Origin of the sequence: Xanthomonas sp. CPBF 426 (assembly GCF_903989465.1) — a bacterium.
GTDB lineage: Bacteria > Pseudomonadota > Gammaproteobacteria > Xanthomonadales > Xanthomonadaceae > Xanthomonas > Xanthomonas euroxanthea.
In genome coordinates this window covers 288,358-343,976 of sequence record NZ_LR861805.1, presented here as the reverse complement: position 1 = coordinate 343,976, position 55,619 = coordinate 288,358, and the positions used below count along the sequence as shown (strand labels likewise).

Sequence of the window (55,619 nt, the reverse complement as noted above, 5' to 3'; positions counted from 1 at the left end):
GCATGCGGTAATCTTCGGTGCCTTCGGCATAGAGTTCCACGCAGAACTTCTGCAGCAGGCCGATCGCCGGCATGAAGCTGTCGCGTTGCAGGCCGTTGGCGTAGAGGTTTTCCGGCGCGGTGTTGGAGGTGGTCACCAGGGTCACGCCTTCGGCGAACAGGCGTTCCAGCAGGCGCGCCAGCAGCATTGCATCGCCGATGTCGGTGACGAAGAATTCGTCCAGCACCAGCACGCGCAGATTCTCCCGCCACTGCTGCGCGATCTTGGCCAGCGGATCGCTCTGCCCGGCGTGCTCGCGCAATTGCTCGTGCACCCCGCGCATGAAGCGATGGAAATGCGTGCGGTATTTCTGCTTGATCGGCAGACCGTCGTAGAACAGGTCGACCAGAAAGGTCTTGCCGCGCCCCACCCCACCCCAGAAATACAGACCGCGCACCGGCTCGGGCTTCTTCCAGAACGCCGACAGCCGGTCCAGCCAGCCGTCCTGCGCGCTGTCCACCAGTACCTCGTGGATGCGGTCCAGTTCCGCCAGGGCCGCCTGCTGCGCGGGGTCGGCGCGCCAGTCGCCGCGTTGTACGCCGGCGGCGTAGCGCTGCGACGGGGTCATCTCACTCATCGTGTTCTCCGCGGGCCGGCTGCTGCCTTGCCCGCTCAACGGCGCATCGCCGGGCGATACGCATGGGCCCTGCCGCAGTCAGACGGCGGCCGGCAACCAGCGCCGGACACCATGCTGGATCGCACCGCGCAGGTCGATCAACTTGCGGTGGAAAAAGTGGCTGGTGTCGGGCATGCGGACCAGTGCGGGCCGCTGCTCCAGGGTTTCCAACCAGTCGTACACCGCCTGCGGGTCGACGATTTCGTCGGCATCGCCCTGGATCACCAGCCAGTGCGCCGGCGGCTGCACGTCGCTGAAATCCCAGCGCCCGGCCGGCGGCGCGATCGAGATCAGCACCTGCGGCTCGAGCGAGCCGGCAGCACGCAACGACACATAGGCACCGAAGCTGAAACCGGCCAGCCACAGCGTGTCGCCCGGGCGCTGGCTGCGCACCCACGCGGCGACCGCGCGCAGGTCGTCCTGCTCGCCATCGCCATGGTCGAACGCACCGGCCGAATTGCCGACACTGCGGAAATTGAAGCGCACCACGGTGATCCCCAGCTCGCGCAGCGCGCGCGCCGCCATGGTGACGACCTTGTTGTGCATGCTGCCGCCCTCGGTGGAGAGCGGGTGGCAGACGATGGCGGTGACCGGTTGCACGGCGGCATCCGGCTCGGGCAGATCGACCGCGACATCCAGCGGGCCGACCGGCCCATCCAGCGTCAACGCAGCCGATTCGGTGGGGAATAAGGGATTGGACATACCGTCATAATAGCCGCCCCGCCGGCCGCGTTCATCGCCCTGCCTGCACACTTCGTTGCGTTGCCCATGCATTTTCTGTTGTTTGCCGTCGTTTGCAGTGTCCTGGTGTCGGTGGTCCTCAAGCTGCTGCCGCGCTATCGCCTGGACGCTGCGCAGGCGATCACCTGGAACTACGCCACTGCCGCGCTGCTGGCGTGGCTGACCCTGCATCCGTCGCTGGACACGCTGCGCGCGCCGACCACGCCCTGGCTGGCACTGTTCGCATTGGCGGTGGCGCTGCCTGCGATCTTCATGCTGCTGGCACGTGCGGTCGCCACCGCCGGCATCGTACGCACCGACATTGCACAACGGCTCTCGCTCCTGCTCTCGCTGGCGGCGGCCTTCACGCTCTTCGGTGAACCGGTCAATGCCTGGAAGCTGGCCGGACTGGGGCTGGGCCTGCTGGCCATCGTCTGCATTCTGCAACGGCCACGTCACCACACCGCTGCGGATGCAACGCCGACCTCCATCGGCTGGCCGTGGCTGGCAGGCGTGTGGATGGGCTTTGCCCTGATCGACCTGCTGCTCAAGCACATTGCACAGGCCGGCACGCCGTCGTTGACGTCATTGACGCTGTGCTTTGCCCTGGCATGGGTACTGATGCTTGGCTTGCAAGGCATCCGCCGGGGCGGTGTCGCAGGTCTGAGCTTGCGCAACCTGCTCGCCGGCGTACTCCTCGGCGCGCTCAACTTCGGCAACATCCTGTGTTACGTGCGCGCCCATCAGCTGCTGCCGCATAGCCCGGCCACCGTCTTTGCCAGCATGAACCTGGGCGTGGTCGTCCTGGGAGCGCTCGTCGGCAAACTGGGGTTTGGCGAGCACATCGGCCGCCGTGGATGGGTGGGGCTGTTGCTGGCGGCACCGGCAATTGCGGCGATCGCCTGGGGGATGCGGTTGGGCTGACGAAGGCATTCGGCCGGCGCGACTCCGGTTCGCAACTCGCCTCGAGGGCGCGGCAGCGCTGGCTATCATGCGTGCAGATGACCCACGGGAGTGTGTGATGCGCCTGAGTCACTTATTCGGCAGCCGTCCTCGTGTCGCGCCGGACCCGCACAGCGCCAACTCGACCGAAACGACGCCGTTGATTGCAGGCGCCTCACCCCAGCACCCGCTGTCTCGAGCCCCCAAGTCCGCCGCAGCACAGGGCGCACCGAACTCGCATCGCGGCATGCTCGCTTCCGCGCGTAGGTCGCTGGCATCGTTGCGCAAGCAGCTGCCGTTGACGTGCATGGGCTCCCCGACGCTTGAATCAGTGGAGAGCCCACCTGCACGCACGCCACCGGTGACGCCCGGTCGCACGCAGCAGATGCACGGGAAGCAAACCCGCGTCGATGAGCGTCGGCAGCCACCCATGCCCCATAGAACGGATCATCAGCGGGAGCAGTGGCCGCAACCGCAGCAGGCGCCGCCCACCAGGCCGTCCGTTTCGATTCCGTCTAAGCCATCGCGTGCGCAGCAGCTGCACGGGCAGCAACGTCCCATCGATCCGAGAATGCAGGCGCCTGTCCCCGAAAGAATGCGCCGTGACGAGGGGCCACCGCCGCAGCACGGCATGCCGGCGTCGGATTCGGTGCCGATCACGCCCAAGCCCTCGCGATCGTCGGTGTCCTCTCCACGCCCCCAGCCCGGAAGGCCCCCCTCCTTGCGCAGCCTGGATCGGGAATTGGCCGAGATAACCAAGCGGTGCAGCGACATTCAAAAACAGCTGTTCATCGAGGACCGCGAGGCCACTCCGGAGGAGCAACAACTGCTCGAGACGCGTGCGGTCCTGATCGCCCGGCGCAATGAGGTCCGCGACAGTCAGTTCGATGCACTCTTGGTCGCGCTTGCACCGATGGAAGACATCCGTGCACCACGGACCACGACCAGCGGCCTGGCCATGGTCCAGATGGACGTCATGCAGCACAATCGCCGCGAAGTCCTCAAGGCACGGCGCAAATCCGTCGACAGAACTGCCCTGGCCAAAAACTACGCGCGCGCGGAACGACGCCTGGAGTCCCTGAAGAAAGGCGACGCACCCGACGACCAGATACGGCGCCTGCAACGCATGATGTAGGGCTACCGAAACATGCTCGCGTTGGAACAGATCGTCAAAAACACCGACGACCAGTTGGAAAGGCTGGGAGCGCCACGCCTGATGGCCGGCATCCCCACCACCGCCGAAGAGCGCCGGCAGTCCGTCAGGAAAGAAAGGGATGCCCATCAGGAGGCCATCGACAACGGCTACTCCTGAGGGTCCGGACAGCGCTGCTTGCACGTGCGCGCTGCCCGGCTGCCGCCTGTGAGGCATGCGACGCGTCGCCACGTAGCGGCGCATCTGCACGCCACACCGGAGATGCAAGCCCGCAGCCGTTCGCATCCAGACAACGAACGACGGATGTCGACAGCGTAATCCAGCCCGCCATCAACGCTCCCAGTGCGGAAACGGATCGTCCAGCAGCTGCCACTGCGCCGGGCCCTGGCGCAGTTCGTAGTCGCTGAGCAGGCAGGCATCCAGCGCAGCGCGCGTGCGTGGCGCATCCATGTCCACGCCGATCACCGCCAGCTCCTGGCGGCGGTCGCCCCACAACGGGTGCCACAACCGCTGCATCGCGGCGTATTCGCCGGCATCGCCTACTTCGTGCAGGCGCGGCAATGGCGCGGTCCAGCATTGCGTCTGCTGACGCTGCCAGCCGATATCGGTATACGGCAGTGGCGTGATGCTGGTCTGCAGCGGCTCGCCGATGGCGTGCGCATCCACCCGGTGGCGTGCGGCAAACCAGAAGCCGGCTGCATTGGTCTGGGTCGCGCCGCCGACGCTGGACAATTCGCCGACCCAATCCATGCGGCTGGCCAGCCAGAAAAAGCCCTTGCTGCGAATCACCTGCGGCAGCCCGCGCTGCACCATCCGCGCAAAGCGCTGCGGATGGAACGGCCGGCGTGCGCGATAGACGAAACTGCTGATGCCGTATTCCTCGGTTTCCGGCGTGTGCTGGCCGCGCAGTTCCTGCATCCAGCCCGGTGCCAGCTGCGCACGGGTGAAATCGAAGCGGCCGGTATCGAGCAACTGTTCCAGCGGTACCTGACCCTGCACGGCGTCCACGATCGCCGCCTCGCGATTGAGCGCACGCAACACCGCGCGCAGGCGTTGCAACTGCCGTGCGTCGATCTGGTCGCACTTGCTGATCACCAGCACGTCGGCGAACTCCACCTGTTGGCCCAGCAACTGCACCAGCCCGCGGGTATCGTCCGGGCCGGCCTGCTGGCCGAGCTCGGCCAGCGTGGCGGCCGTGCCGAAATCCTGCAGGAAGCGGCTGCCGTCCACCACCGTCACCATGGTGTCGAGCCGGGCGATATCGGCCAGGCTGAAGCCGTCGGCATCGCGCACCGCAAAGGTGGCCGCCACCGGCATCGGTTCGGCAATGCCGGTCGATTCGATCAGCAGATAGTCGTAGCGCTTCTGCTCGGCCAGCCGCCGCACTTCCTGCAGCAGATCATCGCGCAACGTGCAGCAGATGCAGCCATTGCTGAATTCCACCAGCGTCTCTTCGGTGCGTCGCAAGGCCGCACCGCCATCGCGCACCAGTTGCGCGTCGATGTTGATCTCGCTCATGTCGTTGACGATCACCGCCACGCGCAGGCCGTCGCGGTTGTGCAGGAGGCGATTGAGCAAGGTGGTCTTGCCCGCGCCAAGAAAGCCGGACAACACGGTGACGGGGAGGCGTGGATCGCGCTTGGGGGACAGGGACATCCTGAGAGCCTGGCTGGAGTGAAGTGTTACTATATAACACTTACTCGACAGGACCCCGCTCCATGCGCGTTACCGCTTCTGTGCTGGACAACTCGGCCATCGCTCTTTCCAGTCTGTGCCTGCTGCACTGCCTGGCCCTGCCACTGCTGGCCGCCGCGCTGCCGCTGCTGGGCGCGTGGAGCCGGGCCGAATGGGTGCATGTGGTGTTCGCCGCGGCAGCCGTGCCGCTGAGCGGTTATGCGGCATGGAGCAGCCATCGCCGGCATGCACTGCCAGCGCCGGTATGGGCACTGGCGGTCTTCGGGCTGGCCGGTCTGGTCCTGGGCGCAAGCGGCGTGGCCGGCGCGGCGCTGGAAACCCCGGTCACGGTGACCGGCAGCCTGCTGCTGGCCAGCACGCACCTGGTCAATCTGCGGCTACGTCGCCGGCATGGAAAGTGCGCGCGCTAGGAGCACGGCCACCACCGGCGCTGCTACAGCGAAAAGCCCAGCAACACCGGGTCGTGGTCGGAACTGCGCCACGGGCCGGGCAGGTTGCGCTTGGCGTAGCCGGCGTCGTCGCTGGCATCGGCGTTGATATGCCATTCCACCGCGCCGCGCAGCTGCTTGGCCATCGCCGGGCTCAACAACGCATGATCCAGCCGTCCGCTCATGCCGTCGTAGACATAGCTGTAGGGCTGCTTCACGCCAGCCACCGCGAAGGCGTCCTGCCAGCCGCTGGCGCGCAGACTGCGCATCGGGGTTTCCATGGCGTAGGCGTTGAAGTCACCCAGTAGCACGGCCAGTTTGGTCTGCGCGCCGGTGGGGTCGGTCTGCAGCCACTGGTGCAGGCGCTTGGCCGACTCGGTACGGGTGGCGTTCCAGCAGGCCTGGCCATCGCGCTGGTCGGCATCGGCGCCGCTGGCGCTACCGCAGCCCTTGGACTTGAAGTGGTTGGCGACCACCACGAAGGTCGCCCCGCGGGTGCTGCGGAAGGCTTGCGCCAGCGGCACCCGGCTATGGCTGTCGAACGGGCCGCCGGTCAGCGTGGCCGGCTTGCCGACCGGGGTGACCTGGGAACTGCGATACACGATGCCGACCCGGATGTCGTCATCGCCCGGGCCGCTGCCGGTGTCCACGAACTGCCAGTCCTTGTCGGTGCCGGCCGCGTTGAGCGCGGCGACCAGTTGCGCCACGGCCGCATCGGCGCCATTGCCGTCGTTTTCCAGCTCCATCAACGCGGCCACATCGGCGCGCAACGGCACGATGGTGGACACCAGCTTGGTCAGCTGGGCCTGGAACTGCTCATGCGTGCGCGCACCGCGCTTGGTCGGGAAGCCGCCGCCGCGGCCATTGCCGTTGAAGAAGTTCTCCAGATTGAACGAGGCGATCCGTAGATCGCCACCCACCTGCGGCGCCACCGCGGTCGGTATGGCCGGCAGCGTCAACGGGGTCAGCACCTGGATGCGGTAGTTGCCGTCGTAGCGCTGGTCGACGATGCCATCGACCGACTTGAGCAGGCTGCCGGTGCGCAGCGCCGGATCGGCCGGCAGATAGGCCACCGTCTTGGGGCTGCGGCCATTGCGTGCATCGTCCAGCACCACCCGGCGACGGGCGTTGTCGGCCTCCACCTGCGCAAAGGCCGGGGTGCCGGCGGCGGCCACTTCGCTGGGCTGCCACAGGCGCCCGCCGAAGGCGGCGACCAGCTCGCCGTCGGCGTCCAGACGGTCGCTGCCGTTGAGCGTCAGCGCGGCAATGCGGACGTGCTCGCCTTCCAGCGCTTCCCAGTTGGCCGGCGGCCCGCTGAGCATGCGCACCGGGACCGGCTGGCCGCTGGCGAGCCGCTCGATGCTGCTGGCATCCACCGTGGTCAGACTCGCCTCGCCACCTGCCGATACCTCGCGCACCGTGCCGACGATGCGCACGCGGTCGCCCACCGCCACCTCGGCATTGCCGGCACCGGTGACGAACAGGCCATGCGAGCGCCGCAGCTCGAAGCCGGGCTGCTGCACGAACAGCCCGCCCAGGCCGACGCGCGTATCGGCGGTGACGATGCCCTCCACGTCGACCACACGGCCGTCGTGGGGGCTACGGGTGTCTTCGCCCTGGACGTCGGCGATGGACAGACGTTGCGGCGCGCCCTCGGCGGCACTGCCCAGCAGTGGCACCAACAGACCGATCACACCGAGCACAACCAGCGAGCAACGCGACATCGACACACTCCGGAAAGACCTGGACCACCTGCACGCGCCGCCCCGAAGGCGGCGCGTGAGAACCGTGACAGGCTAGCAAAACGTTGCAAGTGGCGACCAGCTGCTGCGTGGATGACGTGGCCGGTGCACAGCTGCCGGCAATTGCGGCATTCCCCTAAAGCAACGGTGCTGAGGCGGTCGCGCAAGGCTGGCGTCGTCGTGCAAGCACGTCGCGCAGCGAGCGCAAACGCGCGCGCAATGCCTGCCGCCTATAAAAAAAAGCGTGCTCCCGTGCGCGCAGGCCTCGCGGTTGCCAGTCGACGCACCCGCGTACGGCATGCGGCCACCTGGCCACACACCGACTGCCTGTGTCAGCCACGTGTTCCAGGCGCTTGCTGCTTTAGAGGCCTACTTCAGATTGCTCAGCATCCAGTCGACCGTGGCCCGCACCTGCTCTTCGGTCAGTGCCGGGTTGCCACCCTTGGGCGGCATGATGCCGCCGTCCGGGCCGGTGTAACCCTCGATCGCGTGCTTGTACAAGGTGTCCTTGCCCTGGGCGATGCGCGCGTCCCAATGCGCGTGGTCCAGCGTCGGCGCCTTGCCCACGCCGGTGGTGTGGCAGGCGGTGCACAGGTTGTCGAAGATGGTCTTGCCGTCGGTGCTGCCGCCGTAGGCAGACTGCGAGGCGGCCTTGGCCAGCGCTGCGGCCTGGGCTGCGGCCTGTGCGGACGCACCGGTGGTGCCGGCATAGACCGCGCCGGCCGGGGCGATGCGTTGCTGCACGCGTTTGGCCGCGGTGGGCGAGACTTCGTCGGGAATGGCGCGTTGCAAATAGGCTGCCAGGGCAATCAGGCCCAGGGTGATCACCACCAGTAGTCCGATCACCATCGAGAATTTCTTCAGGAACTCGAGGTCGTAATTCCGCACGCGCTCACCCCTGGCTGTTGGTCGAAGACCTCTGCTAGCGCCGGAGTATAGAGCACAGTTCGCGCCCGTCTGGCCACTGTGTATGACAGTGATTGCAGCGGTGTGCGCTGCGCCCTGGCGCGCTATGGGTCCTGCAGGCACGCCGGTCTGCGCAGCACGATGAATTGCCGCAATGCCGCATGACACGTTGGTCTCGTCCAGGGGAATTGCGTATCATTCCCATCAATCCACGGTGACGCGGTTCTCGCCTCGCCCGGTCCCGCCTACGAGGAGTCGCCGCGATGAAGTCCTTCCTGCTGTCCTGCCTGGCCTTGGCCAGCATCAGCCTGTCTGCCCAGGCCCACGAGATCTGGATCGAGCGCGACGGCAGCGGCCCGGTGCGCATCTACTTCGGCGAACCGGCGCAGGACACCCTCGACCACGGCGAAGACGAGATCAAGCGCGTGGTCAAGCCGACCGTGTTCGGCACGGCCGGCAAGGCCGGCGCCCTGCAGCGCGGCAGCGCGTTCCTCACCGCGCCGCTGTCCGGCACCGGCGATGCGTGGCTGAGCGACGACAGCGTGTTCGAGCCGTGGAAGGGCGAAGCCGGCAGCTTCGAGACGGTGAGCTACTACGCACGCGCCGGGCGCGCCACGCCGTCGGCCAAGCTCGATTTCGAGCTGGTGCCCACCGCTGCCAACAGCAATACGCTGACCGTGCTCTATCGCAACAAGCCGCTGCCCAAGGTCGAGGTGACGGTGATCGACCCGCAGAAGTGGCAGAAGACGCTGACCTCCGATGCCAACGGCCAGGTGACCCTGCCCAAGCTGCGCGCCGGCCGGCACATCCTGGTCGCCACCAACAAGGAACCGGTGAAGCGTGAGATCGCCGGCAAGCAGGTGGCGATGATCCACCACATCAGCACGTTGACCTTCCTGGCCGAGTAAGCCGGCCACACGCGCCGCCGATCCGATGGCTACCGCACCGTCCCTGCCGCTTCCCTGGTTCAGGCGCCCCTGGCTGGGCGTGCTTGCACGCACGCTGGCGGCGATGTTTGGCGGCTATGCGCTCGCCAGCGCCACCAATCTGCTGCTGGCGCTGGTGTTGCCGCTGCCACGCAGCGAAGCGGTGTTGACCAGCATGCTGGTCGGCATCGTGGTGTGTGCCTGCGCGCCGCTATGGGCCTTCGCCACCGCCAGCGTGTGGCGCGCCTGGGCCGGCATCGCCGTGCCGGCGGCGCTGATGTTCGCACTGGCCGCATGGCTGCAACGGGGCGTGGCATGAAGCAGGGATTCCGCCAGTCGATGGCGTGGCTGCACACCTGGACCGGGCTGCTGGTCGGCTGGGTGTTGCTGTTGATCTTCATGGGCGGCACGGCGAGTTATTACCGCGACGAAATCAGCCGCTGGATGCGCCCGGAACTGCCCACCACCACGGTGAGCAGCGCGACCGCGCTGCGCAGTGCCGAGCAGTATCTGCAGACGCATGCCGCCGATGCGCAGAGCTGGAACATCACCTTGCCGGACGCGCGCAATCCGGTGGTCAGCATGTACTGGCAAAACCCCGCGCCAACCGATGGCAAACCGGCCAGTCGCCGCGAGATGTATGGCAACGCCATCATCGACCCGGCCACCGGCAAGGAGATCGCCGCGCGCGACACCCTGGGCGGCGAATTCTTCTACCGGCTGCACTTCGATCTGCATTATCTGCCGGTGATGTGGTCGCGCTATATCGTGGGTTTCTGCGCGATGTTCATGCTGGTGGCGATCATCAGCGGCGTGATCACGCACAAGAAGATCTTCAAGGATTTCTTCACCTTCCGCCCGGGCAAGGGCCTGCGCTCATGGCTGGATTTCCACAACGTCAGCGCGGTGACCGCATTGCCGTACCACGCGATGATCACCTACACCGGCATCGTGACCTTGATGTTCATGTACCTGCCGTGGGGCATCAAGGCGCAGTATCCCGACAACGAAATGCGGTTCTACGAAGAATCCGCCAACCGGGTTGCCGATACGCGACAAGCGTCTGGTACCCCGGCGCGCATGCTGCCGCTGGAGCAATTCGTGGCGCGTGCGCGCAGCCACTGGCGCGGTGGTGAGGTCGGCAACGTGGCGGTGTCGCTGCCCAACGATGCGCACGCAGCGGTCGGCGTCACCCAGGTGTCCGATCGTCTGTCCACCAATGCGCCATCGATCCTGTTCGATGCAGTCAGCGGCCAGCGCCTGCAGCACAGCGGGCCACCGGGTGGCGCCAGCCAGACGCGCGGGGTCATGGTGGGCCTGCATATCGCCCACTTCGCCGGGCCATGGATGCGCGCGCTGTTCTTCGGCTCCGGCTTGCTCGGTTGCCTGATGGTGGCCAGCGGCGTGGTGATGTGGGCGGTGAAGGAACGCCCCAAACACCTGAAGGCCGGGCGCATCGGTTTCGGGCTGCGGCTGGTGGATGCGCTCAACATCGGCACGGTCGCCGGCTTGCCGATCGCCTTCGCCAGTTTCTTCTGGGCCAACCGGGTGTTGCCGGTGAGCCTGGAGGCGCGCGCGGCAATGGAGGCCAACCTGTTCTTTGCCGCATGGGCCGCTGCATTGCTGGCGGCGTTCGTGTGGCCACGGCGCGCCATGTGGAGCTGGCAGCTGTATCTGGGCGCGGCCTTGTTCGCCTTGGTACCGGTGGTCAATGCGATCACCACCGATGTGCATCTGGGCGTGACGCTGCCGGCCGGGCAATGGATGTTGGCCGGGGTCGATCTGGTCTGCCTGTTCCTTGGCGTGTCGCTGGGCGTGGCGGGCTGGCGCCTGCAGCAGTGGAAGGCACCGCAAGCCGCATCGGGGCGACGCGCGCGCACCACTGCCGCCGCGCCTGCGCAGGGCAGCGTGCCGCTGCAGGAAAGCGCATGAGCGTGTGGCTGCTGCTGGCGCTGAATTTTTCCGGATTCGCCGCGCTGTGCCTGGCGATGGACAAGCATCAGCAGGAAGTCACGGGTCGCACGCTGGGCGCGGCGCGCTCGCGGCAACTGCGCGTGCTGGGCTGGCTGCTGGTGCTGCTCACCTTCGGCTTGGCGGTACACGCACAAGGCTGGGGCGTCGGCCCGGTGCTGTGGCTGGGCACATTGACCGGCGCTGCCGCGTTGCTGTCGCTGTGGTTGCTGCCGTATCGGCGTGGATTGATCCTGCCCACGGCAGTGGCCGCGCCGCTGCTGGCGGGTGCGCTGCAGCTGTTGGTGGGGTGAAGGACGTCCGTCGCTACGCCACGATCGGCGGATCGCCCCAGCTGCGCCCGTCGCGCGGCAGGCGACCATCGTCGAGCACGCGCAACACGTGTTCGGGCTGCAGCATGTCCATGAACAGCACCACGTTGATGCCGTCCGGCAGCGCCATGCTGGGAAAGATCACGCCAGGAATCTGCGCCTCGCGCAGCAGGTCGCCGAGCACCCAGCTGACCGGTTCGATCTTGTTGACCAGCGCCTTGCGCCAGTCCTCGGTCCAGTCGGCCCAAAGCGGATCCCAGCTCGCATCGAGCAGGCGCAGATCGGCCAGCGCCGGCAGGTCGGCGGCATAACTGACCAAGGTCAATGGCGGCAGGAACAGCGCCGCTTGCGCGTATTCGGCGGCGGCGGTCTCCAGTTGCAGCGATAAATACAGGGACGGCTGTCCAAAGCGATTGAAGCGCCCGCCCGAGCGTGCCGCACCGGCGCCGCTCAACGGTTCGGCAGCCCAGCGCGGCGTGAAGGCGCGATACAGCGTGCAGTGCGCCGGAGCGCTCAGCTTCAACCGGCGGCCCCCGCGGCAACGGTGCGCAGATAGGTCAGCGCATCATCGGTGCGGCCCTGTTTGACCACTTCCAGCAGGGTGGCGAACTCGAACGCCGGAATCGGGGTGTTCTTGAGATGGAACACCACCTGGCGTTCGTCCGGCTGGACTTGCGTCATCGCCACCAGCAGGCGCGACAGGTTGCGCAGCAGGTCCTGTACGCGCGGGCTTTCCGGATGCACGCGCAGGCTGTTGCGATGCACACCGGCCAGCTCGGCCAGTTCCTGCTGCGACAGATCCAGCAGGCCGGCCATGGCCGAGGGCGACAGGATGGTGCGATCCGGCACGCGCAGGCGTTCGGTCAGGGCCAGGGGATTGAGAACGGCGACCATTGCACGACTCCGGCAGGGCGAGTGCACAGTATATGCACAGTTATCTGCCTCGGCACAGCCCAGCAGTACGCCCGGTCAGTGCACTGTCAGACCGCCGGCTGCCGCGCGCCCACCGCGCGCAGGCAGAACCCGCAGATCGCCTCGACCAGCTGCTCGCCCTGCTGCGGATCGCTGCGGCTGGGGGCGATCGGTCCCACCAGGGCCTCGGTGAAGGCGCCGACGATGCACGCCGCCGCCGCGTCCAGCGACTGCTGCGGGAACTCGCCGGCCGCCACGCCTTCGGCGAGCAACTGGCGGAACACCTCTCCGAACAGGCGTCGGCCACGGATGCGCTCGGCATCCACCTCGCTTTCCACCGGCTCGGCAATGAAGGCGTACGCCAGCGCGGGACCGGCCAGGGCCCGCCGCACGAACGTGGCGATCGCAGTGCGCAGGCGCTCGGCAGCACTGGCCTGGGTGGTGGCGATGGCGCGCAGGATGGTCATCTCGCGCTGCACCGCTTCGTTGAGAACTTCCACGAAAAGCTCGGCCTTGGACGGGAAATGACGATAGATCTGCCCGGTGGACACGCCGGCGGCAGCGGCCACGGCGGTCACCGGCGCGTTGCGGTAGCCGCCTTCGGCGATCAGGGCACGGGCCGCGTGCAGGATGCGTTCGCGGTTACCGGCCAGGCGTTCTTCCATCAGGGCGGAGCGTCGATAAGCCATGGTGTGATTCTTGGTTCAATAGTTGAATTTTAGTTCACTTTTTCACTGCGGACCGCTAGGCTGCGCACAAGCGCCGTGCGGCCTGCCCGCTCCCACCCGGCACATCCCGATCCCTGCGGAGTCGCTCCATGCACGTGCCGTCCCTGAATTTTGCGCTTGGCGAAGACATCGATCTGCTGCGCGAAAGCGTGGCGGCCTTTGCCAGCCACCATATTGCCCCGCTCGCGGCCACGGCCGATCAGGACAATGTCTTTCCCGCCCAGCTGTGGCGCCTGTTCGGCGAACAAGGCCTGCTCGGGCTGACCGTGGAAGAAGAGTACGGCGGCAGCGGCATGGGCTACCTGGCGCATGTGGTGGCGATGGAAGAAATCTCGCGGGCCGGCGGGGCCATCGGCCTGTCGTACGGCGCGCATTCCAATCTGTGCCTCAACCAGCTGCGCAAGAACGCAACGCCCGAGCAGAAACAGCGCTACCTGCCCAGGCTGTGCACCGGCGAGCACGTCGGGGCACTGGCGATGAGCGAGGCCGGCGCCGGCTCGGATGTGGTGTCGATGAAGCTGCGCGCCGATGCGCGCGGCGACCGCTATGTGCTCAACGGCAGCAAGATGTGGATCACCAACGGCCCGGATGCCGATGTGCTGGTGGTGTACGCCAAGACCGACCCGGAGGCCGGCGCACGCGGTATCACCGCCTTCATCGTCGAAAAAGGGATGAAGGGATTCTCCACCGCGCAGAAACTCGACAAGCTGGGCATGCGCGGCTCCAACACCTGCGAGCTGGTGTTCAGCGACTGCGAAGTGCCGGCCGAGAACGTGCTGGGCACGCTCAACGGTGGCGTGCGTGTGCTGATGTCGGGCCTGGATTTCGAGCGTGTGGTGCTGGCCGGCGGCCCGTTGGGCCTGATGGCCGCCGCGATGGATGTGGTGCTGCCGTACGCGCACGAGCGCAAGCAGTTCGGCGCGCCGATCGGCACCTTCCAGTTGATGCAGGCGAAGCTGGCCGACATGTACGTCGGGCTCAACGCCTGCCGCGCCTATGTGTATGCAGTGGCGCGCGCCTGCGACGCGGGGCTGACCACGCGCCAGGATGCGGCCGGTGCGATTCTCTACGCCGCTGAAAAGGCCACCTGGCTCACCGGCCAGGCGATCCAGGTGCTGGGCGGCAACGGCTACATCAACGACTACCCCACCGGGCGCCTGTGGCGCGATGCCAAGCTGTACGAAATCGGTGCGGGCACCTCGGAGATCCGACGCATGCTGATCGGCCGCGAGCTGTTCGAACGCACCGCCTGACGGAGCCACCATGAGCGTGATCACCAGCCAGCTGCAGGCCAGCGGCGAAAGCTTCCAACATAACGCTGCGGCCATGCGCACGGTGATCGAGGACCTGCGCCGCACGCTGGCGCAGACCGCGCTGGGCGGCAGCGATGCCGCGCGTGCCAAGCACACCGCACGCGGCAAGTTGCTGGTGCGCGAGCGCATCGATGCCTTGCTGGATCCGGGCAGCGCCTTGCTGGAAATCGCGCCCCTGGCGGCGCACGGCATGTACGACGATCAGGTGCCATGCGCCGGTGTGGTGGCCGGCATCGGACGGGTGTCCGGGGTGGAATGCGTGATCGTGGCCAACGACGCCACCGTCAAGGGCGGCACCTATTACCCGATGACGGTGAAGAAGCATCTGCGTGCGCAGGAAATCGCCCAGCAGAACCGCTTGCCGTGCATCTACCTGGTCGATTCCGGCGGCGCGTTCCTGCCGTTGCAGGATGAAGTGTTTCCCGACCGCGACCACTTCGGGCGCATCTTCTACAACCAGGCCAACCTTTCGGCCAACGGCATTCCGCAGATCGCCTGCGTGATGGGCTCATGCACCGCTGGCGGTGCGTACGTGCCGGCGATGAGCGATGAAACGGTGATCGTGCGCGAGCAAGGCACCATCTTCCTCGGCGGTCCGCCGCTGGTCAAAGCGGCCACCGGCGAAGAAGTCAGTGCCGAAGAGCTCGGCGGTGCGGATGTGCATACGCGCATCTCCGGCGTGGCCGATCACTTCGCCGACAACGACCTGCAGGCCCTGGCACGCGTGCGCGCCATCATCGCCCGGCTCAACTGGCGCAAGCCGGCGGCATCGCTGGCCCTGCAGGCACCGCTGCCGCCGCGCTATGCAGCCGACGAGCTGTATGGCGTGATTCCCGCCGATACGCGCAAGCCCTTCGATGTGCGCGAAGTGATCGCCCGCATCGTCGACAACTCGCAGCTGGACGAATTCAAGCCGCGTTATGGCAGCACCCTGGTCACCGGCTTTGCGCATCTGCATGGCTACCCGGTCGGCATCATTGCCAACAACGGCATCCTGTTTTCCGAGTCCGCGCTCAAGGGCGCGCACTTCATCGAGCTGTGCACGCAGCGCGGCATTCCGCTGGTGTTCCTGCAGAACATCACCGGCTTCATGGTCGGGCGCAAATACGAACATGGCGGCATCGCCAAGGACGGCGCCAAGCTGGTGATGGCGGTGGCCTGTGCCAAGGTTCCCAAGTTCACCGTGGTGATCGGCGGCTCGTTCGGCGCCGGCAATTACGGCATGTGCGGCCGTGCGTACTCGCCGAACTTCCTGTGGATGTGGCCGAATGCGCGCATCGGTGTGATGGGCGGGGAACAGGCCGCCAGCGTATTAGCCACCGTGCGCCGCGACGGCATCGAAGCCAAGGGTGGCGCCTGGTCGGGCGAGGAAGAGGATGCGTTCAAGGCACCGATCCGTGCCCAGTTCGAGCAGCAGGGCCATCCGTATTATGCCAGCGCGCGCTTGTGGGACGACGGCATCATCGACCCGGCCGACACCCGTCGCGTGCTGGGGCTAGGGCTGTCGGCCGCGTTGAATGCGCCGATCGAGCCGACACGCTTCGGCGTGTTCCGGATGTGAGGTGGTGATGCCCGCTTGCATGTACGGCTCTTCATTGCCAGGCACTGCGCGTGCGCCTGCACGCAGGGTGCCGCGTGTTGCCTGGAGCAGTGCATGAGTGCGCGCACGTTACCTGCTCCAAGCAGTGAGTTGCGTTCGCGCAGTGCGGCGTCGGCCATCGCACTGTGTCCCGCGTACTCCGTGCAGCCGTTTTTCCATCGCAGTGCCCGCCGCCCTGGCGGGGTGCAGAGACCCTTGCCATGACCCAGCGCGATTCCACCGCCGCAGCAAGACAGCCGTATTTCGACAAGGTCCTGATCGCCAATCGCGGCGAGATCGCCTGCCGCGTCATCGCCACCTGCCGCAAGCTCGGCATCGCAACGGTGGCGGTGTACTCGGATGCCGACCGTGATGCGCGGCATGTGCGGCTGGCCGATGAAGCAATCCATATCGGTGCCGCACCGGCGCAGCAGAGTTATCTGCGTGGCGATGCGATCCTGGATGCGGCACGCAGGAGCGGCGCACAGGCAATCCATCCCGGCTATGGATTTCTGTCAGAAAACGCAGCATTTGCCGATGCCTGTGCGCAGGCCGGCATGGTGTTTATCGGCCCGCCGGCGGCGGCCATCCGCGCGATGGGCGACAAGAGCGCGGCCAAGGCGCTGATGCAGCGCGCCGGCGTGCCGCTGACGCCGGGCTACCACGGCCACGAACAGGCGCCGGCCTTCCTGCGTGCACAGGCCGACGCGATCGGCTATCCGGTGTTGATCAAGGCCAGCGCCGGCGGCGGCGGCAAGGGCATGCGCCGGGTGGATGCGAGCGCGGCATTCGAAGACGCATTGGCCAGCTGCCAGCGCGAGGCGCAGTCGGCATTCGGCAATGCGCAGGTGCTGGTGGAAAAGTACGTCGAGCGGCCGCGCCATATCGAGATTCAGGTCTTTGGCGATACCCGGGGCGAGGTCGTCTATCTGTTCGAACGCGATTGCTCGGTGCAGCGCCGGCACCAGAAAGTGCTGGAAGAAGCGCCCGCCCCCGGCATGAGCGAACAACGTCGCGCCGCCATGGGCAAGGCGGCCGTGGATGCCGCACGCGCGGTGGGTTATGTCGGCGCCGGCACGGTGGAGTTCATTGCCGGCCCGGATGGCGATTTCTATTTCATGGAAATGAACACCCGGCTGCAGGTCGAGCACCCGGTGACCGAGTTGATCACCGGCACCGATCTGGTCGAGTGGCAATTGCGTGTTGCCGCGGGCGAACCGCTGCCGCTGCGTCAGCAGGAACTGCGCATCCATGGACATGCGCTGGAAGCGCGCCTGTATGCCGAAGATGCCGACCGCGGCTTCCTGCCTTCCACCGGCACGCTGCACCAGTTGCAGTTTCCCGCAGCAAGCGCGCATGTACGTATCGATGCCGGCGTGGAGCAAGGCGACAGCATCAGCCCGTACTACGACCCGATGATTGCCAAGCTGATCGTGTGGGATGTGGATCGCCCCGCCGCACTGGCACGCATGCGCCAGGCGCTGGCGCAGTTCCATGCGGTGGGTGTCACCACCAACAGCGCGTTCCTTGTGCGCCTGATCGACACGGCGTCGTTTGCGTCGGCCGATCTGGATACCGCACTGATCGAACGCGAGCAGGCAGTGCTGTTTCCCGATGCGGTGAGTCCGGCCACTGCCTGGTGGTGCCTGGCAGCGGCGTTGAACGCCGAAGCGTTGCCGAAGGCCGCCGCCGATCCCGCCGACCCGTTTTCGCCCTGGCAGCACGCCGATGGTTGGCGCATCGGCGCGCATGCGGCGCACACCATGACGCTGGAAGCGGCAGGCGAGCGCCGCCAGTTCGGCGTGCGCCCGTTTGGCGATGGCTGGCAGGTGACGTGCGCGGGCCATACCCACACGCTGCGCTACCACGTACAGGACGGGGCACTGCGCGTGGAAATGGATGGCCGGCAATGGCGCATGCAGGCCCTGCGCGACGGCAATGCACTGACATTGCGCGATGCCACGCAGCGGGCAAGCTTCCGCCACCATGACGCACTGCTCGAAGCCGATCAGCCCGCGCACGACGCCGGCGGCCTGACCGCACCGATGCCGGGCCGCATCGTGTCGCTGGTCGCCCCGGCAGGGCAGCCGGTCACCCGCGGGCAGGCCCTGGTGGTGCTCGAAGCGATGAAGATGGAGCACACCCTGCACGCGCCCAGCGACGGCACGGTGGCGGCGTATCTGGTGGCGGAAGGCGAACTGGTCGCCGAGGGTGTCGCGTTGGTGGAATTCGTGTCCGCGTCTGCGTAGCGGCGCCTCGCAGCGTGACCAACGGCACGTCCACAGGGACGGACCTTGGCTCTAGCGTGAGGAAAGCGGCTGGAATGGCCGCGCTCACGACCGGAGACCTCCATGCAACGCCTGCTTCTTGTTTCCAGCATGCTGCTCGCGCTGTCTGCCTGCAGCGATAAGACCGCGCCCGCCACCGACAAGGCCGCCACGCCGGCCCCGGCTGCTGCGGCGGCACCCGCGGCACCGCCCGAACTGATCACCCGCGATGCGCTGTTCGGCAACCCGGAGCGGGCGAACGTGAGCATCAGCCCGGACGGAAAGTACCTCAGCTGGGTCGCGCCGCTGGACGGTGTGCTCAATGTCTGGGTCGCCCCGGTGGATGCACCGGACCAGGCACGCGCGATCACCAAGGACACCGCACGCGGCATCCGCAATTATTTCTGGACCTATCAACCCAACACGCTGCTGTACCTGCGCGACAACGGTGGCGATGAAGACTTCCATCTGTTCTCGGTGAATCTGAGCGATGGCAGCAGCAAGGACCTCACCCCCTTCAAGAAGACCAACGCCGAGGTGTATCGCGTCAGCGCGCAGCATCCCGACTCGATCATGGTCGGCATGAACGACCGCGACCCCAAATGGCATGACCTGTATCGGGTGGACCTGGCTTCGGGCAAGCGCAGCTTGGTGCAGCAGAACACCGACAGCCTGGATTCCTACCTGCTCGATGGCAACTACCAGCTGCGCTATGCCACGCGTGCCACCGACGATGCGGGCAGGGAGCTGCTGGTGCCGGACGGCAAGCGCTGGAAGAGCGTGGACCGCATCCCGTTCGAGGATGTCACCAACACCTCGCCCGACGGCCTCACCGACGACGGCAAGACGCTGTACATGCAGGATTCGCGCAATCGCGACACCGCAGCGCTGTATGCCATCGACACTGCCAGCAACGCCCGCACGCTGCTGTTCGAAAACCCGCGCACCGATGTCGGCGCCACCTTGAACGACCCCAGGACCGGCGTGGTGCAGGCCGTGTCCACCGACTACCTGCGCGAGGAGTGGACGGCGCTGGACAACGGCATTGCCGCCGACCTAAACAAGCTCAAGTCGCTCGGCAGCGGCGATGCCAGCGTTGCCGCACGCACGCTCGACGATCGCATCTGGATCGTGGGGTATTCGGCGGCGGAAACACCGCTGACCTACTACCGCTACGACCGTGCAGACGGCGGCAAGCTGACCAAGTTGTTCTCCGCCCGCCCCGCGCTCGACGGCAAGCCGCTGGTGCCGATGTGGCCGCAGGAACTGACCGCCCGCGACGGCCTCAAGCTGGTCAGCTATCTCACCCTGCCCGCCGAGGCCGATGCCAATCACGACGGCAAGGCCGACAAGCCGGTGCCGCTGGTGCTGTTCGTGCATGGCGGCCCGTGGTTGCGCGACAGCTACGGCTACGGGCCGTATGAGCAATGGCTGGCCAATCGCGGCTATGCGGTGCTGGCGGTGAACTTCCGCGGCTCCACCGGCTTCGGCAAGGCCTTCACCAACGCCGGCAACGGCGAGTGGGCCGCCAAGATGCACGACGACCTGCTCGACGCGGTGCAATGGGCGGTCAAGCAAGGAGTGACCAGGCCCGAGGACGTGGCGATCATGGGCGGCAGCTACGGCGGCTACGCCACGCTGGTCGGCCTGACCTTTACCCCAGACGCGTTCAAGTGCGGCGTGGACATCGTCGGCCCGGCCAACCTCAACACCCTGCTCGGCACCGTGCCGCCATACTGGGCCAGCTTCTACAAGCAGCTGACCAAACGCATGGGCGACCCGGCCACCGACGCCGGCAAGCAGTGGCTGACCGAACGCTCACCGCTCACCCATGTCGACAAGATCAGCAAGCCGCTGCTGATCGGCCAGGGCGCCAACGACCCACGCGTCAAACAGGCCGAGAGCGACCAGATCGTCAACGCGATGAAGGCCAAGAACATTCCGGTCACCTACGTGCTGTTCCCGGACGAAGGCCACGGCTTCCGGCGCCCGGAAAACAGCAAGGCCTTCAACGCGGTGACCGAGGGGTTCCTGGGCCAGTGCCTGGGCGGCCGCGTGCAACCGATCGGCGACGACCTGGCCGGCTCCAGCATCACCGTGCCGGAAGGCGCCGACAAGGTGAACGGCCTGAGCGAAGCATTGAAGACGCATACACAGGCGATTCGGCGGTAGGTCTGCCTACGTGGTGGCTTGCTTTACATCTACGTCGTCGCTCGCCTGCAAAGACGAGCGACGACGGCTGTATCGATGTTCTCCAACGCGCCGCCACGCCGGTATTCCCGCCCAGCGATCCAGACAGGAAGATGCCTGACTTGGTTGCTCACTAATGTGGGGCGATGTCCTTGGCGGCCTCTGAATCAAGACCAGCCGGCCACACTGCCCCACCGGGATCCAACTCGGTGTTGTTCATTTCCTCGCCCCGCCAACCGAACCCACAGATGGCGAGCGGGCCGTCCTGCAGGCCGTCCAGGCCAAGTGCCTGTTCGATATCCACCTCATTGATTGCCGAGGTGACAAATGCGCCCAGGCCCAGGTCGGTCGCGCTCAGATACAGCGTCTGCGCGATATGGCCGACATCCAGAATCATCGCGCGGTAGGCCTTGGCGTGGTTCCGATACTTCCAGAAACTACGTAAAAACCGCGGCACTAGGATCACCAGCACCGGCGCATCGGCAAACCAGTGCTGCCCGGACACAGCGCGACGCGCAAACTCCGCAAGCGGCTGTGGTGGCGACTGCAATGGCTGCAATGCATGATCGACAGGGCGATAGTGATAGAGACCGCTCGTCATTCCCTCGACACGCTGGACCAGCAAGTAGGTTTCGGTGGGATGGAGACTGCCTCCCGAGGGCACCGGTTTCTTCAAGAATGCGGTGTCGTGCCCCACTTCGATCCGCGCACTTGCCATGACGCTGCGCTCAAGCATCTGGCCAAGCAAGCTGTGTGACAGTGGACGCTGCGTATCGAAGTTACGACAGGTGACGCGACGCGACAGCAGCTCATCGAACGTGCCCGGGGTTGACCGTGGCAAGGCAATGCGCGCTTCGATGCCCCCCTCGCCTCGGTCTACGATCTCTGCTGGGGGGGCGCCCAGTCGGCCGACCATGCCTTCCGCAGTAGTCAGGCCGTGTGCTTCCATCGTCGCCACGCTGTCCTCGCCGCGCCAGCGCGCCGATCGATGCCACAACGCGGCTAGCGGCCACCAACGCTGCTGCTGCACGCACTCGTCGTTGCGGCGATGCTGAACGTGTTCTGGTTGATCGCTGACCACAAGACCTTGCTCGATCAAACGCTCCACCTGAAACGGCAAGGGCTGCATCTGATCGATGCGATGCCAGCGCGAGGGACTCAACCCGCCCAACCACTCGCGCTCGTCCTTGGAAACCTCCACATCTCCATCAAGATGAGGCGCCAGCGCCAGCCATCGTGTGCGGCGATTCACGCCATCTCCACCGGCAAGCAATCGTGCAAGATCAAACACCGCATCGTCGCGCAGCTCAAAAAACAACGTGGTACAGCGACGAATTTGCATAGGAACATCTCAAGGACGCATGAGCACGGTCGATATTGTGTCAGGTCCCATGTCATACAACACCACAGACCCTCACTCTCCAGGCAAGACACACCATGACCGACTCCGCCCCCCACACCCATCTTCCGTTTGATGCATCCACCGCCGACAAGCTGCTGGAACTACTGGCAACCGACGACGACTTCCGCGACTGCTTTCAATGCAATCCGGCGCAGGCGCTTGCCCGGATCGGTGCACCTGGCGTGAGCGCCGACAATGCCGCCCCCAGCGCAGGACAGGCCTATTACTGCATGACGACCAGTCAGCTCGCGTCCAAGCAGGACATTGCAGCGGCTCGTGCCGAGCTGCAAAGCTACTTGACCGAAAAAGCCAATCACACCGTCATCTTCGCCTTCGAATCGGACAGCATGCGCTCTACCCTGCTGCGTAAGTAAGCAGGCAGACCCGATACGGGCCAGGCGCGCACGAATGCCTGCGCCTGTTCGCGCGCCTGCTGGGTATGGCCGAGTGCATGCAGCGACTCGGCCATCCAAAGCTGCGCCAGACGTGTATCGGCAACATTGAGCGGCTGCAGCGTTTGGGACGCATTTGCTTCTATATATGCACGCCCACGATGGAGATACAGCCAACGTGCTTGCTGCAACGCTTCAGCGTGCCGACCACTTTCGTGCAGCAGCATGTATAGCGTCACGCGCGTCTGGAAAAGATCGTCGTCACTGATTGGCAGACGCGCGATGGCGGCCGCGCGGTCGCCCGACAGCGCCAGCTGCTGGGCTTCGACAATGGCGCGCAGTTCGGCAAGCACCGGCGTTTCATGCACAAGTGCCGGCTTGATCGCCGCAAGCGCGCGGACGGTGAGACTGTCATCGCCGGCCCGCTGCGCCTGGCTTGCCAGGATCAGCACCATTGCGGCATTGTCCTGCAGGTTTACCGTTGCCGATCCATCGTCAATGACTGCGGACACCAGCCGATCAAACGTCGGCTTGAGCGTTGCCGCTGTCGACAGGGATGGGTCGCCCAATGCATCGGTGGTCAGTGCAATGACCGAGAATTGGCGATGGTTGAAATCGTCGCCTTGCCTGCTGCGCCTCAGGCCTTGTGTGATTGCTGCGCGTGCGGCGGTCCAGTCGGCCTGATCGATCGCGATGCTGGTGCGATCGATCAAGGGCACCACATCATCGTTGGCATAGCCTTTCTCAACGATCCTGTCGAGTGCCTGTTTCGCTTCGGCATGACGATTCAGCACCGCAAGCGCGTTCGCTTGACGCCGGAGCGGGCCGGCGCGATCGGCATCACCGGGAGCGGAAAAGCGCTGCAGAGCCGCTTCTGCCTTTCCCTGCGCCAGCAAAATACGTCCAACTCGATCAGCCGCAATCGCGCGCAGCGGGTCCTGCGGAACATCAGCCGCCTGCGCATACGGCAGCGCCTCGGCAAATCGATTGGCAACGAACAGGTGCCACGATGCATTGGCGGTACCGGCAAAATTGTCCGGGTAGAGCGAGCCCAACGTTCGCCACAGCGTCAGTGCCTTGTCGGGTGCAAGCAGCTCGGACGCCCATGCATCCAGATACAGTTGATCGCGCTCGGGCAAACGTTGGCGGAAACGAATTGCCTTCTCCAAATACGGGAGCGCGCCACGGCGATCGGAGACCGCCACCTTGATGCGTGCCGCGCCCAGATACGCGAGCGCAAACTCCGGATCTATTCCCACCGCGCGCTCGAACAGTTCCAGACCTTCTTTCCATTGGCCTTTCACCGTTGCATCGACTCCCAGGGCGTACGCCCGCAGTGCATCCAGGCTGGAGGTGGTCACAGCGGGTAACGGCACAGAATTCTTGTCTATCGAGGCCACCACCTCACCCAGGCCCTGCCTGAGCTTACGGGTGACCTGATCCACCGAGGACAATGCCGACGGCAAGCCATCGCCTTGTACAAACTCCGAGTAGACCGTGGTCTGGGTACGTGGATCCACCAACTCCACGCTGAAACGAAGCTTGCCTCCAATCTCGGCGACAGTCGGCAGCAACACGGCGCTGGCACCATCACGCAGCGCCACTTCCGAGGCGATGGCGCGATCGACGATCACGCGATCCGGATCACGCTTCATCCGGGCCATGGTGTCGCGCACTTTCATATCGCTCAGGACATTGACATAGCGCGACTGTTCCAGACTGATGCGCAGCGCCTGATCAAGCGAACTGTCGAGCAATGTGTTGCCGGTCAGATTACGTAGATCGCCGACCACCACCCACCCACGTTCGGAAAACGCAATGGCTGGCTCGGAACGGGTGAAAAACCACACCGAAACACACACAGCGACGACCAATACCGTCTCCGCCAGAAGTGCCGCCGGCCGCCGCCACAGCGGAACATCGCGCCAGGCCTTTGCCGAATTCTTCGGCGTGCGCAATGGCGTCAGGCCGACTTCGCCGACTTCATAAATCTCCATCGGCGTGGGGACGCCCTTGAAGCGCCAGCGGCCGTGGGATTTCCACAGGATGCGTTCGCCGCGGTCGCCCAGTTCGCGCGCGGCGCGGTGGGTCAATGACTCGGCCACCGCCGACAACAGGATCTGCCCGGGCCGCGCCATCGACATCAGGCGTGCGGCGGTGGGCTTGGCCAGGCCTTCGACTTCCAGCGGTTTGGCACCGATGCTCACCGCTTCGTCGCTGTTGCGCCAGGTCAGCACTTCGCCGACGTGCAGGCCCTGGCGCGCGCACAGCGTCAGCGCGCGGGCATCGCCCATCGCCTTGAGGCCGCGCGCGTAATCCAGCGCAAAGCCCAGGCCGTCGATGGGGCGATCAAACAGCAACAGCAAACCGTCCGAACGGTCGATCAGGCGGCCACGCCATTGCTGCTGCAGTTTGACCACCAGCCGGTCATGCTCGCGAAACAGCGCGGCGGCGGCGTTGTCACCGATGCGCTCGACCAGCGCGGTCGAATCGCACAGGTCGGTCAACAACAAGGTACGCAAGCGCGGTGCCTGGATCGCTTCCGACGACGCATCCTTGCGTGCGTGGGCGCGGGCGCTCATTGCTCAGCGATTGTCCGACGTGGTGGCGTTGCCGGATGGCGGCGTGAGGCCCGACGCCAGCGTTTCATGCATGCACAGCACGTTGCCGCCCTGTCGCTTGGCCTCGTACAACGCGCTGTCGGCCAGCGTGTACCAATCGTTCCATGCCGCGTCGGGGTCGATCATGCACAGGCCCAGGCTGACCGAGCAGCCCTGCTCGCTCTGGCCATTGCACAGGCGCGCTTCCACCGCGCGCACGATGCATTCGCCGATGTGGTGCAGCAGCTCCTGGGTGCCTTGCGCGACCAGCACACAGAATTCATCGCCGCCGAGCCGGCAGGCGAGGTCGCCGTCGGCGATCACCGAACGCAGCGCATGGGCGACGTTCTGCAGCACGCGGTCGCCGGCCAGGTGGCCGAACTCGTCGTTGATGCGCTTGAAACGGTCGCAATCGATCAGGATCAGGCCCACGCCGGGCACGTTGCCGGCGCGTCGGCATTCCTGCAGATGCAGGGCGAGCCCGCGGCGGTTGTGCAGGCCGGTGAGTTCGTCGGTGCGGCTGAGTTCTTCGGTGTGGTTGAGCTGGTGCGAGGTGACGTAGAGATTGTCCAGCGCCGCTTCCAGATCGTGGTTGCGGCGGCGCAGCTGGCGGATCAACAACTGCTCGTTGTTGACCACGCGCACGATGGAGCGGCGCAGAAAATGCGCCACCATCGATGGGTCGTGGTCGACCAGACGCTGGAAGTCCTCGTGCGCCAGCTCGATCAGGCGGGTGTCGGTGGATGCCGTGGCGCCGGCACTGCGCGCATGGTCGCCGATTAGCAGGCCAAGTTCGCCGAAGAATTCGCCCGGGCCCAGGTGCTTGAGCATCAGGTCTTCGCCGAAATCCAGATCGATCTGGCCGCTGACCACGATGAACATCTGCGTGCCCACCGCCCCGCGCTCGAACAGCGCCTGGCCGGCCGCCAACTCGCGGGCACGCCCGAAGCGGGCGAAAAACGCCAGCTCCTGGGCAGTCATCAGCGCATGCAGCCCGTCCGACAGCGTCTTTGCAACGCTCCCCGTCGGCTCTACTGCGCCGGCAGTGTTATGGCACGTCATCCAAATCCCTTAGACCGACCTGCAGCGCCGGCCTGCCCTGGCATCGTACAGCAGCGTTTTGTTCAGTACCAGGTCACACTCGTTCTCACAGCACTCGAGACGAAATGACGGGTATCGGCAACAAAAATGGGCTCGGTTCTCCGAGCCCATCTCCTCCCAGCAGCGACCTGCCGGCCATCTGCGACAGACCACGAGCGATGCGGGCGCCGTTTCGGGGTGCTGGTACGGGCTTGCCGGTGGGCGTCGACCGCACGCTCCGAACCACCCCACGGCCGCCGGGCGACCGCCCCGTCGCCCCATACGCTGCCTTAGGCCGCCTTTTCGCCGTGAAACTGCTCTTCCTCGGTCGAGCCACGCAGCGCGGTGGTGGACGACTGACCCTGCTGGATCGCCTGCGTCACCGCGTCGAAGTAGCCGGTGCCCACCTCGCGCTGATGCTTGACCGCGGTAAAGCCCATCTCGGCCGCCGCGAACTCGGCCTGCTGCAACTCGACGAAGGCGCTCATCTGCCGGCGGGCATAGCCGTGCGCCAGGTTGAACATGCCGTAGTTCAGGGCGTGGAAACCGGCCAGGGTGATGAACTGGAATTTATAGCCATAGCCCGCCAGCTCGGTCTGGAACCTGGCGATGGTGGCGTCGTCCAGGTTCTTCTTCCAGTTGAAGCTCGGCGAGCAGTTGTAGGCCAGCAATTTGCCGGGGAACCTGGCATGGATGGCTTGCGCGAAGGCGCGGGCAAATTCCAGATCCGGCTTCCCGGTTTCGCACCAGATCAGGTCCGCGTACGGCGCATAGGCCAGCCCGCGGCTGATCGCCTGATCCAGCCCGTTGCGGGTCTTGAAGAAGCCTTCGACGGTGCGCTGGCCGGTGGTGAAGGGCTGGTCGTTGGCATCCACGTCGCTGGTGATCAGGTCGGCCGCTTCGGCATCGGTGCGTGCAATCAGCAGCGTGGGCACGCCCAGCACATCGGCCGCCAGACGCGCGGCATTCAACTTTTCGATCGCCTCGCGGGTGGGCACCAGCACCTTGCCGCCCATGTGGCCGCACTTCTTCACCGATGCCAGTTGATCTTCGAAGTGCACGCCGGCCGCGCCGGCTTCGATCATCGCCTTCATCAGCTCGAAGGCGTTGAGCACGCCGCCGAAGCCGGCTTCGGCATCGGCCACGATCGGCTGCAGGAAGTCGATGTCATCGTTGCCCTCGGCGTGATGCAGTTGATCGGCCCGCAACAAGGTGTTGTTGATGCGCTTGACCACCGCCGGCACCGAGTCGGCCGGATACAGCGACTGGTCCGGGTACATCTGCCCGGCCAGGTTCGCATCGGCGGCGACCTGCCAGCCGGACAGGTAGATCGCCTTCAAACCGGCCTTGACCTGCTGCATCGCCTGGTTGCCGGTCAATGCACCCAATGCATTGACGAAGGGCGTGGCGTGCAATGCGTTCCACAACTTGTCCGCGCCCAGCCGTGCCAGCGAATGCTCGACATGCACGGTGCCGCGCAAGCGCACCACATCGGCGGCGGTGTAGTTGCGGGTGATGCCGGCCCAGCGCGGGTTGCTGGCCCAGTCGTGCTGGATCTGTTCGGCGGTCTGCAGTGTGCTGCTCATGGTGCGTTCTCCTGGCAGGAATACGACGGATGCAACGAGGAAGGACGGTGCGTCACGGCGCGCGTGAGGCATGGCAAGGCCGTCGTTGCGCATGGGCGCAACGGGCGGTGTGGTGCATTACGTGGACGGATTGCAGCGACAGCGCGCGGACGCCGGCGTGTCGCTGCCGCGTTGGCTCACTCGATCAGGCGGTATGCCGGCACGGTGAGGAAATCGGCCAGCGCATCGGCACGGCTGAGTGTGTCCAGCAATGCAATGGCGTCGTCGATGCGTGCGGCGCCCGGCAGTGCATCGGTCGCGCCCAGGCGCGCCGGCAGCGCACGCAACGTGGCCTGCAACAAGGGCTGGTCGATGGCAGTGCCGTCGTCCAGATGCTGGCCGTGATGCAACCACTGCCACAGCTGCGCGCGGCTGATCTCGGCAGTGGCCGCGTCTTCCATCAGGTTGTGGATCGGCACGCACCCATTGCCATCCAGCCAGGCGGCCAGATAACGCACGCAGACTTCGACATTGCCTTCGAAACCGGCGCGGGTGATGGTGCCCGGCGAGGGCGCGATCAGCATGTCGCGCGTCACCTGCACGTCGTTGCGCAGGACATGCTGCTGATGCGCGGTGGGCATGTGCTCGTCGAAGATCTTCATCGCCACCGGAATCAACGCCGGATGCGCCACCCAGGTGCCATCGTGGCCGGCGCTGACCTCGCGCAGCTTGTCGGCACGCACCCGTGCCATCGCCTGCTCATTGGCGGCCTCGTCGTGATTGATCGGAATCTGCGCGGCCATGCCGCCCATCGCATGTGCGCCGCGGCGATGGCAGGTCTTGATCAGCAGTTCCGAATACGCCTTCAGGAACGGCTGGGTCATGGTGACCTGGCCACGTTCGGCCAGCACGCGGTCGCGATGCGCGCGGAAGGTTTTCAGGTACGAAAAGATGTAGTCCCAGCGCCCGCAGTTGAGCCCGACGATGCGCTCGCGCAGCGCGTGCAGGATCTCGTCCATCTCGAACACCGCCGGCAGCGTCTCGATCAGCACGGTCACCTTGATCTGGCCATGCGGCAGGCCGAGCATCGCTTCGATATGCGCCAGCGCGGTCTCCCACAGCGCCGCCTCTTCCATGCTCTGCAGCTTGGGCAGATACAGATACGGGCCGCGATCCCTGGCCAGCAGCGCGCGGCCGTTATGGAAGGCGAACACCGCCGCGTCGAACAGCCCCCCGGCCAGCGGCTGGCCATCGATGAGCACATGCTTCTCATCCAGATGCCAGCCACGCGGACGCACGATCAGCACTGCGCGCTCGGCTTCCGGGCGCAGCGCGTAATGCTTGCCGTTGGGCGCATCGAAGCTGAGATCGCCACGCACCGCAGCGGCCAGCGTGCGCTGGCCGGCCAGCAGGTTGCGCCAGGTCGGCGCGGTGGAATCCTCGAAGTCGGCCATGAACACCTTGGCGCCGGAATTGAGCGCGTTGATGACCATCTTCGGATCGGTTGGGCCGGTGATTTCCACCCGGCGGTCCTGCAGCGCCGCCGGTAGCGCGGCCACGCGCCAGTCGCCATCGCGGATGGCGCGGGTGTCGGGGCGGAAGTCCGGCAACTGGCCGGCATCGAACTCGGCCTGGCGGACGCGCCGCTGTGCCAGGCGCTGCTGGCGGCCGGGCTCGATGGCCCGGTGCAGCGACACCAGCAGGGCCAGCGCGGCGGCCGGCAAGAGGTCGGCCTGGCCTGCGACCTGCGTGGTCAGCGACAGACCGGGCGTGGCGCGTTCGGTGGGACGTGGAGCGAAAGCGGTGGCAGACATGTCGGGAGTCCTTGTGCATCCGGACCTGCACCGTGCGCCGCATGCAACTATTTGACAAAGCAGTTTTATCAATGCTGTAAATAAGGCAGGCTTATACAGCGTCGTTGCAGACATCCAGATGGCGCCAACTCCGCGATTTTCCTACAAATCTGATCGGCTCAAGCCGTTGCGTGCGTTCTGCCAGACAGTACGATTGGGCTCTGTCTCACGGGCGGCTGAGGCGCTGTATGTGAGCCAGCCGGCAGTGACCTTGCAGCTGCAGGCGCTGGAACGTGACCTGGGCGTGGCCCTGTTCGAGCGCTCGGGGCGACGCATGGCACCCAGCCGCGAGGGCCAGCTGCTCTACGACATGGCGCTGCCGCTGGTGGAGAGCCTGGATGGGCTGGAGGCCAGCTTTCGCGAAAAGGTGCGTGGCCTGGATGCCGGCGAGCTCAATATCGCCGCCAACAGTTCCACGATCCTGTACCTGCTGCCGCGCATCGTGGCGAAGTTCCGCGCGCGCCACCCGGACGTGCGCCTGACCCTGCACAACGCCATCAGCGCCGACGGCACCGACCTGCTGCGCGAAGATGCAGTGGACCTGGCGATCGGCTCGATGCTGGACGTGCCGGCCGACCTCAATTACGCGCCGGTGTATCGCTTCGAACAATTGCTGATCACCCCGCACGACCACCCGTTGGCCGGCACGCCCACGGTCACGCTGCAGGACCTGTCGCCGTATCCGCTGATCCTGCCGCCGCGCCGGCAGGTGACCTATCGGCTGGTCGACCTGGTCTTCCAGCAGGCGCGCGTGCCCTACACCGTGGCACTGGAAGTGGGCGGCTGGGAAGTGATCAAGCAATACGTGGCGATGGGCATGGGCATCTCCATCGTCACCGCGATCTGTGTCACCGAGGCCGACCGCGACACACTCGCCACCCGCTCGCTGAAGGATTACTTCCCCACCCGCAGTTATGGCGTGGTGGTGCGCAAGGGCAAGTATCTGTCGCCGCAGGCACGCGCCTTTATCGAGCTGATCCAGCCGGATCTGTTTCCCCCGCGCGGGTATGACGAAAGTGGTGACTCGGAGCGGTGAGTCTTGTGACTGCTGCAGGCGTGGGTTCGCATGGCGCCTGAGCTTGCTCGCCATGCGCTGCGTATCAGGTCACCATGCGCTCTTCATCGGCGATGCCGTGTGCGGTATGCGGTACGTCATTGAAGGCGTCGCTTGATCAAGCCATGCGCGCGCAGCGCTGACGGTTGATTCCAGCGTGCAGCGCGAACCACTCCGGATTGCGCCGCATCGATGTCGGCTCGATCTACTGCACGATGGTTGTCGTCATAGACTAGGCCGATGCTGTGGGTATCACTGCAGGTCATCAACGGCTGGTCAATCCGGGGACTCACTGACCAGATGCGTAGCCGTCCCGCACCGCGGGGCGAGCCGACTCAACCAACCAAGGCTGACGCCATGAATCCGACCACGTTATTGCTGGTGCAGTTGGCGGTGATCCTGGGCGCGGCACGTGCGTGCGGCGCGCTGCTGCAGCGCGTCGGGCAGCCGCCGGTGATCGGCGAAATGGCCGCAGGCCTGCTGCTGGGGCCGATCGCATTCGGCGTGTGGCTGCCGGAATTGCATGGCATGTTGTTCGCCTCCGGCAGCTTGCCGCCGCTGTCGGGCCTGGCCAACATCGGCGTGGTGCTTTTCATGTTCATCGTCGGCGTGGAGCTGCGCGCGCCGGAAGGCACCAGCGCGCAGGTGCGTGCGTCGGTGCTGGTGGGGCTGTCCGGCATCGTGCTGCCGTTGCTGCTGGGGCTGGCCGCCGCACCGTGGTTGTTTGCGCGCTTTGCACCGCAGGGCATCGGCTTCTGGCCCTTCGCCTTGTTCATTGCCGCGGCGATGTCGGTGACCGCGTTTCCGGTGCTGGCGCGCATCCTCAAGGATCGCAACATGACCCGCACATCCGCAGGCCGGTTGGCGCTGGGCGCGGCGGTGATCGACGATGCCACGGTGTGGATGTTCCTGGCGATCGTGCTCACCCTGACCGGCGGCAACAACCATGGCGGCGTTGCGTTTACTGCGACAGCTGCGGTGGTGCTGATTGCGGTGGTGTTCGGCGTGTTGAAGCCGCTGTATGCGCGCGTGCTCAAGCCGCGCGCACGCGATGGAGGCTATGCGCCAACCGCGCTGGTGTGGGTGCTGATCGGTCTGCTGGCCTGCGCCGCAGTGGCCGAATGGATCGGCCTGCATGCGATCTTCGGCGCATTCCTGTTCGGCGTCTGCGTGCCGCGCGACGACCGCCTGCTGGAACACCTGGCCGGGCGCATCGAACCCCTGGCGATCACCTTGCTGATGCCGGTGCTGTTTGCGGTCGCCGGCCAGACCGCCAGCCCCGGTGTATTCGTCGGCGCAGGTGTGGCCGGCTTTGCGTTGGTGGTCGGCGTGGCAGTGACCGGCAAGCTGGCCGGCTGCACCCTGGGCGCGCGCCTGAGCGGCCACGACTGGCGCGACAGCCTGAGCGTGGGTTCGCTGATGAACGCACGCGGGCTGATGGAACTGGTGGTGATCAAGATCGGCCTGGACAGCGGCGTGATCGGGCCGGACCTGTTCACGCTGCTGTTCGGCATGACGCTGGTGACCACGGTGATGGCCTCGCCGATGGTGGCCTGGTGCCAACGCGGCCGGCAGGCCGCCACTGCCACCGGGCTGGGTGCGAGCCAGTCGCCGCAGTGACGAGGCAGCGCTGAAACACGGCGCGGCGTCGTTGCGCGACATGGCGCGTCACGTCTGCCCGCGCATCACAGGCCATCACGCGCGCCCGTACAACCCCAGGAACATCGCCACCGCCGATTCGGCCACTTGCGTGCGTTGCTGCGGCGACAGTGGCGGCTGGCCCATGGCGATCTGCGGCCAGAACGCGAAGCCCTTGATCAATGCCTGCAGTTGCTGCGCGCCGACCTCCGGCTCCACGCCTGCCAACCGGCCATCGGCCAATGCGGCGCGCACCCAGGTGGTGGTGCCTTCCTCCTTGCTGCCCAATTGCGCGATCAGTTCGCGCGCGCGCGCGGGCGAATGGATGCCTTCGGCAATGGCGACGCGCGACAGGTCGATGAACGCCGGGTCGTCGAGCAGGTGCAGTTTCTGCTGCAGCAGCTGGATCAGCTGCGCACGCAACGGCTGGTCGGGCCGGTAGACCAGAGTCACTGCATCGGCGCTGCGCTGCCACAGCCCGCGCAGGATCTCGCCAAACAACGCGTCCTTGCTGGGGAAGTGGTTGTAGACGGTGCGCTTGGATACGCCCGCGGTGGCCGCCACGCGGTCCATGCTGGTGGCCTCGAAGCCATGCTGGCGGAACTCGGCAATGGCCGCCTCGACGATGGCGAGGCGCTTGCGGTCGGTCAGCCGTTGCGGCGCAGTCGGGGGGGAAGATGCAGTCGACATCGGATCATTTTACACCGGACAGTTTACTTTCAGCCCGATGAAACTACACTGCTCAGTGTAACTTTTCCCTGTTGTCACCCCCTGCCCGGTCGGACTCCCCAATGGCTTCCTCGCGCCCTTCCCGCTATGCCGCTTCGCCACAGTTTCGCGATGGCCGGTTCCGCAATGCAGTGCCGCTGCCGACCACCGTGCTCAGCCTGCGCGAGCAGATCGGGCTGATGTGGAGGTTCTTCTTCGACAAGCCCAGCACCACGGTGCCGTCCACGCCGCTGCCGGTGCAGCCGCTGACCCGCGCGCAGCTGCTGGCCGCGCCCGACCGCAGCCTGTATCGCCTGGGCCATTCCACCGTGCTGATGAAGCTGGCCGGCGGCTTGTGGCTGACCGACCCGGTGTTCTCCAAGCGCGCCTCGCCGGTGCCCTTCGCCGGGCCAAAACGCTTTCATGCGCCGCCGATCGCGCTGGACGCGCTGCCGCCGCTGGCCGGGGTGATCCTGTCCCACAACCATTACGACCATCTCGATCGCACCAGCATCCGTGCACTGGCCGACCGCGTCGGCGTGTTCGTCGCGCCCTTGGGCGTGGGCGATCTGCTGGTGCGCTGGGGCGTGGACCCGGCCAAGGTGCGCCAGCTGGACTGGTGGGACGCGATCACCATCGATGGCCTGCAGCTCACCGCCACCCCGTCGCAGCATTTTTCCGGGCGCGGCCTGTTCGACAGTGGGCGTTCGCTGTGGTGCTCCTGGGTGATCCAGGACCGCGAGCTGCGCCTGTTCTTCAGCGGAGACGGCGGCTACGGCCCGCACTTCAAGACCATCGGCCAACAGCTCGGTCCGTTCGACGTGGCGCTGATCGAAAACGGCGCCTACGACCAGCAATGGCCACACGTGCACATGCAACCGGAGCAGAGCCTGCAGGCCTATCTGGACGTCGGCGGGCAGACCCTGCTGCCGATCCACAACGGCACCTTCGACCTGGCGATGCACGCGTGGCAGGAGCCACTGGACCGGATCGTGGCACTGGCCGACGGCGCCGGCGTTGCGCTGGCGACGCCGCGCATGGGCGAGCGGGTGGATCTGGAAGCGCCCGCCAATCGCCTGCGCTGGTGGCGACAGGATGCTGCGACGCAAGCCTCGGACGGCCTGGTGGCGACGCGCTAGCCAGTGCATGGCGGCGCTGGCGCATGAGCAGGTGGCGGTCGCGCGTTTGCCCTGCGTCATCGTCATGGTCATCGAAGCAACGTGCGCAGTTGCTGCCGACAAAGCCCTGGGTTGCCTCGCTAGCGCAGGGCGCTAACGCCGTTGCTTCTACTGGCGTCTACGCGCAGACCACGCATCACAGGCGCTGCCACTCCAGCCCTTCGCCACGCCGGTAATACACCGCCACCGCCTTGCCGTAGACAGCCGCTGCATCGACCAATCCAAAGTAACGTCCATCCAGGCTGTTGCCGCGGTGATCGCCCAGCATCAGCAGCTTGCCGGGCGGCACAGTCAGCCCGACGATGTTCGGGCCGCCGCCATTGCCAAGATTCAACTGCGCCAGGTGCGCGCCGAAGCGTTCGGCATCGCCACCTTCTACTGCCAACGGCTTGTCGTTGATCTGCAGATGGCCGTCGATCAAGTCGACCCGGTCGCCTGCCACCGCCACCACACGCTTGATCAGGCGTGTGCCATCGCGCGGCGAATCGAATACCACCACCTCGCCACGCTGCGGTCGATCGCCATCGACGAGGATGCGGTTGCTCAACGGCAGTCGCCAGCCGTAGGCATGCATGTCCACCACCACGCGATCGCCCGGCTCCAGGGTGGGCTGCATCGAACCGCTCGGCACCTGGTAGTGATTGGCGAACGAGGAACGCGCTGCAGTCATCAGCACCAGCAGCACCAACAACGGAAGCATTTCCTTGCGCGACCAGTGCACGGCGCGTTGCAGACGTGAAGTGGTCGCAGTGGCTTGGCTCATGAGGCACCTGTTGGTGTGAGTGGTGGCGGGGGATGCCTGTTGAAGATGCGCTTGCGCAGCGGGTCGGTGGAAGTGACGAAAGGCATGGCACCAGTTGGGTGTTACTTCGAATGCTGCTTCGTTCACTGCTCCGCTATTGCCAGTTCCGCTGCGGACTGGCGGCCCCAAAGGCAACAGCAAAGCACCACCGGCAAAGGCAGTCGCAACACCATCACCTGATGCACGCATCCACAAACAAAAACGGGATGGCGCGTGGCCATTCCGTTTCGATTGCTGTTGCAGCTACTGCACACGCATGCGCCAACGACGCACGCGCGTCATCCAGTCGCTCACTCCGTCAGACCGCGATTTTCCAGCAGCGCCTTGACGCTGGGGTCCTTGCCGCGGAAATCGCGATACAACGTCGCCAGGTCGACCGTGTTGCCGCGCGAAAGGATCTTGGCGCGGAAGATGTCGCCATTCTTGCGGTTCAAGCCGCCGTTTTCCTTGAACCATTCGAACGCATCGTCGTCGAGCACTTCCGACCAGAAATACGCGTAGTACCCGGCCGAATAACCGCCGCCCCAGATGTGGTCGAAATAGCTGCTGCGGTAGCGCGGCGGCACTTCGGCCAGGTCCACCTTGAAGCGCTTCAACGCATCGGCTTCGAACTTGCTCACGTCCTGCAGCGGCGCGTCGGCCGGCTGGGTGTGCCAGGCCAGGTCGAGCAGCGCGGCCGACAGGTATTCGGTGGTGGCGTAGCCGCTGTTGAAGGTCTTGGCCTTCTTGATCTTCTCCACCAGCTCGGCCGGCATCGCCGCGCCGGTCTGGTAGTGCTTGGCGTAGTTGGCGAAGACCTTGGGATCGGAGGCCCAGTGCTCGTTGAACTGCGAGGGGAATTCCACAAAATCGCGCGAGGTGCTGGTGCCGGCGATCGAGGGATACTTCACCTTGGAGAACATGCCGTGCAGCGCGTGGCCGAACTCATGGAACAGCGTGGTGACGTCATCGAAGCTCAGCAGCGCCGGCTGGCCGGCGGCCGGCTTGGTGAAGTTGCAGACGTTGTAGACCACCGGCTTGGCACCGGTGAGGCCGTCCTGCTCGACGAACACATCCATCCAGGCGCCGCCGGACTTGCTGTCGCGCTTGAAGTAGTCGGTGTAGAACAGCGCCATCGAGGTGCCGTCCGCATCGAACACTTCATACACCTTCATGTCGGCGTGATAGGTCGGGATGTCGGTGCGCTGCTTGAAGGTGATGCCGTACAGCTGCGTGGCTGCGTAGAAGACGCCGTTCTGCAGCACGTTGTCCAGCTCGAAATACGGCTTGATCTGCGCCTCGTCCAGGTCGTACTTGGCCTTGCGCACCTGCTCGGCGTAGAAGTCCCAATCGGAGGCGGCGAGTTTGAAACCACCCTTCTGTGCGTCGATCACCTTCTGCATTTCGGCCACTTCGCGGCGTGCCTTGGCGGTGGCGGCCGGCACGGTGTCGGTCAGCAGCTTGAGTGCGGCATCCGGGCTCTTGGCCATCTGGTCGCCCAGGCTGTAGGCGGCGTAGTTGTCGAAGCCGAGCAGCTTGGCCTTTTGCGCGCGCAGCTGCGCCAGGCGCTGGATGGTCTGGCGGGTGTCGTTGGCATCGCCCTTTTCCGCGCGCGTTTCCGAGGCCTTGAGCACGTCGGCGCGCAGCTGGCGGTCCTTCAGCGAGGCCAGCACCGGCTGCTGGGTGGTGTTCTGCAGGGTCAGCAGATACTTGCCGTCGAGCTTGCGCGCCTTGGCCGCATCGGCGGCAGCGGCAATGTCGCCCTCGCTCAGGCCGTCGAGCCTGGCCTTGTCGTCCACCACCACCGCACCGGCGGCCGAGGCGGCCACCAGACGGGTATGGAACTGGGTGGAGAGCGTGGTTTCTTCGATATTGAGCTTGCGCAGGCTGGCCTTGTCGGCCTCCGACAGCTGCGCACCGGCACGCACCAGCTCTTCGTAGTCGCGCTCGACCAGACGCTTCTGCTCCGGCTCCAGGTTCAGCGTGTCGCGTTGGTCATAGATCGTCTTGACGCGTGCGAACAGCTTCGGGTCGAGATTGATCTCGTCCTGATGCGCAGCCAGCTTGGGCGCGATCTCTTCCTGGATCTTCTGGCGTGCATCGCTGGTATCGGCCTGCACCAACCCGAAGAAGATGCGCGACACGCGCGTGAGCGTTTCGCCGCTGCGCTCCATCGCCTCGATGGTGTTGTCGAAGCTGGCAGGCTCGGGGTTGTCGGCGATCTTGCGGATGTCGGCCAGGTGCAGGCGCATGCCTTCCTCGAAGGCCGGCAGGTAATCGGCGTCCTTGATCTTGTCGAACGGCGGCGCCTGGAACGGCAGCGTGCTGGCGGTCAGCAGCGGGTTCGGCGCAGCATCCGCGGCCGGGGTGGTGGCGGTCTTTTCGGGCACGGTGGTGGACTCCTTACCGGACGAATCTTTTCCAGAACAAGCAGCCAGTGCCAGGGTGATGGCAGCGGCCAGAACGACGGTACGCGACATGGCGTGTGATTCCTGAGTGGGTAGCGCAGCCGGCCACGCTAGCGGGTTTGCGCAGCGTCGGCATGTGCCGTTGGATTGGATGGAGGGGCGCGGTCGAGGATGCGCGCTACAGCGTCTCGTCCTTGAAGATGGCCACGTGCGGGGTGCCATCGGCGCCGATCCAGCCGCGGTACATGCCCTCGGTATTGAACGGGAATGCGGCGTTGCCCTGTGCGTCCAGCGCGATGGCGCCGCCGTCGCCGCCGGCCTTGGGAATCTGCTGGTCGATTACCGTGTCGGCGGCCTGTTGCAAGGACTGCCCGGCGTATTTCATGCGTGCGCAGATGTCGTAGGCGGCCACCGCACGGATGTAGAACTCGCCCCAGCCGGTACCGGACACCGCGCACTGGCCGTTGGCGTAGGTGCCGGCGCCGATGATCGGCGCATCGCCGACGCGGCCATAGCGCTTGTTGGTCATGCCACCGGTGGAGGTGCCGGCGGCCAGGTGTCCCGCGCGATCCAGCGCCAGCGCGCCCACCGTGCCGAAATGCTTGGCGGTTTCCAGATCCAGTTCGGCCTGCGCCTGACGGTCGCCGGCTTCGGCCTTGCGCGCTTTCTGCAGTTGCTGCCAGCGCTTGTCGGTGCGGAAATAGCTGGGGTCGACCAACGTGACGCCCTGCTCGCGCGCGAATTGTTCGGCGCCGTCACCGACCAGCATCACGTGCTTGGAATGGTCCATGACGCTGCGCGCCAGCTGGATCGGGTTCCTGACCGTGTGCACGCCGGCAATCGCGCCGGCCTTGCCGGTGGCGCCGTCCATGATTGCGGCATCCAGTTCGTTCTTGCCGTCATGGGTAAACACCGCGCCGCGCCCGGCGTTGAACTGCGGCGCGTCCTCCAGCACGGTGATGGTGGCCGCCACCGCATCCACCGCACTGCCGCCACCTTGCAGCACCGCGTGCCCGGCACGCAGCGCGCGTTGCATCGCCTCGCGCGCCTGCGCCTGTTCCTCGCTGGAAAGGCTGGATTTCTCCACGCCCGCACCGCCATGGATCACCAGCATCGGCGTGGCCGCCGATACCGGGCCGGCGGCGAGCAGGAGAGAGATAGACAGACACAGTGCACGTGCGGACAGGCCAATCATGGTGTTCCCTCGATGGAGGTCGCAACGTGCCTGGCGACGCCAGGCGTGGATGCAGGCGACCGGGAGCGACAAAAACCCCGGCGCGGTGGCAAACGGACGTGGTCCTGGCGATCGGTCATCGGCACTCGGGATCGGCACGCAAGGTCGTGCCTGCCAGCACCTGCGCGCGCACAGCCCGCCCTTCGGCAGCGGTGCGTGAGGTGCATGAGCGCCTTGCCGCCCCCGGGGGCACGCTCACAGCGTATCGCGATGCTTGCCGCGCCACGGCCGGTACCAGGTGCGGATGGCGGCGATATCGGCGGCCATGTCGGTACCGGTCCAGAACGGCTCGCCGATGCCCACGGTCTTGCTGGGGTAGTCGAAATACACCGGCAGGATCGGCACCTTGGAATCGGAGGCGATCTTCCAGAAGCCGGCCTTCCAGTGCTCCACCCGCTTGCGGGTGCCCTCGGGGGTGATCACGTACCACATCTGTTCGGAATTGCGGATCAGCCGCACCGCCTGGCCGATGGTGCCCTGGGGCGAGCTGCGGTCCAGCGGGATGCCGCCGAGCTTGCGCAGCAGCGGGCCCAGCGGCCACCAGAACAGCTGCGCCTTGCCCAGCACGCGCACGTCGAAGCCCAGCGCGAACTTGGCCGCAAAGCCCAGGAAGCCGTCCCAGTTGGACGAGTGCGGGGCGACGATCATCACCAGCTTGGGTTCGTCGGGCAGTCGCCCGAGCAGGCGCCAGCCGGTCAGGCGCAGCGCCGTGCGCCCCAGCCAGCGGCCGAAGCGGCCGTGGGCGCGGGGCATTCTGGGTGGAGAGGGCTGCAGCAGGATGTTGGCCTGTGTTACCGGTGGCAACGACGGGTCGGTGTGACTCACGCTTACTCCCAGTGGGACGCAGAGCGTCCACGCTTGATATGGCTGCGCTCACGCTTGGCATCCAGCCGCCGCAGCTTGGCACCATGACTCGGTTTGGTGGCGACCCGGCGCTTGGGCACCGACAGGCACGCACTGATGATCTCGGCCAGCCGCTCGCGCGCATCCTCGCGGTTGCGGTCCTGGGTGCGGAAGCGCTGCGCGTCGATCACCAGCACGCCCTCGGCGGTCATGCGCCGGTCGCGCCGCGACAGCAGCCGCGCGCGCAACGGTTCGGGCAGCGACGGCGAGCCGGCCACGTCGAAGCGCAGTTCCACCGCAGTGGAGACCTTGTTGACGTTCTGCCCGCCTGCGCCGCTGGCGCGCACGAAGCGCTCGACGATCTCGCTGGGCGGGATCGTCAGGCTGGGGGTGATCTGGATCGGGTCGCTGGCCATTCAACCCGATTGTATCGGCACCGGCATGGACGCGCGCGCGAACGCCGGCTTCCCGTATGCTGCGGCCGGTTCCCCAGCCTGCAGGATGCTCCGATGACCCCACCCCGTTCCGTCGCCACCGCCCGCGCCTTGGCGCGCCGCCTGATCGTGCTGGCTGCGCTGGCACTGGCCACGCCCGCCGCCTTCGCGCAGGCGCCCAGCGATGCCGACATCAACCGCCTGCTGGCCGCCTCGCGCGCGCAGACCATGCTGGACACGATGCTGCCGCAGATCGAAGCGATGCAGCAGCAACAATTCGCCCAGCTCACCGCCCAGCGCCAGCTCGACGCCGACCAGCAGGCCCAGCTGCAGCGCATCCAGGAGCGCACCCGCCAGACCGTGCGCAAGGCGCTGTCGTGGTCGGAGCTGCGCCCGATGTATGTGGACATCTACAAGCGCTCGTTCTCGCGCGAGGACGTGCTGGCCATGGCCGAGTTCTACGAGAGTTCGGCCGGCCAGAGCCTGCTGGACAAGACCCCGGCGCTGACCCAGAACCTGATGGGCGCGATCCAGCAGAAGATGCTGCCGCTGTTTGCCGATTTGCAGAAGGATCTGGAGAAGATCGTCAACGAGCCGGCGGCGGCGCCGCAGAAGCCCTGACGGGCTGGGATTCGGGAATGGGGATTGGGGAATCGCAACGGCGTGCTTGCTGCGGCGGTTGCGGATCCGGGGTGAGTGCGTTGCCGGTTATCGCAATGCTTCAACTTTTCCGCTGACCGAAGCAGCCCTCCCCCATCGGGGAGAGCCGCGGTCCTGAGGCTCGGTGGCGATCATGCCCCCATCCGCCCTTCGGGCACCTTCCCCCGCAAGCGAGGGAAGGAAGCAACTTGGAAGGTGAGCGGGGAAGGTGGGAACGCGGGGAAGGCGGGCAGTGGGCGTCGTGCTTGAGCCCCTCCCGCCTGCGGGAGAAGGGTTGGGGTGAGGGGACGCTTGCGCAGCTTTCTTGCATGCCGAGTGGACGTCTCGGTCTCTGGACCAGGCACGCCAGTCACGCCGTCGGCATGACTCCCAACCCCGCCATCTCCCACCCGAACAACGCGCAGGCCTTGGCGAACTCCACATCCAGCGGCGCAGTGACGCTGATGCGCCGCCCATCGGCCGGATGCGGGAATCCCAGGCGCTCGGCATGCAGCAGCATGCGGTGGATGCCAAGCATGCGGAAGCTGCGGTTGTGCCGGCCATCGCCGTGGCTGGTGTCGCCGATCATGTGGTGCGACAGGTGTTTCATGTGCCGGCGGATCTGCCGGAACCGCCCTGTCTGCGGCTGGCAGCGCAGCAAGGCATAGCGCGAGGTGGCAAAGCCGGTGGACGGGATCTCCAGCTCGCCGGTGGCCAGGCGCTGGAAGTGGGTCACCGCCGGCTTCTTGACCGGCTTGCCGGGGCCGCCGTCCAGGTCGTGGTCGACGCTGAAGCGCTCCTCGGCCGGCCAGCCGCGGCACACCGTCAGATAGTCCTTCTCCACTTCGCCGGCCATCAAGGCCTTGCCCAGCGCACTGGCGGCCTCGCGATCGAACGCCAGCAGCAGGCAGCCGCTGGTGGCGCGGTCGAGCCGGTGCACCAGGAAGATCGGCCGGCCCAGCTGTTCGCGCAGGCGGTCGGCCAGGAAATCGTCCTCCCCGCGCGCCAGCTTGCTGTCGTGGACCATCAGCCCGGCGGGTTTGTCGACGACGGCCAGGACCGCGTCCTGGTGGAGAATCTGCAAGTGCTTGGGGGATGTGCTCACCGGCGGATTATCCGCGCCGTGGGCAGCGCATGCCACTGCGCCGGCGCGCCATGACGCCGTTGACCGCACCCGGCGCCGTCAGAGCAGGTGGCGCACGCCAGCCGTGCGGCTTGGGGTGTGAGGTCTGGCGGGTGGGCAGTGCACGCTCAGGCCCCGCCGCACACCGCCAGCAACTCGCCCTTGCCCACCGGCACCACGCTGCAGGTGACTGCCGGGTCGGCAGCCAGCAGCGCGGTGAACGGCGCCAGTTCGTCGGCATGCGAGAGCGCATTGTCGACCACCAGCAGGCCACCGCCGCGCAGCACGCGGCGCAGTGCCGGCCACCAGTGCACATACGCATCGCGTGCCGAATCCAGGAAGACCAGATCGAGACTGGCGCTGGCCGCCTGGGCCAGCCACGCGCCGCCATCGCCGTGCACCAGCTCCACCGATGCCGCCAGGCCGCTGCGCGCCAGCGTGGCCTGCGCCAGGGCCACCTTGTCGGCCGCATGTTCCACCGTGGTGACATGCCCGCCGATCGCCGCGGCCGCTTCGGCCAGCCATAGCGTCGAATACCCGTTGGAGGTGCCGATCTCCAGAACGCGCCGCGCAGCGGTGGCACGCACCAGCACCGCCAGCAACTGCCCGGTGTCGGGCGTGATGTTGAGCATGCGCCGGTCGCGCGCCAGCTGCTGCGCATCGTTGTCGCTGCCGAACCGTGCCAATTCGTCTTTCAACGCCTGCAGATCGATCATCACCACCTCGCCGGGAACGGCTTCGTCATCGTGCTGCTGCAGGCACCGCCGCTACCCAGCCGGATGCAGCAGGCCACCTGCGGCAGTGCTTCAGCATTAGTGCTTCAGCGCCGCAGCCAGGCGACCAGCAGGGCCACCGAGCCGGCCGCGCCGCTGATCCAGCTCCACACCGGCAACGTGCCCAGGTACCAGCCATTCGGGTGCAGGCCATACAGCACCGCGGCCACCACCAGCAGGCCGCTGCCGGTGATGGCGGTGACCACGCGCGTCTGCAGCTTGCGCAGGCTCAGGTCCAGCGCGCGCAGCTCGGCCGAGCGGATGTCGAGCTGATGGCGGCCCTCGACCTGCTGCTTCAACCAGCTGTGCACCAGGCGCGGCATGTCCGGCGCATGCGTCATGATTTCCGGCAGCCGCTTGCGCAGCTCGCCGAGCACGCGGCGCGGGCTGTAGCGCTCGCGCAGGATGCGTTCGAGCACCGGCCGTGCCACGGCCCAGATATCCAGCCTGGGGTCGAGCTGGCGGCCGACGCCTTCGATGTTGAGCAAGGTTTTCTGCAGCAGGATCAGCTGCGGCTGCAGCGTCAGTTCGTAGCGCTGCGCGACGCGGAACAGCTTGATCAGCACTTCGGCCAGCGAAATCTCCGACAGCGGCCGGGTGAAGTAGGGCTCGCACACCGAGCGCGCGGCCGCTTCCAGTTCGTCGATGCGCACGTTGTCGGGCATCCAGCCCGCTTCCACGTGCAGCTCGGCCATGCGGCGGTAATCCTTGTGGAAGATCGCCATGAAGTTCTCGGCCAGGTAGTACTGATCTTCCTGCGAGAGCTGGCCCATGATGCCGAAATCCAGCGCGATGAAGCGCGGATTGAGCCGGCGTTCCGGATCCGAATCGACCCAGATGTTGCCGGCGTGCGCATCGGCATGGAAGAAGTTGTCGCGGAACACCTGCGTATAGAACACCCGCACGCCCTTGGCCGCCAGCGCCTTGCGATCGATGCCGGCCGCATCGAGCCTGGCGATGTCGTCGGACGGAATGCCGTACACGCGCTCCAGCGTGAGCGCACGCTCGGCGGTGTGCGACCAGATCACCTCGGGCACGTACAGATCGTCCGAGCCTTCCCAGAACCGGCGCAGCACACTGGCGTTGGCTCCTTCGCGCTGCAGGTCCAGTTCGGCCGACAAGGTGCCTTCGATCTCGGCCACCACCTCGCGCGGCCGGATCTTGTCCGCACGCGGGTGGGTGCGCTCGACCAGCGTGGCCAGCGACTGCAGCAAGGCGATATCGGCATCGATCTGGCGCTCGATGTCCGGGCGCAACACCTTGACCACCACCTCGCGGCGCACGCCGTTGGCATCCGGCGGCAAGGTGGCCGCATGCACCTGCGCGATCGAGGCCGAGGCCAGCGGCACGGTGTCGAACGCGGCAAACGCCACGCTCACCGGCAGGCCCAGCGCGCGCTCGACGATCAGTCGCGCCGCTTCGCCATCGAAGGGCTTGACGCGGTCCTGCAGCAGGGTCAGTTCATCGGCCACATCGGCCGGAATCAGGTCGCGTCGGGTCGACAGGATCTGCCCGAACTTGACGAAGATCGGCCCCAGTTCCTGCAACGCCAGCCGCAGCCGCGCACCGCGCGATTGCGCGGCGATCTCGGCACTGGCGCGCGGCACGAACGGCTTGGCCAGGCGCAGCCAGCGCTCGGCCGGGGTGTCCTGCAGCAGGTCGTCCAGGCGATAGCGCAGGATCACCCGGCCGATGCGGCTGGCCCGCAGCAGCGCCTTCATGCCGCACCTCCGGCCGCGCGCAGGCGCGCCACGCGTGCGGCCAGCCGTTCGACGTCGTCGCGCAGTTCGTCGACATCGTCGTGGAAGGCCTCCAGTTCGGCGCGCGGCACCACATCGCGCGATTCCTCGGTCACGAATTCAGCCGCGCTCTGCGCCAGATCCACCGCGCTGCGGCGCGCCTGCTGCAGCGCTGCGCGCACCGCATTGGCGATCTGCACGCCGAGGATCTGCCCGAACACCGCCACGAACGGCAACTGCCAATCCGGATCGAAACGGCCGGCCAGTTGCTGCAGCTGGCGCGCCAGTTCGGCATCGCCGGAGACCTTGAGCCGCCCGGCCGGTGCGCCGCTGCGGCGCGCATTGGCCAGGAACGGCAATTGGCCGAGCAAGCCGGCCAGGCTGCTGCGCACGGCCAGATCCGGCTCCTGCGCCTGGTCCACCGGGCCGACCAGCAAGCGGCGCTCGTGCACGCGGATCTGCAGGGCCAGCGCAGGCGCCTCCAGCGTCAGTGCGATGCGTTGGCCTTCCAGCGGCAGCAGGGCGTCGCGGGTATCGGGGTCCAGTGCCAGCGCGCGGTTGAGCGCGGCTTGCAGGGCCTGGCCGGCGAGCGGCTTGAGTGAGTTGAACAGGGATCCGGGCATGGGCGCATTCTACCGTCCCTGCATGTCGCTACTGCTTGATGGTGTGTGGCAGGTGCAGGCCGGAGACCAGGATGACGCGCATCGCAGGGCGCCTCGGCAGCCAGGCCGCTGCAATCGCAGCCGCATCCCCACAACAGACAGACCCGGCCGTTGACCGTGCACCTGCCCTGGATCGCCACACCGCATACGGCGGCGATGCAGGACTTCCGTCGGCGCGCCTGACGCGGGCATGCTGGCGACCTCATCACGCCAGGTGGCAGGAGCAGGCAATGCGCAAGATCCGGGTCGGTCTCATCTTCGGCGGCAAGTCGGCCGAGCACGAAGTCTCGCTGCAGTCAGCGCGCAACATCCTCGATGCGCTGGACCCACAGCGCTTCGAGCCGGTGCTGATCGGCATCGACAAGCAGGGCCAGTGGCACGTCAACGACCCCGACAGTTTCCTGCTCAATGCCGACGACCCGGCGCGCATCGCCCTGCATCGCAGCGGTCGCGGCGTCGCTTTGCTGCCGGGCGCGCAGCAACAGCAATTGCGTCCGACCCAGCCGGAGCAGGCGCTGGCGCTGCAACGGCATGCAGACGATCAGGTGCTGCGCAGTGCGGTCGGCCCAGGCGCATGAGCCAGGCCCATGTGCGTGCGGTGCAACGCGACGACCACCGCGCCCTGCTCGCGCTCAACAATGCGCATGCCACCGAATTGTCGCTGCTGGATGCCGATGGAATGGCCGACTTGCTGCAACTGGCCTGGCACGCACGCATGGTCGCGCCTGCGGATGGTCTGCTGATTGCGCTGGATCAGCGCGTCGCGTACGCCAATCCGAACTTCGCCTGGATGGCGCAACGCTTCGCGCGCTTTGTCTACATCGACCGCATCGTGATCGCTGCGCATGCACACAGGCGCGGGCTTGCCAGGCAGCTGTATGACGAACTCATCCACGCCGCACGTGCAGCGGCGCAGCCGCGCCTGGTTTGCGAGGTCAACCTGGCCCCACCCAATCCGGCATCGCTGGCGCTGCATCTGCAGCTGGGTTTTCAGCCCATCGGCGATGCGCTGCTGGGCAACGGCAAGCACGTGCAGTATCTCGAAAAACTGCTTTGAAGCAGCCGTAATTGAATTTTTGAGTATCCACAACGCACAGGGCCCGCCTCCTTGCGGAAGCGGGCCCTGTGAGCGTCCGCCGGCAGCGCCGCTGCCGTAACGTATCGCAGCTAGGCGTTATACCTTGCCGCGACGGAACATCGAGATCACTGCCAGGATCAGGAACACCACGAACAGGATCCAGGCGATATTGGTCGCCGCACCGGCGATACCACTGAAGCCCAGCACGGCGGCGATGATGGCGATGACGAAAAAGATGATGGCGTAATGCAGCATGGCAAGGATTCCAGAAGTTGTCGTGCCGAATCGGCGCAGACGTATCCTGAACGCCTGACGGTCTTTATCGAGTGATGGCGATGTCGTTGGAAGATGAGGATCGCAGCCGTTGCAGTCCTTCCTCGATGCTGACCTGCGGAACATAGCCGAAATCACGGCGTGCCGGTTCCATGCTGTACCAGTGCGGCGTACACAGCTGTTCCACCAGAAAACGCGTCAACGGCACTTCACCAGGCAGACGCAACAGTGGCCACATGGTCTCGCAGATTGCACCGATTCTGTACGCGGTCTTGAACGATAGCGAACGCGTCACTGCCGGTGCATCCACTGCGGCCAGCAGGCGATTGAGCAACTCGCGCATCGGCAGGGGCTCGCCGTTGGAGATGAAGTACGCCTTGCCCGCACACGCGGCACCCGGAGCGAGATGCGCGAACGCATCGAAATGCGCCTGCGCGGCATTGTCGATGTAGGTGCTGTCCACCAGGTTGCTGCCGTCGCCGACCATGCGCAGGCGGCCGGCACGCGCACGCGCGGCCAGGCGCGGCAACAGATGATTGTCACCCGGGCCCCAGATCAGGCGCGGGCGCAAGGCCACCGTCGCCAGTTGCGCATCGTTGGCCGCCAGCACCGCGCGCTCGGCGATCGCCTTGGTTGCGGCATATGCAGCGCGCAGATCCTCGCCATACGGCACTTCGTCGGCGCCCAGGCCTTCCACCGGGTTGGTGGCGCGATGGGTCACGCTCGGTGTGGAGGTATAGATCAGGCGCGGCACACCGTTGGCCCGACACGCGTCGAGCACGTTCTGCGTGCCCACCACATTGGCCTGGTGATAGCTGTCGTAGCTGCCCCATGCACCGGCCTTGGCGGCATTGTGGAAGACCGCATCGATGCCGGCGAAGGCATGCCGCACCGCCTGCGGGTCGGCCAGGTCGCCACGGATCTGGCCCACGCCCAAGGTCTGCAACACCGGGTAATCACCGCGCTGGAAACTCACCACCTCGTGCCCACGCGCGCGCAGGCCGCGGCACAACGCCTGGCCAAGAAAGCCACCACCACCGGTTACCAGGATGCGCACGCATCACCTCCATCGCAAGGACGCACACGATAACGGGCGCGGCCGGGATTGGCGATGCGGCCAACCGCCTGCGCGATACGCATCGACAGCTCAGCCACGTTGCTGCGCCGCCCAGATCGCCAGCGTTTCGCGGCCGATCTTGGCGTTGTGGCGAATGTCCACCGGAAACCCGGAATGGCGCAGGAAACGCGTGATGCCTGCGGTGTGCGGATGCGCCGCGCCCAGCGCGCGCAAGGCGGTTTCCACTTGCGCAAACGCCGATGCCGCAACGCCTGGCTGCAACTCCACGCACAGCACTGGCTGCTGCTGTCCGGGCGCGCCGACGCCGACCAGGGCAGTGCGCCGCACCTGCGGGTGCACGTTGAAGACCGGCTCCACCTGCTCGGTGTAGAGCGGGCCGCTGGCCGTTTCCAAGCGGTGGGTCTTGCGCCCGCAGAACCACAAGCGCCCTTCGGCATCGAAATACCCCACATCGCCCATGCGATGCACGATGCGTTCGCTGCCATCCGCGTTGCGCTCACGGATCTTGGCAATCCGCGTGGCCGCGTCGCGGTTGAAGTAGGTGTCGGTGGTGGTGGGACCGGCGACGGTGATCTCGCCGACCTCGCCCACCGCCAGCACGCGCGCGCCGCTCCATTCGGGAATGGCTGCATCGTCGATGGCGATGATGCGTACCTCGTTGGGCGCGACGACCTGGCCGACACAGGTGCCGGCGCCGGCCTCGGTGGCCGCGCGGGTGGCATCCAGCGTGCGCCCTTCGATCGCCGCCACCGGCAGGCATTCGGTGGCGCCATACGGCGTCCAGAATTGCGCATCTGCCGGCAACAGCGTGCGGATCTTGGCCACCACATCCGGCGGCACCGGCGCGCCGGCCGAGGTGGCCAGGCGCACGTTGGGAAGCGGCTGCCCATAATCGGCCAGCACGCGCATCAATGCCGGCGAACCGAACAACTGCGTCACGCCGAAGCGGTCGATCGCATCGTGCAATTTGCGCGGATCGGCGGTGGCCGGGCGGGTCGGATCCATGTCCGGAATCACCGAGGTCAACCCCAGTGCCGGATCGAACAAGGCAAATGGCGGGAACGTCGGCAGATCCACGCCGCCGGGCTGCATGCCGAAGGCATTGCGCAGCAACTCGATCTGGCCGACGAAATGCCGGTGCCGGTACACCACGCCCTTGGGCACGCCGGTCGAGCCGCTGGTGAACAGGATGGCGGCCACATCGTCCGGCCCGGTGTTGGCCAGCTGGCTGCCGGCGCCGGCGCCATCGCGTTCCACGCGCGCCAATGTCACCCCGCCCCAGCCGTAACGGCCACCGACGCTGACGATCTGTTTGGCAGAGCGCGCCCACCGCAGCAGACGACGCGCCAGCTGCGCAAGCGGAATGCCGATAAACGCCTGCGGCTGCGCTTCGTCCAGGCACTGCTTGAGCGCGCGCTTGTCGATGCCCGGATCCACCAGCACCGGCACCGCGCCGGCCTTGAACAAGGCAAACATCAGCAGGAAGAATTCCGGCGACGGCCGCACCATCACCACCGCGCGCGCACCGTGTCCGATGCCGTGCAGCGCCAGCCCGGCGGCGATCGCATCGCTGCGCGCATCCAGCTCGGCATAGCTCAAGGTCACATCGTAGGCGGCAAAACCATTGGCGCCGCGGCGGCCCGGGCAACGGATGGCGATCTGGTCGGGGCGCTCGCGCGCGAGCTCCGGCAGGGTGGCGGCGATATTGCAAAGAGTGGTCATTGCCGCATTATCACCCATCCGCCGACGGTACCGGCCGCTTGCATCCGGCTCAACGTCGCAGATGCACGCGACGCTCGGCGACGGCACAACGATAGTTTTGCATGCAAGGCAACCAGGCCTTGGCAGCGCAAGTGAGCAGTAATCACTGCCACCTCCGCGCCTGCGTCTTTTATTTTCAGGCGCATTGCAACGTGGTCGAGTGCCTGCGAAAAGCGCGCGTCAGCGATTCCCCCGGTCGCTGGTGATCGTTCTACACGCGATCACTCTGGCGATGCCGACGCGGCAGGCGGTCGTCAGCACCCGATAGGCAACCTGCTCGCCCCCAGCGCGCACCGCTCCTCCGGCGCGCACGCGCATGAATCACTAACCTGCCGCCGCGATGCGCCACTTGTATCGCGCCGTGGTTCGGTCAGAATGCCGCGCTCTCCACGTTGTTTTGCCGCGCAAGGCCCGGCATTCCATGGCACATCCCTGCCTTACCTGCGGCGCCTGCTGCGCCTACTTCCGCGTCAGTTTCCACTGGAGCGAAGCCGACCCCGCATTGGGCGGCAGGGTGCCGATCGAGCTGACCGATGCGCTGCGCACGCACGAGCGGGTCATGCGCGGCACGTCGCAATCGCAGCCGCGCTGCATCGCGCTGGACGCAGACATCGGCCGCTACAGCCGCTGCAGCATCCATGATCGCCGGCCCTCCTCCTGCGCCGCCGTACCGGCCTCGCTGGAGTTCGGCCAGCGCAGCGCGCAATGCGACAAATCCCGGTTGGCGCACGGCCTGCATGCACTGACCGAAGCCGACTGGCTGGGCGTGGACGATGCCCAGCGCAATCCGCTGCCGCCGCTGTAGCGACTATCGCTGCGGGTGCATGCACGTCTGTTTACGGCGCGCGGCACCGCACGCGACGCGGCCGATGCCCGGCATCGGCCTGGCCACTGACCTACTCCAGCCCCGGCGCGTGCCCGCACCTACCTGCCGGGCGCCCGCGGCATCCTGGTGACCGGGTCAGAGCGGATTGCGCTCCAGGAACGCACGGATCGCCGGCACCAGCACTTCGTGCTTGTCTTCCAGCACGTAGTGATTGGCATCGTCGAACGCGGTGACTTCGGCGTTCGGCAATGCCTTGCGAAAGCCGGCCAGGAAGTGCTTGTCGAAGCAGATGTCGCGCAATCCCCAGGCGATAAACGCCGGCCGGTCGGCGAACGCGGGCAATGCCTGCGCCGAGCGCTCCAGCAGCGACCAGGCCTGGTCGGCCGGCGACAGCGGAATATCCTGCATGAAGCGAATGGTGGAGATGCGGTTGCGCCAATTGTTGTAGGGCGCCACATACGCACGGCGCACCTCGGCCGGCATCCGCCGCGACACGCCGAACCAGGACGCACCGGAGGAAAACGCATTGAACGTGCGGATGAACCACTCGCCCGGGCCCCAATGCCGGCCCATCGCGATCTGCCACGGCATCGGCTTTTCCGGCGGCAACGGGAACGCAGCGGTATTGGTGATCACCAGCCGCTTGACCTGCGCATGATGCGACAACGCCCAGCCGAACCCGATCATGCCGCCCCAGTCGTGTACCGCCAGCGTGACCGGGCCGGTGATGCCCAGATGCCGCAACAGCGTGTCCAGGTCGTCCACGCGCGACTGCAGCGTGTAGTCGTAACGTGGCTGCGCGTCGGGCGCATCGTCCGGCTTGTCGGACAGGCCCATGCCGATATGGTCCGGCACGATGCAGCGGTAACGGTCCGACAGGCCGCTCACCAGATTCCGCCACAGGTAGCTCCACGACGGATTGCCGTGCAGCATCACGACCACCTCGCCATCGCGCGGACCTTCGTCCAGATACGACATCGCAATACCGGGACGCACCTCAAGGCGCTGGGGAGTGAAGGGATAGCCGGGGTAGTTCATGCCAAACGCATCCGATTCGATTCGAGAGAGCGCACATGGCGCAAGCGTTGGCCTGCCGTGCGTAGAGATTGGACATCATAGTGGTCGCCACGCCGCGACATGCTCAACCCACTGCGCGCAAGACGGCTACCTGGATCAATTACAGGCTTCATCGCGCTTCCGTCGAAGGCATTGGATAAGGCGGTAGTTGATGACCATCGCCGGACAGAAGTTTCAGGAATGCAGGGTGCAGGAACAGTTTTTCCTTGCCCAGCCGCTGCTCTTGCAGCACACCGATGGTCACCAGTTCCTTTAGATGGCGTGCAGCGGTCTGCCGAGTCACGCCCATCACGTCCACGACATTCTGGATGCGGCAATAGGGCTGATTGAAGACCACTTCGACAAGTTCGCGGCTGTAGGCCTTGGGGGCGTGTTCGCGCACATGATCACGCGCCCGCGTCTCCAATCCTCGGATCGCCTGGATCTTCGCCGTCGTCCACGCAGCTGTCTCTGCAACGGCGGCAAGCATGTACTGAATCCACTCGGCCCAGCGACCGTACCGGGTGACATCCAGCAGCAGTCGATAGTAATCGCTGCGATGGCGAATGATGTAGCGCGACAAGTACAGGACGGGGACATCGAGCAGGCCTTGCTCGATCAGCATCAGCAGATTCAATACACGTCCGGTACGCCCGTTGCCATCGGTGAACGGGTGGATCGCTTCGAATTGATAGTGCGCGACCGCCATCCGGATCAATGGATCGATATCGGTGCATTCATGAATAAAACGCTCCCAATTGGCCAGCTTGTCGCGCAGCAATGTCTCGCCGACGGGCGGGGTATAGATGATCTGCTGGATCTGATCGTTGGCCAGCGCAGTCCCGGGCACGCGACGGATCTGCATTTGCACAGCTTTAATGCGGCTGCACACCACCACGGCGGTTTCTATACATAGCGGTCGCTGCTGCAGCGACTGGAACCCTTCGTAGAGCGCGCTACGGTAACGCAGGGCTTCCTTGGTCGCCGGATTCTGGGCGCGCTCCTGATCGTCTGCATAACGGAACAAGTCATCCGTGGTGGTGACGATGTTTTCGATCTCCGAACTCGCCTGTGCTTCCAGGATCGGGATCGTATTGATCAGCACTGCCGGATTTGGCAGCAATGCGGTGGCCTGCTTCAGCTCGGCCAACGCAGTGCGCGCCACGATGCAGGCCTTGAGCAAGGCGCGCGTTTCGATATCTCCCGCCGGAGGAAGCGGCGGGAGCGCGTTGTAGGGCTGCTCGGGATTAAACACCAGCGCGTCATCCATGCCTACACCGGTCATGTTGCAAGAGCGAACATGATGCAATGACGTGTACTAAAAATCCATTTTTCTTAACACGTCACATGTTGCAACTTACCAGACCACTTCCGCCATCGAGCAGTTCAGGCCAGAACCAATCCCCATCAACGCGATGCGGTCGCCCTTCTTCAAACGGCCGAGTTCCTTGAGCTTACTCAGCACAATCGGTACCGAAGCCGGGCCGATGTTGCCGTGTTCGCCGAAGATGGTCATGACCTTGGCCGGATCGATGCCGAACGACTTCACGAATGAAGCGGTGTGCGGGCGGCTGACCTGGTGGATGACGAACTGGTCCAGTTCGTCCACTGCCCAGCCCATCGCCTGCTTGGCGGCCAGGAAGGTCTTCTGTGCCAGCTTGATGCCTTCGATCAGCAACAGGCGGGTGTCGGTGACCATGCGGTCCAGGTTGCCGCGACACAGCTTGTTCCACTCGGTGGCCGACCGGGTCACGCCACCCTTGTAGCGCGGCGCGTCGGGCACCAGCTCGGTGCGCGCCATCACCATGGCCGCGGCGCCGCAACCCAGGGTCAACGCAGCGAGTTCATTGCGGAACTCTTCTTCGGTGACGTCGGGCGAGGTCATGCGCTCGAGGGTCTTCTCGTACACCAGGTTGGCGGTTTCACCGTCGACGACCAGCGCGTAGTCGATCTCGCCGCGCTCGAGCATGCGGGCGGCGATGTCCATGCCGTTGATGAAGGCGAGGCAGGCGTTGGCCACGTCGAAGGTGACGCAGTGATCGCCGACCCCGAGGTTGCCGGACACGATGGAGGCCGTGGACGGCTCCAGGTAGTCGCGGCTCACCGAGGTGTTGACCAGCAGGCCGATCTTCTCGATGCCGATGCCGGCGTCGAGCAGTGCCTTGCGTGCAGCCTGGGTGGCGGCGTCCGAGGCCTGGACATCCTGGTCCCACAAGCGCCGTGCATGGATACCCGCAACGTCGCCCAACACGTCGGTCCGAATCCCGAGGCGGTCGTAGGTCGGTTGCAGGCGCTCGTTGATTTCCTTGGAAGTCAGCGTGTGCGGCGCATCAATATGCGCCAGTCCCGCGATGGAGACATTCTGGAAGAGCATCGAAGTAGCGCCATGGCGTCAGGCGAGGGGGCGCTAGTCTAGCCGCTGGCTCGTTTTACCGCATCTTTACAATTGCAGCGGCCGCGCCCCAGCCCAACGGTTCAGCGCGGCGGGCAGCGGAAGGCATTGAAACGCTGGCTGCCATCGGCCGGCTGACCCTGCGCCTGGACCGTGTTGGCATTGGCGCCCGGCGCCTCGTTGCGTGCCAGCGTTTCCAGCTCTTCCTGCACCCGCAACGGGTTGCGGTTGTAGAAGCCAACCTTGCTCTTGACCGATACCACCACCTCGCCCTGCTGCTGACAGCCAGCTGGCACAGGGCCTGCGGGCAGCACCTGCACGTTTTTGCCGCTTTGTTCGATGGGCACCCAGGTGCAGGCCGCGGTGGTGGCGGCAACCAGAACAGACAGCATCAGCACGCGCATAAGTCGTAGACCCCTGAGGACGAAGCCGGATTGTGCCGCAGTTGCCGGCCGGCGATCGGGTTGCGCCGCATGGCTGCACGCCACTCGTTCAGCGCACTGAACATCGCCCCGATCGTCGTGTTTTCTCGATTCCAGCGGTGTCCGCCGCCCGCACACACGTCCGGGTGTCCGGACGCGGACACGGCCTCCGCGCGCAAATCCCTTGCAAAACAATGATCTGCCATTGGCACGTTGCTTGCTCCATGTCATGGGCAAGCAACGAAGCCAGTTGTCTCGACGACTGAAAATGACTGCAAGCTGAATAAATAAAATCGCGCTACGAAAGTCGTTGCGCTTACCGAAACGGTGTACTACCTTACTACCACACCACTGACCACCCACACCAAGAGACCTCGCCATGAAGACCCAGACCCTGCGCATCGCCCTCTCCGCCGCCCTGCTTGCCGGCACCACCCTGGCCGGTTTCGCCCAGGCCGGCAGCCTGACCACGCTGGACACCGTGCAGGTGCGCCCATCGGCCGACCAGCTTGCCCAGCAGACGCTGGAACGCACCAGCGCCATCCGCACCCTGGCCGCCGTGCAGGTGCGTCCGTCCGCCGATCAGCTGGCCGCCTTGGCCGCCGAACAGGCCGGCCCGCGCGTCGTCACCCTCGCTGCGGTGCAGGTGCGTCCGTCGGCCGACCAGCGCGCCGAACTGGTGACCCGCAGCACCGCTGCCACCGCGCAGAGCACCTCCGGCCAGGCTGCCGCTGCCATCGGCGCGCTGATGGGCCAGGTCATCGTCAACCTGCCGGTGCCGCAGCTGCAGCCGGCGCCGGTCGAACTGGAAGCGCTGGTCAACGCCGCCATCAGCCTTTGAGCATGCGCGCAGCTACACTGCGCGCATGTCAGCCCCCGTCCTCGATGTCATCCTGTTCCAACCGGAAATTCCGCCCAATACGGGCAATGTGATTCGCCTGTGCGCCAACACCGGCGCGCGCCTGCACCTGATCGAGCCGCTCGGCTTCGACCTCAGCGACAAGCAGCTCAAACGCGCCGGCCTGGACTATCACGAATACGCCACCCTGCAGGTGCATGCCGACCTGCCCACCGCCCTGGCAGCGATCGCGCCCAAGCGCGTGTTTGCACTGAGTACGCGCAGCACCGTGCGTTACGACGCACCGCAGTTTGCCGATGGGGATGCCTTCCTGTTCGGCCCGGAAACCCGCGGCCTGCCCGCCGACGTACTGGAGTCGATCCCGCCGCAGCACCGGCTGCGCCTGCCGATGCGCCCGGACAACCGCAGCCTCAATCTGTCCAACACCGTTGCGGTGATGGTGTTCGAAGCCTGGCGCCAGTGGGACTTCAGCGGCGGCAGATAGCCGCGGCGATGCGGACGGCTGCCTGGCGGGGAATCCGTCCGCCCGCTGCCGACGCGCTGCATGCCGCACACGGCGGTCCAGCGTCCGGCGCATGCTTCACGCGCATGACCGCCCCGGGCGTTGCGGTTTGCTTGCCGCTGCGGTGCCCGTGCCAACGCCTCACTGCATCACCCGGCATCGCTTGCTGCCTGCAGCATGCCACGGCAGCCTGCCCACAACGCCACCGCCAGCATGGCGATGCCGCCCAGCGCCAGAAACGCGATGCGATAGCCGAAGGCATGCGCCAGCCAGCCACCCAAGGCAGGGCTCAGCGCCGCGCCCACGCCCTGCACCGTCATCACCGCGCCCTGGCCGACATTGACGCGCCCGGTTCCCTGCAGCAATCGCGCCACCAGCGCAGGCACCACCACGGCCTGCAGGCCGGCGCCGAGTCCGTCGAGGATCTGCACCGGAAACACGCCCCAGCCCTGGATCAGCGACGCCGCCACCAGCGCACGCAGTGGCAAGGCCATGAAGGCCACCAGCAGCACCCACCAATGCCCGTGCACGCGGATCCAGCGCATCGCCAACAATGCCACCACCACCATCGTGGCCTGCGCGACCACGATGGTGGTGGCCGTCAGCGCGTTCGCATCGCCTGCATGCGCAGCCACGATGGCCATGCCGTAGAGCGGCAACATCGCCGCATTGCCCAGGTGGAACAACCCCAGGGTGATGGCCAGCAAGGCCAGCGGTCGGCAGGTCAACAACACCCGCCAGCCGCTGAGGCTGTCCGCGCCATCGGCCTGGCCCAGGCCGCGCGCGGCGCGGTGGTCGATGGCCGCAGACGGAATCAGCAGCACCGCC

General features: G+C 66.1%; 52 protein-coding genes and 1 pseudogene (2 of these 53 only partly in view). 22 read left to right on the top strand and 31 right to left on the bottom strand.

The genetic code is table 11. The features are described from left to right. Window positions 1-616, bottom strand: the 5' portion of a protein-coding gene (zapE, locus tag H7A87_RS01440) for a cell division protein ZapE (protein ID WP_119129316.1). 479 nt of this gene lie to the left of the window's left edge; the window shows 616 of its 1,095 coding nt (coding positions 1-616); the start codon lies at window positions 614-616; its stop codon lies off the left edge, out of view. 78 nt (window positions 617-694) lie between these two features. Continuing rightward, window positions 695-1,357, bottom strand: coding sequence for an alpha/beta hydrolase (locus tag H7A87_RS01435; protein ID WP_119129458.1), 663 nt, complete (start codon window positions 1,355-1,357; stop codon window positions 695-697). Window positions 1,358-1,423: 66 nt separating this feature from the next. Between H7A87_RS01435 and H7A87_RS01430 the strand changes: the two genes are divergently transcribed. From H7A87_RS01430 to H7A87_RS20750, 3 genes are all read left to right on the top strand, one after another. Continuing rightward, window positions 1,424-2,299, top strand: coding sequence for an EamA family transporter (locus H7A87_RS01430; protein ID WP_180496854.1), 876 nt, complete (start codon window positions 1,424-1,426; stop codon window positions 2,297-2,299). A gap of 67 nt (window positions 2,300-2,366) precedes the next feature. Next, on the top strand, window positions 2,367-3,452 hold the full coding sequence (xopR, locus tag H7A87_RS20945; protein WP_321186792.1) for a type III secretion system effector protein XopR: 1,086 nt from the start codon (window positions 2,367-2,369) through the stop codon (window positions 3,450-3,452). A 12-nt stretch (window positions 3,453-3,464) separates the two neighbouring features. Beyond that, window positions 3,465-3,629, top strand: a complete 165-nt coding sequence (locus H7A87_RS20750) for a hypothetical protein (protein WP_232087903.1) — start codon at window positions 3,465-3,467, stop codon at window positions 3,627-3,629. A gap of 171 nt (window positions 3,630-3,800) precedes the next feature. On the opposite strand, the gene H7A87_RS01420 is transcribed toward H7A87_RS20750, so the two are convergent. After that, window positions 3,801-5,126 (bottom strand): GTP-binding protein, encoded by a 1,326-nt coding sequence (locus tag H7A87_RS01420; protein ID WP_119129314.1) that lies wholly within the window; start codon window positions 5,124-5,126, stop codon window positions 3,801-3,803. 62 nt (window positions 5,127-5,188) lie between these two features. Between H7A87_RS01420 and H7A87_RS01415 the strand changes: the two genes are divergently transcribed. Beyond that, window positions 5,189-5,575, top strand: a complete 387-nt coding sequence (locus H7A87_RS01415) for a MerC family mercury resistance protein (protein WP_119129313.1) — start codon at window positions 5,189-5,191, stop codon at window positions 5,573-5,575. Window positions 5,576-5,598: 23 nt separating this feature from the next. Here the strand turns inward: H7A87_RS01415 and H7A87_RS01410 are convergent, their stop codons facing one another. Together H7A87_RS01410 and H7A87_RS01405 are read right to left on the bottom strand one after the other, a co-directional pair. Then, window positions 5,599-7,317 (bottom strand): ExeM/NucH family extracellular endonuclease, encoded by a 1,719-nt coding sequence (locus H7A87_RS01410; RefSeq protein WP_119129312.1) that lies wholly within the window; start codon window positions 7,315-7,317, stop codon window positions 5,599-5,601. Window positions 7,318-7,704: 387 nt separating this feature from the next. Next, on the bottom strand, window positions 7,705-8,223 hold the full coding sequence (locus H7A87_RS01405) for a c-type cytochrome (RefSeq protein ID WP_016902056.1): 519 nt from the start codon (window positions 8,221-8,223) through the stop codon (window positions 7,705-7,707). 281 nt (window positions 8,224-8,504) lie between these two features. Between H7A87_RS01405 and H7A87_RS01400 the strand changes: the two genes are divergently transcribed. Genes H7A87_RS01400 through H7A87_RS01385 form a run of 4 tightly spaced genes read left to right on the top strand, consistent with a single transcriptional unit; the run spans window position 8,505 to window position 11,431 of the window. Beyond that, the gene (locus H7A87_RS01400) at window positions 8,505-9,149 is read left to right on the top strand and encodes a DUF4198 domain-containing protein (protein ID WP_119129311.1); all 645 of its coding nucleotides are present in this window, start codon (window positions 8,505-8,507) and stop codon (window positions 9,147-9,149) included. Window positions 9,150-9,174: 25 nt separating this feature from the next. Next, window positions 9,175-9,486 (top strand): DUF3649 domain-containing protein, encoded by a 312-nt coding sequence (locus tag H7A87_RS01395; RefSeq protein ID WP_104649592.1) that lies wholly within the window; start codon window positions 9,175-9,177, stop codon window positions 9,484-9,486. Continuing rightward, entirely contained in the window at window positions 9,483-11,099 is a 1,617-nt protein-coding gene (locus tag H7A87_RS01390; RefSeq protein ID WP_119129310.1) for a PepSY-associated TM helix domain-containing protein, read from the top strand. Before H7A87_RS01395 ends, H7A87_RS01390 begins: the two co-directional genes overlap by 4 nt. Continuing rightward, window positions 11,096-11,431, top strand: a complete 336-nt coding sequence (locus H7A87_RS01385) for a DUF3325 domain-containing protein (RefSeq protein WP_119129309.1) — start codon at window positions 11,096-11,098, stop codon at window positions 11,429-11,431. The genes H7A87_RS01390 and H7A87_RS01385 overlap by 4 nt, the downstream gene beginning before the upstream one ends. Before the next feature lie 13 nt (window positions 11,432-11,444). On the opposite strand, the gene H7A87_RS01380 is transcribed toward H7A87_RS01385, so the two are convergent. The 3 genes from H7A87_RS01380 to H7A87_RS01370 form a co-directional block, all read right to left on the bottom strand. Then, a complete protein-coding gene (locus H7A87_RS01380; protein ID WP_119129308.1) occupies window positions 11,445-11,972 on the bottom strand; it encodes an RES family NAD+ phosphorylase in 528 nt (175 codons plus the stop codon). After that, window positions 11,969-12,343: a hypothetical protein gene (locus H7A87_RS01375; protein WP_010370465.1), complete on the bottom strand. Its 375-nt coding sequence runs from the start codon at window positions 12,341-12,343 to the stop codon at window positions 11,969-11,971. Before H7A87_RS01375 ends, H7A87_RS01380 begins: the two co-directional genes overlap by 4 nt. 86 nt (window positions 12,344-12,429) lie before the next feature. Continuing rightward, window positions 12,430-13,050, bottom strand: a complete 621-nt coding sequence (locus tag H7A87_RS01370) for a TetR/AcrR family transcriptional regulator (RefSeq protein ID WP_119129307.1) — start codon at window positions 13,048-13,050, stop codon at window positions 12,430-12,432. Window positions 13,051-13,178: 128 nt separating this feature from the next. Between H7A87_RS01370 and H7A87_RS01365 the strand changes: the two genes are divergently transcribed. The 4 genes from H7A87_RS01365 (at window position 13,179) to H7A87_RS01350 (ending at window position 20,420) form a co-directional block, all read left to right on the top strand. Next, window positions 13,179-14,342, top strand: coding sequence for an isovaleryl-CoA dehydrogenase (locus tag H7A87_RS01365; RefSeq protein ID WP_119129306.1), 1,164 nt, complete (start codon window positions 13,179-13,181; stop codon window positions 14,340-14,342). 10 nt (window positions 14,343-14,352) lie between these two features. Beyond that, window positions 14,353-15,963, top strand: coding sequence for a carboxyl transferase domain-containing protein (locus tag H7A87_RS01360; RefSeq protein WP_119129305.1), 1,611 nt, complete (start codon window positions 14,353-14,355; stop codon window positions 15,961-15,963). Window positions 15,964-16,202: 239 nt separating this feature from the next. After that, window positions 16,203-18,230 (top strand): acetyl/propionyl/methylcrotonyl-CoA carboxylase subunit alpha, encoded by a 2,028-nt coding sequence (locus tag H7A87_RS01355; RefSeq protein ID WP_119129304.1) that lies wholly within the window; start codon window positions 16,203-16,205, stop codon window positions 18,228-18,230. 102 nt (window positions 18,231-18,332) lie between these two features. Then, entirely contained in the window at window positions 18,333-20,420 is a 2,088-nt protein-coding gene (locus H7A87_RS01350) for a S9 family peptidase (protein WP_119129303.1), read from the top strand. Between the two features lie 151 nt (window positions 20,421-20,571). On the opposite strand, the gene H7A87_RS01345 is transcribed toward H7A87_RS01350, so the two are convergent. Next, window positions 20,572-21,780 carry a putative peptide maturation dehydrogenase gene (locus H7A87_RS01345; RefSeq protein ID WP_104583945.1) on the bottom strand — a complete coding sequence of 403 codons (1,209 nt, stop codon included), beginning with the start codon at window positions 21,778-21,780 and terminating at the stop codon, window positions 20,572-20,574. 95 nt (window positions 21,781-21,875) lie between these two features. On the opposite strand from H7A87_RS01345, the gene H7A87_RS01340 reads away from it, so the two are divergent. Next, window positions 21,876-22,214, top strand: coding sequence for an NHLP-related RiPP peptide (locus H7A87_RS01340; protein ID WP_104583946.1), 339 nt, complete (start codon window positions 21,876-21,878; stop codon window positions 22,212-22,214). Here the strand turns inward: H7A87_RS01340 and H7A87_RS01335 are convergent. The 4 genes from H7A87_RS01335 to aceB form a co-directional block, all read right to left on the bottom strand. Further along, a complete protein-coding gene (locus tag H7A87_RS01335) occupies window positions 22,154-24,814 on the bottom strand; it encodes a putative peptide modification system cyclase (protein ID WP_119129302.1) in 2,661 nt (886 codons plus the stop codon). The two genes, H7A87_RS01340 and H7A87_RS01335, sit on opposite strands and share 61 nt — an antisense overlap. A gap of 3 nt (window positions 24,815-24,817) precedes the next feature. Beyond that, on the bottom strand, window positions 24,818-25,894 hold the full coding sequence (locus tag H7A87_RS01330; protein WP_119129301.1) for a GGDEF domain-containing protein: 1,077 nt from the start codon (window positions 25,892-25,894) through the stop codon (window positions 24,818-24,820). A gap of 308 nt (window positions 25,895-26,202) precedes the next feature. Beyond that, window positions 26,203-27,498 carry an isocitrate lyase gene (aceA, locus tag H7A87_RS01325; protein ID WP_104649604.1) on the bottom strand — a complete coding sequence of 432 codons (1,296 nt, stop codon included), beginning with the start codon at window positions 27,496-27,498 and terminating at the stop codon, window positions 26,203-26,205. Between the two features lie 176 nt (window positions 27,499-27,674). Next, window positions 27,675-29,291: a malate synthase A gene (gene aceB / locus H7A87_RS01320; protein ID WP_119129300.1), complete on the bottom strand. Its 1,617-nt coding sequence runs from the start codon at window positions 29,289-29,291 to the stop codon at window positions 27,675-27,677. A gap of 118 nt (window positions 29,292-29,409) precedes the next feature. Between aceB and H7A87_RS01315 the strand changes: the two genes are divergently transcribed. Both H7A87_RS01315 and H7A87_RS01310 read left to right on the top strand, forming a co-directional pair. Beyond that, window positions 29,410-30,366, top strand: a complete 957-nt coding sequence (locus tag H7A87_RS01315; RefSeq protein ID WP_119129299.1) for a LysR family transcriptional regulator — start codon at window positions 29,410-29,412, stop codon at window positions 30,364-30,366. 375 nt (window positions 30,367-30,741) lie between these two features. Then, window positions 30,742-32,004 (top strand): cation:proton antiporter, encoded by a 1,263-nt coding sequence (locus H7A87_RS01310; RefSeq protein ID WP_119129298.1) that lies wholly within the window; start codon window positions 30,742-30,744, stop codon window positions 32,002-32,004. A gap of 75 nt (window positions 32,005-32,079) precedes the next feature. Here the strand turns inward: H7A87_RS01310 and H7A87_RS01305 are convergent, their stop codons facing one another. Beyond that, on the bottom strand, window positions 32,080-32,712 hold the full coding sequence (locus tag H7A87_RS01305) for a TetR/AcrR family transcriptional regulator (protein ID WP_119129297.1): 633 nt from the start codon (window positions 32,710-32,712) through the stop codon (window positions 32,080-32,082). A 101-nt stretch (window positions 32,713-32,813) separates the two neighbouring features. On the opposite strand from H7A87_RS01305, the gene H7A87_RS01300 reads away from it, so the two are divergent. Then, window positions 32,814-33,869, top strand: a complete 1,056-nt coding sequence (locus H7A87_RS01300) for an MBL fold metallo-hydrolase (RefSeq protein WP_119129296.1) — start codon at window positions 32,814-32,816, stop codon at window positions 33,867-33,869. A 175-nt stretch (window positions 33,870-34,044) separates the two neighbouring features. Here H7A87_RS01300 and lepB read toward each other — a convergent pair whose 3' ends face one another. The 5 genes from lepB to arfB all read right to left on the bottom strand — a co-directional run bounded on the left by lepB (window position 34,045) and on the right by arfB (window position 39,590). After that, the gene (gene lepB / locus H7A87_RS01295) at window positions 34,045-34,671 is read right to left on the bottom strand and encodes a signal peptidase I (protein ID WP_119129295.1); all 627 of its coding nucleotides are present in this window, start codon (window positions 34,669-34,671) and stop codon (window positions 34,045-34,047) included. A 329-nt stretch (window positions 34,672-35,000) separates the two neighbouring features. After that, entirely contained in the window at window positions 35,001-37,169 is a 2,169-nt protein-coding gene (gene dcp / locus H7A87_RS01290) for a peptidyl-dipeptidase Dcp (protein WP_180496853.1), read from the bottom strand. Between the two features lie 106 nt (window positions 37,170-37,275). Next, entirely contained in the window at window positions 37,276-38,292 is a 1,017-nt protein-coding gene (locus H7A87_RS01285; RefSeq protein WP_180496852.1) for an isoaspartyl peptidase/L-asparaginase, read from the bottom strand. 234 nt (window positions 38,293-38,526) lie between these two features. Continuing rightward, window positions 38,527-39,156 (bottom strand): lysophosphatidylcholine acyltransferase, encoded by a 630-nt coding sequence (locus H7A87_RS01280; RefSeq protein WP_104563789.1) that lies wholly within the window; start codon window positions 39,154-39,156, stop codon window positions 38,527-38,529. Window positions 39,157-39,158: 2 nt separating this feature from the next. Continuing rightward, window positions 39,159-39,590 carry an alternative ribosome rescue aminoacyl-tRNA hydrolase ArfB gene (arfB, locus tag H7A87_RS01275; RefSeq protein ID WP_104583955.1) on the bottom strand — a complete coding sequence of 144 codons (432 nt, stop codon included), beginning with the start codon at window positions 39,588-39,590 and terminating at the stop codon, window positions 39,159-39,161. Between the two features lie 93 nt (window positions 39,591-39,683). Here arfB and H7A87_RS01270 point away from each other — a divergent pair, with 93 nt between their 5' ends. Continuing rightward, window positions 39,684-40,229, top strand: coding sequence for a DUF2059 domain-containing protein (locus tag H7A87_RS01270; RefSeq protein ID WP_104583956.1), 546 nt, complete (start codon window positions 39,684-39,686; stop codon window positions 40,227-40,229). A gap of 388 nt (window positions 40,230-40,617) precedes the next feature. Here the strand turns inward: H7A87_RS01270 and H7A87_RS01265 are convergent, their stop codons facing one another. From H7A87_RS01265 to H7A87_RS01250, 4 genes are all read right to left on the bottom strand, one after another. Next, complete coding sequence (locus tag H7A87_RS01265) at window positions 40,618-41,352, bottom strand: pseudouridine synthase (protein ID WP_119129293.1); 735 nt, start codon at window positions 41,350-41,352, stop codon at window positions 40,618-40,620. Between the two features lie 146 nt (window positions 41,353-41,498). Continuing rightward, window positions 41,499-42,086, bottom strand: a complete 588-nt coding sequence (locus tag H7A87_RS01260) for a class I SAM-dependent methyltransferase (protein ID WP_119129292.1) — start codon at window positions 42,084-42,086, stop codon at window positions 41,499-41,501. Between the two features lie 104 nt (window positions 42,087-42,190). Then, window positions 42,191-43,864, bottom strand: a complete 1,674-nt coding sequence (gene ubiB, locus H7A87_RS01255) for a ubiquinone biosynthesis regulatory protein kinase UbiB (protein ID WP_119129291.1) — start codon at window positions 43,862-43,864, stop codon at window positions 42,191-42,193. Further along, entirely contained in the window at window positions 43,861-44,505 is a 645-nt protein-coding gene (locus tag H7A87_RS01250) for an SCP2 sterol-binding domain-containing protein (RefSeq protein WP_104649612.1), read from the bottom strand. The genes ubiB and H7A87_RS01250 overlap by 4 nt, the downstream gene beginning before the upstream one ends. A 269-nt stretch (window positions 44,506-44,774) precedes the next feature. Between H7A87_RS01250 and H7A87_RS01245 the strand changes: the two are divergent. Then, window positions 44,775-45,065: pseudogene (locus tag H7A87_RS01245) on the top strand (D-alanine--D-alanine ligase A); the annotation flags it as partial. A 53-nt stretch (window positions 45,066-45,118) separates the two neighbouring features. After that, window positions 45,119-45,601: a GNAT family N-acetyltransferase gene (locus tag H7A87_RS01240; RefSeq protein ID WP_119129290.1), complete on the top strand. Its 483-nt coding sequence runs from the start codon at window positions 45,119-45,121 to the stop codon at window positions 45,599-45,601. Between the two features lie 117 nt (window positions 45,602-45,718). Here the strand turns inward: H7A87_RS01240 and H7A87_RS01235 are convergent, their stop codons facing one another. The 3 genes from H7A87_RS01235 to oleC all read right to left on the bottom strand — a co-directional run bounded on the left by H7A87_RS01235 (window position 45,719) and on the right by oleC (window position 48,695). After that, on the bottom strand, window positions 45,719-45,877 hold the full coding sequence (locus H7A87_RS01235; protein ID WP_003468167.1) for a DUF1328 domain-containing protein: 159 nt from the start codon (window positions 45,875-45,877) through the stop codon (window positions 45,719-45,721). Between the two features lie 64 nt (window positions 45,878-45,941). Further along, complete coding sequence (gene oleD, locus H7A87_RS01230) at window positions 45,942-46,952, bottom strand: 2-alkyl-3-oxoalkanoate reductase (RefSeq protein WP_104649615.1); 1,011 nt, start codon at window positions 46,950-46,952, stop codon at window positions 45,942-45,944. Window positions 46,953-47,042: 90 nt separating this feature from the next. Then, entirely contained in the window at window positions 47,043-48,695 is a 1,653-nt protein-coding gene (gene oleC / locus H7A87_RS01225) for an olefin beta-lactone synthetase (RefSeq protein WP_119129289.1), read from the bottom strand. A 460-nt stretch (window positions 48,696-49,155) separates the two neighbouring features. Between oleC and H7A87_RS01220 the strand changes: the two genes are divergently transcribed. Continuing rightward, a complete protein-coding gene (locus H7A87_RS01220; protein WP_104585398.1) occupies window positions 49,156-49,539 on the top strand; it encodes a YkgJ family cysteine cluster protein in 384 nt (127 codons plus the stop codon). Window positions 49,540-49,695: 156 nt separating this feature from the next. Here H7A87_RS01220 and H7A87_RS01215 read toward each other — a convergent pair whose 3' ends face one another. The 4 genes from H7A87_RS01215 to H7A87_RS01200 form a co-directional block, all read right to left on the bottom strand. Next, complete coding sequence (locus H7A87_RS01215) at window positions 49,696-50,598, bottom strand: alpha/beta fold hydrolase (RefSeq protein ID WP_104649617.1); 903 nt, start codon at window positions 50,596-50,598, stop codon at window positions 49,696-49,698. Between the two features lie 148 nt (window positions 50,599-50,746). Further along, complete coding sequence (locus H7A87_RS01210; RefSeq protein ID WP_180496850.1) at window positions 50,747-51,886, bottom strand: Fic family protein; 1,140 nt, start codon at window positions 51,884-51,886, stop codon at window positions 50,747-50,749. Between the two features lie 87 nt (window positions 51,887-51,973). After that, window positions 51,974-52,990 carry a 3-oxoacyl-ACP synthase III gene (locus H7A87_RS01205; protein ID WP_016903994.1) on the bottom strand — a complete coding sequence of 339 codons (1,017 nt, stop codon included), beginning with the start codon at window positions 52,988-52,990 and terminating at the stop codon, window positions 51,974-51,976. Between the two features lie 101 nt (window positions 52,991-53,091). Then, the gene (locus tag H7A87_RS01200; RefSeq protein ID WP_104649618.1) at window positions 53,092-53,412 is read right to left on the bottom strand and encodes a DUF4156 domain-containing protein; all 321 of its coding nucleotides are present in this window, start codon (window positions 53,410-53,412) and stop codon (window positions 53,092-53,094) included. 397 nt (window positions 53,413-53,809) lie between these two features. Between H7A87_RS01200 and H7A87_RS01195 the strand changes: the two genes are divergently transcribed. Next, a complete protein-coding gene (locus tag H7A87_RS01195) occupies window positions 53,810-54,271 on the top strand; it encodes a hypothetical protein (RefSeq protein ID WP_119129287.1) in 462 nt (153 codons plus the stop codon). 25 nt (window positions 54,272-54,296) lie between these two features. Further along, on the top strand, window positions 54,297-54,773 hold the full coding sequence (locus tag H7A87_RS01190) for a tRNA (cytidine(34)-2'-O)-methyltransferase (RefSeq protein WP_104585404.1): 477 nt from the start codon (window positions 54,297-54,299) through the stop codon (window positions 54,771-54,773). A gap of 167 nt (window positions 54,774-54,940) precedes the next feature. Here the strand turns inward: H7A87_RS01190 and H7A87_RS01185 are convergent, their stop codons facing one another. Further along, on the bottom strand, window positions 54,941-55,619 hold the 3' portion of the coding sequence (locus tag H7A87_RS01185; protein ID WP_119129286.1) for an MFS transporter. 536 nt of this gene lie beyond the right edge of the window; the window shows 679 of its 1,215 coding nt (coding positions 537-1,215); the start codon falls outside the window, past its right edge; it ends in the stop codon at window positions 54,941-54,943.

What these genes read in the sequence shown, in the direction of transcription:
- H7A87_RS01435 (WP_119129458.1), bottom strand. Translation starts at nt 1,357, where the DNA reads ATGTCCAATCCCTTATTCCCCACCGAATCGGCTGCGTTGACGCTGGAT.
- H7A87_RS01430 (WP_180496854.1), top strand. Translation starts at nt 1,424, where the DNA reads ATGCATTTTCTGTTGTTTGCCGTCGTTTGCAGTGTCCTGGTGTCGGTG.
- xopR (WP_321186792.1), top strand. Translation starts at nt 2,367, where the DNA reads ATGCGTGCAGATGACCCACGGGAGTGTGTGATGCGCCTGAGTCACTTA.
- H7A87_RS20750 (WP_232087903.1), top strand. Translation starts at nt 3,465, where the DNA reads ATGCTCGCGTTGGAACAGATCGTCAAAAACACCGACGACCAGTTGGAA.
- H7A87_RS01420 (WP_119129314.1), bottom strand. Translation starts at nt 5,126, where the DNA reads ATGTCCCTGTCCCCCAAGCGCGATCCACGCCTCCCCGTCACCGTGTTG.
- H7A87_RS01415 (WP_119129313.1), top strand. Translation starts at nt 5,189, where the DNA reads ATGCGCGTTACCGCTTCTGTGCTGGACAACTCGGCCATCGCTCTTTCC.
- H7A87_RS01410 (WP_119129312.1), bottom strand. Translation starts at nt 7,317, where the DNA reads ATGTCGCGTTGCTCGCTGGTTGTGCTCGGTGTGATCGGTCTGTTGGTG.
- H7A87_RS01400 (WP_119129311.1), top strand. Translation starts at nt 8,505, where the DNA reads ATGAAGTCCTTCCTGCTGTCCTGCCTGGCCTTGGCCAGCATCAGCCTG.
- H7A87_RS01395 (WP_104649592.1), top strand. Translation starts at nt 9,175, where the DNA reads ATGGCTACCGCACCGTCCCTGCCGCTTCCCTGGTTCAGGCGCCCCTGG.
- H7A87_RS01390 (WP_119129310.1), top strand. Translation starts at nt 9,483, where the DNA reads ATGAAGCAGGGATTCCGCCAGTCGATGGCGTGGCTGCACACCTGGACC.
- H7A87_RS01385 (WP_119129309.1), top strand. Translation starts at nt 11,096, where the DNA reads ATGAGCGTGTGGCTGCTGCTGGCGCTGAATTTTTCCGGATTCGCCGCG.
- H7A87_RS01375 (WP_010370465.1), bottom strand. Translation starts at nt 12,343, where the DNA reads ATGGTCGCCGTTCTCAATCCCCTGGCCCTGACCGAACGCCTGCGCGTG.
- H7A87_RS01370 (WP_119129307.1), bottom strand. Translation starts at nt 13,050, where the DNA reads ATGGCTTATCGACGCTCCGCCCTGATGGAAGAACGCCTGGCCGGTAAC.
- H7A87_RS01365 (WP_119129306.1), top strand. Translation starts at nt 13,179, where the DNA reads ATGCACGTGCCGTCCCTGAATTTTGCGCTTGGCGAAGACATCGATCTG.
- H7A87_RS01360 (WP_119129305.1), top strand. Translation starts at nt 14,353, where the DNA reads ATGAGCGTGATCACCAGCCAGCTGCAGGCCAGCGGCGAAAGCTTCCAA.
- H7A87_RS01355 (WP_119129304.1), top strand. Translation starts at nt 16,203, where the DNA reads ATGACCCAGCGCGATTCCACCGCCGCAGCAAGACAGCCGTATTTCGAC.
- H7A87_RS01350 (WP_119129303.1), top strand. Translation starts at nt 18,333, where the DNA reads ATGCAACGCCTGCTTCTTGTTTCCAGCATGCTGCTCGCGCTGTCTGCC.
- H7A87_RS01345 (WP_104583945.1), bottom strand. Translation starts at nt 21,780, where the DNA reads ATGCAAATTCGTCGCTGTACCACGTTGTTTTTTGAGCTGCGCGACGAT.
- H7A87_RS01340 (WP_104583946.1), top strand. Translation starts at nt 21,876, where the DNA reads ATGACCGACTCCGCCCCCCACACCCATCTTCCGTTTGATGCATCCACC.
- H7A87_RS01335 (WP_119129302.1), bottom strand. Translation starts at nt 24,814, where the DNA reads ATGAGCGCCCGCGCCCACGCACGCAAGGATGCGTCGTCGGAAGCGATC.
- H7A87_RS01330 (WP_119129301.1), bottom strand. Translation starts at nt 25,894, where the DNA reads ATGACGTGCCATAACACTGCCGGCGCAGTAGAGCCGACGGGGAGCGTT.
- aceA (WP_104649604.1), bottom strand. Translation starts at nt 27,498, where the DNA reads ATGAGCAGCACACTGCAGACCGCCGAACAGATCCAGCACGACTGGGCC.
- aceB (WP_119129300.1), bottom strand. Translation starts at nt 29,291, where the DNA reads ATGTCTGCCACCGCTTTCGCTCCACGTCCCACCGAACGCGCCACGCCC.
- H7A87_RS01315 (WP_119129299.1), top strand. Translation starts at nt 29,410, where the DNA reads ATGGCGCCAACTCCGCGATTTTCCTACAAATCTGATCGGCTCAAGCCG.
- H7A87_RS01310 (WP_119129298.1), top strand. Translation starts at nt 30,742, where the DNA reads ATGAATCCGACCACGTTATTGCTGGTGCAGTTGGCGGTGATCCTGGGC.
- H7A87_RS01305 (WP_119129297.1), bottom strand. Translation starts at nt 32,712, where the DNA reads ATGTCGACTGCATCTTCCCCCCCGACTGCGCCGCAACGGCTGACCGAC.
- H7A87_RS01300 (WP_119129296.1), top strand. Translation starts at nt 32,814, where the DNA reads ATGGCTTCCTCGCGCCCTTCCCGCTATGCCGCTTCGCCACAGTTTCGC.
- lepB (WP_119129295.1), bottom strand. Translation starts at nt 34,671, where the DNA reads ATGAGCCAAGCCACTGCGACCACTTCACGTCTGCAACGCGCCGTGCAC.
- dcp (WP_180496853.1), bottom strand. Translation starts at nt 37,169, where the DNA reads ATGTCGCGTACCGTCGTTCTGGCCGCTGCCATCACCCTGGCACTGGCT.
- H7A87_RS01285 (WP_180496852.1), bottom strand. Translation starts at nt 38,292, where the DNA reads ATGATTGGCCTGTCCGCACGTGCACTGTGTCTGTCTATCTCTCTCCTG.
- arfB (WP_104583955.1), bottom strand. Translation starts at nt 39,590, where the DNA reads ATGGCCAGCGACCCGATCCAGATCACCCCCAGCCTGACGATCCCGCCC.
- H7A87_RS01270 (WP_104583956.1), top strand. Translation starts at nt 39,684, where the DNA reads ATGACCCCACCCCGTTCCGTCGCCACCGCCCGCGCCTTGGCGCGCCGC.
- H7A87_RS01260 (WP_119129292.1), bottom strand. Translation starts at nt 42,086, where the DNA reads ATGATCGATCTGCAGGCGTTGAAAGACGAATTGGCACGGTTCGGCAGC.
- ubiB (WP_119129291.1), bottom strand. Translation starts at nt 43,864, where the DNA reads ATGAAGGCGCTGCTGCGGGCCAGCCGCATCGGCCGGGTGATCCTGCGC.
- H7A87_RS01250 (WP_104649612.1), bottom strand. Translation starts at nt 44,505, where the DNA reads ATGCCCGGATCCCTGTTCAACTCACTCAAGCCGCTCGCCGGCCAGGCC.
- H7A87_RS01240 (WP_119129290.1), top strand. Translation starts at nt 45,119, where the DNA reads ATGAGCCAGGCCCATGTGCGTGCGGTGCAACGCGACGACCACCGCGCC.
- H7A87_RS01235 (WP_003468167.1), bottom strand. Translation starts at nt 45,877, where the DNA reads ATGCTGCATTACGCCATCATCTTTTTCGTCATCGCCATCATCGCCGCC.
- oleC (WP_119129289.1), bottom strand. Translation starts at nt 48,695, where the DNA reads ATGACCACTCTTTGCAATATCGCCGCCACCCTGCCGGAGCTCGCGCGC.
- H7A87_RS01220 (WP_104585398.1), top strand. Translation starts at nt 49,156, where the DNA reads ATGGCACATCCCTGCCTTACCTGCGGCGCCTGCTGCGCCTACTTCCGC.
- H7A87_RS01215 (WP_104649617.1), bottom strand. Translation starts at nt 50,598, where the DNA reads ATGAACTACCCCGGCTATCCCTTCACTCCCCAGCGCCTTGAGGTGCGT.
- H7A87_RS01210 (WP_180496850.1), bottom strand. Translation starts at nt 51,886, where the DNA reads ATGGATGACGCGCTGGTGTTTAATCCCGAGCAGCCCTACAACGCGCTC.
- H7A87_RS01205 (WP_016903994.1), bottom strand. Translation starts at nt 52,990, where the DNA reads ATGCTCTTCCAGAATGTCTCCATCGCGGGACTGGCGCATATTGATGCG.
- H7A87_RS01200 (WP_104649618.1), bottom strand. Translation starts at nt 53,412, where the DNA reads ATGCGCGTGCTGATGCTGTCTGTTCTGGTTGCCGCCACCACCGCGGCC.
- H7A87_RS01195 (WP_119129287.1), top strand. Translation starts at nt 53,810, where the DNA reads ATGAAGACCCAGACCCTGCGCATCGCCCTCTCCGCCGCCCTGCTTGCC.
- H7A87_RS01190 (WP_104585404.1), top strand. Translation starts at nt 54,297, where the DNA reads ATGTCAGCCCCCGTCCTCGATGTCATCCTGTTCCAACCGGAAATTCCG.